The sequence below is a fragment of the Mesobacillus boroniphilus JCM 21738 genome, from assembly GCF_000517385.1.
Taxonomy (GTDB): Bacteria; Bacillota; Bacilli; order Bacillales; family Cytobacillaceae; genus Mesobacillus; species Mesobacillus boroniphilus.
In genome coordinates this window covers 1-57,671 of record NZ_BAUW01000015.1, presented here as the reverse complement: position 1 = coordinate 57,671, position 57,671 = coordinate 1, and the positions used below count along the sequence as shown (strand labels likewise).

Below are 57,671 nucleotides of genomic sequence, written 5' to 3'. Positions count from 1 at the left end.
TGTCCTCAAAATCAAGTTCAATTGAGCCATGGTCCATTTTGGCCATCTCAAGGTAAGCAGCAAAGGCCAGGCCGTCCACAGGCTCTCCATCCTGCATCACTTCAATGACGACAGGGTAGCTTTCGCCAGCCTTGTACTTAGGGGCTTCCTTTAAATTGATCTCATAATCCGAACCTGAACTGCAGCCTGCAAGAATCAACATCAGCAACATGAAGCCTGCGATTAATTTTTTCATTTGTAATCCGCTCCTTTTAAGTGTTCATTCAGGAATTCATCGACGGTGTATTTTGTCATTTTGCCATCTTCCAAAAATGCGACATGGCTGCAGATTTGCTTGATTTCATCCATATGGTGCGATGCCATGAAAATGGTTTTGCCGGATAGGGACTTCAAAATCTGCAATATTTCCTCGCGGCCAAGTGGATCCAGTCCGCTTGTCGGCTCATCGAGAATCAGGACATCGGTATCATAATAAAGCATGACGCAGAGCCCAAGTCGCTGGAGCATTCCCTTGGAATAGCCCTTCACCTGGTTATGCCGGTCCTCCCACAAAGAGACCATCTTCAGTTTCTCCTCAATCTTCTTTTCGTCAATCTCACCAATTCCAAGCGATGCGAAAAAGCGCATATTCTCTTCACCGGTCAGATGCGGATAGAGATGGAATTTTTCCGGGAGATAGGAAACGATTTTCTTCCAGTCTCCTTTCGAATTTGGAAAGCCTCCAAGTGTAATCGAGCCTTTTTTAACAGGCTGCAAACCGAGGATCGAACGAATCAGCGTTGACTTTCCGGCGCCGTTCCTCCCGACCAGGGCACAGTACTCGTTTTTCTCGATTGTCAGGTTGATATCTTTCAAGACTTGCTTGTTTTTATAGGATTGTGATAGGTCCTTGATTTCAATCATGATTTTTCCCCCTTGCTGCGGAACAGAATCGAGAGCTCGAAGAACAGGATCATCCAGAAGGCCAGGTCAATCAAGAGAAACTTCCATGGTGCCATCCAGATCATTTTTTCCATCAGGCGTGACATATTGTTCAGCGAGAATAACCCGAGAGATGTTTCCAGAAAGAAGCGCAATGTGTGCAATGGATCCAGGAAGTAGAGCCACGAAAACAGTTTGACATTTTCATAGGAAACAGATGGAACGTATTGTATAAAGGCCAGATCGATCAGGAACACGAACAGGAACCATGTGAAAATCGTTGCGCCGATCAGCTGCATCTTCGTGTTCGTGATGTTCCCCAAAAACAGTCCCAGCTGGTTGAAAATCAACAGCAGTACCACAACAGTCACGAGAAAATAGATGAAGCTGGTCAACTGGAATTGCAGGAACCATTTCATCGCGATGGCGAGAACGAAGTACCAGCCGACAAATACGCCGATGACGACGGTTTGGATCGCGACGGACTTTTTCAGCATCAGGCTTCGGTTCGATTCTTTTTTCGTCAATAGGATCATCGACGTCTTCAGCTCTTTTTCCTGGAAGATTGAAAAAGAGGAAATGAAGAGCGCGAAGATTGGGACAAGGTAAATATTCATGTCATATAGCGAGAGAAGAAAGGCGTCAAATCCGAGTTCATCTGGATATGAGCGTGCTTCCATCAACAGGAAGATGGAAGTCAGCATGACCATGGCCAGGCCGAGCCAGAGGCCTTTCCCGCGTGACTGTTCAAGCCATTCCTTCCAAATGTAGTTCATGATAAACGACTCCTTCTCTTTTTGATAAAAATCCAACCCGCAATGGCGAGTGCCGGAATGAAAAGCAGCATCCATGGGACGGATTTCTTTTCCTTCTCAATCAGCGGGAATTCATCCACGACCATCACTTTCTGGGTGCTTAAGACTTCATTGATTTTTTCATAGATTTTGATGGCCGGGCTTTTTAAAAATAAGTAGGCCAGTTCATTATCCTCTACTAACTTGTAGAGGGACGATCTATATTCAACAGGAGAGTCGCCAATCTGGTTCTGGTCCAGGTCTAGGACCGAAAGCTCTGTGCCCCAGTAATTGCCCATCCCGTTTAGATTCCATTGATTATAAGATTCCGCGCCAATCGTCAGGACATTGGCAATGTTTTGCTCGAAATGATTTTTCGTGAATACCTGGGAAGTGGACGTGGTCCATAGCTCCACACCGATGTCATTGTGGAAAAACTTGTTTCCCTCAATTTTGTTCTGCGTGGACTGCTCCAGGTAAATGCCGCGCTGGTTCAGGTAAAATTCATTATCCAGGACAGTGTTGCTTGTGCTCGTTTGGATGATTAGCCCGAAAGAGCGGGATCCCTGGTTAAAGGAAAATTGGTTTTCCTTCAATAAGATGTTTTTGGAGTGCATGATTGCCGCACCTCCAGTGTTCTTATTGAAACGGTTTCTGTAAAAAGTATTATCGTTGGAATACATATAGTGCAGGCCGTAACGTGTTTCACTTACATAATTGTTGCGAATTTCGTTTTTATCGGCGTATTCGACATAAATGCCGTCGCGTGTCTTGGAAATCGTGGAATCTTCAATAATATTATTGGACGTGCGCACAAGCTGGATGCCATTCCCCTGGCTGCCTAGCTTTCCAGTGCCTTGCCCGGTGACTTTTACATTTTTTACGAGAGTGTGGTTTGAACTATTAATATAGAGACCATGGTAAACATCGTGGATAACTAGATTAATAAACTGGTTGTGCTCTCCCATCGTGCGGATTCCCGAATATTCCTCATCGGAGCTCCTGTTCAGGCTGCCGTGTTCAATCGTTAAGTTCTTCATTGTGACATTGGAGGCTTTGACCAGAACGACATTCCCTTTTCCGTCGCCGCGGATTGTCGTACCTTTTTCCCCGATTATCGTTATTGGTTTCGTAATCTCGATATTGCCATCGTATTGCCTATTCTCTAGAATCAGTTCACCGTTTATTGGAGTTTCATCAATCAGCTGCTGCAGGGATACATCTGCCGAGACAGGCAGGGTAGATAAGATCCAGACGCTATCCCAACAAGTAAGATCAATATCCTGTTCATTTGCGGCGCTCCAGCCAGAATGGCAGTAGTGTTAGCAGGAAGCCTGCTCCAATCAGGAATGATCCTGTTGTAAAATAACTGTGTGTCACAAAGTTTGCAAGGATGTTCTCTCCAATAATCGGTGGAACAAATGGTTCTAGCTCGATGGGTGCCTTAGGGTCAAGTTCTGTTCCGAATTTCGTCAGCCAGAGGTTCATGTCGTAAATGCCAAGGGCTCCACCCACAACAAGCAGTGCTGGCGGTACATATAGCAAGATTTTCTTTCTCACTAAAGCGACGATGATGATGATTGCCGCAAGCCCCATGATCAGGCCAGGCAGGTATTGCAGTTCAGGGAAGCTTTCATTGCTGAATGGAGCCATTCCAATGTAATGATTCAAGCCGTTTACGATATCGATGTCTCCTTCAAGCTTGTTGGGATAAACGATGATATCCAGCCCTTCCATATATTGCGGTGCGTAAAACTTCATCCCCCACCAGGGGAATTTAATAGAGGCAAAAATCAATGCTGCAGCCCCGAAAAGACTAGCCATAGAACCAGCAGATAATTTCTTTGCCATCTGAATCAGCTCCTAAAAGAAATCTGTAAGCGGCATTTTTTGGCGCTGCTAAATTTCTAGACTTAAAACTTTTTAAAAAGGGAGAAAGGGTATCGGCTGAAAACTCAATACCCTTTTCCATATTCGTTTTGCAAGGTTATTTCGGTTCAACTAACATGTAGCCGCTCATTTCCTGGTGGAGCGCTGAACAGAAGTTTGTGCAATAAATTGGGAATGTACCGGCTTTTTCAGCGGTAAATTCTATTGTGCTTGTTTGTCCTGGCTGGACTTCATAGTTCAGGTCGTGGTCCATGATGCCGAAGCCGTGTGTGATATCCTGGTCAAGGTCGATATTCGTCAGGTGGATGGTGACCTTGTCGCCCTGCTTGACCTTGATTTCGTCTGGACGCTCTGCTTTTGCATCAAAGACAAATTTGGAACGCATTGCGATACCATATACATGGACTTCATTGCCTTTTCGCTCAATTCTTGTGTCTTCCTGCTTCCAAACGGAGTGCTCACGGTTTTCATCTTTCTCGTAAATCGTGATTGTCTTGATCTTGTCACGGTGGATCGTCTGCGCATAGTGCGGTTCTGGATCGACCGGAGCCGTGTAAGTCAGGGACATTTTATCTCCTGAAATATCGATCAGTTCCATTGATTCTGGGTGTGAAGGTCCAACAGATAAGAAATTGTCCTTCGCGATTTTGTTTAGAGATACAATCCATTTTCCATCTGGAGATGCTGTGTCACCCTCAGTTGCTGTTGAGTGTCCTGGTGAATAGTGGACAGGTGTACGGTCAAGAATTTCACCGGTGTCGATTTTCCATTTGACGATCTCAGATGAAATGAACATCGTATTGTACGCATTGCCTCTGTCATCGAATTGAGTGTGAAGCGGCCCTAATGCTCCAGGAGGATCAACTTCGCGTTCTACAACCTTGTCATAAGGCAAAACAGGAATACCGAACTTTTCGGTTTCAAAATCGCCAGACTTGATTGCTTCAAATGCTTTTTCGAATGAGAATACAGTCATTAAAGGTGCCAGCTTACCAGATGCGATGAAGCGTGTTCCGTCCGGAGTGACGTCAACGCCGTGCGGTGATTTCGCTACAGGTAATGCGTAAATCGAACCCTTGTGCTTGCGAGGGTCAATCATCTTCGCGCCATTGACTTCTTCATACTCACCAGCTGCCACTTTTTTCTCAAGCTCTTTCCAGTTCAGCAGGACGATATAGTCACGGTCATTTTGTGATGCGTTGATTTCGTTATTCGTCGTTGCGAATTCTGTGTTGTAAGTTGTCATGACAATCCAGTCGCCAGAGACCTTTTTACCAGCGTCGGAAAGGTCATAGGACCAAGGCGGAAGCATGATCTGATAAGCCAGATTGAAGTCCTTTTTTTCCTGGTCGAATGTGACCATGGAAACGACGCCTTTATATTTCTCCTCGAATTCATCCAGTGGAGCGTACTCTTTTCCAATTGGAACCGAGAAACGGGTAGGCATGACAATGTATTCTGTATTCTGTGTAACGAATGTCCCTGCGTGCGGTCCGCCCATATTCGGCATTTCCATGATATCGGCAGTATGGAATGTGCTTAAGTCAACCGCCGCGATTCGGTTATTGGCCACGTCATTTGCGAACACGAATTTGCCATCATATTCACCATCTGTTTCGGAAATCGCCGGGTGGTGGAAGTCTCCCCATGTATAGCCGCCAAGCATTTCTTTCGATTTTGTGTCGAAGCCGTATCCAGTTGCCGGATCCGGTGTGAATACTGGGACTGTACGGATTTTTCTCATCGAAGGCAATCCGTATACGAAAAGCTGGCCTGAGTGGCCGCCTGATGAAAGCATGTAGTACTCGTCTAGCTCGCCATAAGGAATATAGACTTTTTCAGCGTTTGACTTGTTTGCGGTGTCATTGCTTGCCGTTCCTTTAGGTCCTGTTGAAAAATCAGCAAAGAATACAGTTGCCGCCATGAGGCCGGCTAGCAGCCCCGAAGCTGCGGGAACCCATTTTTTCATTAACACTGCACCACCTTTGGTTTATTTTTCAGAAGCATCTTTCAACATTTTCACAACTTGATTTATTTCTTCCTCCGTCAACGGGTTGCCGCCGATTACGCCGGACATGACTGCTGAGGTAGGTTCTTTAAGGAATTCTTCGATTGCTTTGCCATGCTTGCCCTCGACATTGGTGAATGCATCGGAAAGATCAGGTCCGGTTGCTCCGCCAGTAAGGTTCAAGGCTTCTACAGAGTGGCAGCCAAGGCAGCCTTTTGCTTGAAGGATGTTCTCCTCGCCCGCGGCAGCAGAAGTGGTCTCAGTGGACTTTTTTTCTTCCTTTGCTGTTTCTGCAGGCTTTGAAGACTCATTGCCAGTTGTGGCTTCTTGTCCCTGGCCGTCATTTCCAGGAATGACATCGAAGGCTATATAACCAATCCCGAGTCCAAGAAGAGCACTGATGATGAAATGGATGATAGGTTTATTCACTTTTTTCCCCCCTTGATTGTTTTCCAAGGCTCTTTTCTCTCAAAAATAAGGCAGTCAAATCCAGCCATAAATCTGAAGAGCCTTTCACACTTACATCCTAACTTTTTGGAAAAAACGGTAGTGTGATGTACTGCACACATATTTGTGTTTATTGTGAATGATTTGTGAAAGCGCTGTGATTAGCTGTGAAGAACGTCACTTGCCCGGGAAATAGTTCTCAAAATAGACAAGTTCAAGATGGCGTCTGGGCATTCACCCAGAACAAATCACCTGCATATAGTAAGGAGGAAGCGAAAACTTGCCGTTTATAAGAACGGCTGGAGGGAGTGCGATTCTATGTCAGGAAAAATCCTGAACTTTTTTGCCGGCGGCAACACGGCCCGCGGTTTTTACAGCTTATATGATTCCAGCTTGCAGGGCTTGTCCCGGCTATTTATATTGAAGGGCGGACCAGGAACAGGAAAATCCTCGCTCATGAAAAAGATCGGCAATGAATGGCTTGGAAAAGGCTATGATGTTCAATTCCTGTATTGCTCATCAGATAACAAATCAATCGATGGTGTGTTAATTCCCAAATTGAATGCCGGAATCGTTGACGGAACTGCGCCGCACGTCATCGAACCGAAAGCACCAGGAGCGGTAGAGGAGTACGTCAATCTGGGAGAAGCGTGGAATTCCGGCAAGCTTCAGGAACACAAGGAGACAATCCTGCAGCTTAGTGAAAAAATCAGTGAGGCATTCAATTCAGCCTACAGCCTTTTTGCTGAAGCTCTGAGAATCCATGACGAGTGGGAAAAAATCTATATCGAAAACATGGATTTTGAAAAAGCGAATGAGCTGACGAACAGATTGATTGAGAGGTTCTTCGGAGACAGTACATCTACAGAGGGCAGCGGGCGGGTGTACGACCGATTCCTTGGAGCGGCCACTCCGGTTGGCGCTGTAGACTTCGTACCCAATCTGACTGAAACAGTGGGCAAGAGGTACTTCATCAAAGGCCGCCCAGGCTCCGGAAAGTCCACCATGCTGAAAAAAATTGCCGCCGAGGCACAGTCGCGCGGATATGACGTTGAAGTCTATCATTGTGGGTTCGATCCGCACAGCCTTGATATGGTCATTGTCCGCGAGCTCGACTTCGCGATCTTCGACAGCACCGCTCCGCACGAGTATTTCCGGAAAGAGAGACGGATGAAATCATCGATATGTATACAGAGTTGATCACACCTGGTACGGATGAAAAATATGAAGCTGAAATCAAGGATGTCGGCGGCAGGTATAAAGCGAAGATGAGTGAAGCAATCGCCTCACTGGCCCACGCAAAAGAGCTGCGCGATCAGCTGGAGGCAATCTACATTGAAGCCATGGATTTTGAAAAGGTAGACGAAATCACCGGCCAGCTTCAAAAAGAATTTGAAAGCCTGAGTGCCAACTAGCACCGAATTGGGCGTTTTGCATACATTACAAGGAAGACTTTTAGAGAGGGGATATGAGTTTGTATTATAATAACTTCTACCCATATGGACCAAATCAGCAATTTGAAGACGATTATGGATTCTATGAGAATGAATTTAATCAGCAGGGAGATGCAAGGATCTTCGGTGGAGGATTTCCTGGAGGTCCGGGTGGCTTCCCAGGCCAGGGTGGAGGCATTCCTGGCGGTGGATTTCCAGGTCAAGGCGGGGGCATTCCCGGAGGTGGGTATCCCGGAGGAGCAGGAGGATTTCCGGGAGGTCCAGGAGGTTCACCAGGCGGAGGCCAGGGCGGAGGACCGCCATCATCACCGCCGCAGCATATGTGCCGCAAGAACAGGCAACGGCCTTTGCAGTCGACCCAGGCGGAATCAGAAGATGTATGTTCCGATTCACCTACGTCTGGCTGGTCGATGGCAGAAGCTTCTGGTTCTATCCAATTTTCCTCGGCAGGAATTCGATTGCCGGCTGGAGATGGAGCCGCCGCCGCGGATGGGTTTACTACGGAATGGATTTGAGGCAGATTCGTTCCTTCCAGTGCTAATTAAATATACAAAAATAGAGCCCCTGAAAAAATCAGGGGCTCCATTTTTACTATTATCTTAAAAAATGATATGAGCAATCAGTACAACGATTGGCAATGTCACAAGCGTACGCTGCAGGAAGATAATGAACAATTCACCGAAGCTGACAGGGATTTTTGATCCAAGCAGCAGGCCGCCGACCTCAGACATATAGATAAGCTGAGTGACGGAAACGGATGCAATGATGAATCTTGTCATCGGGCTTGCGATATCAGCGCCGATAACGGAAGGGAGGAACATGTCCGCAAAGCCGACGATCAACGTCTCTGATGCAGCCTTCGCTTCAGGCACCTGCATCAGCTCCAACAGCGGAATGAACGGCATCCCTAGCCATTGAAATACTGGTGTATATTCAGCGACAATCAACGCCAGTGTTCCAAGCGCCATGACGATCGGCGCAACACCCATCCACATATCAAGGATATTGCGGATTCCGGCAAGGAAGAAGTCTTTGAAACTCTTGTTGCTGCTTGCTTTTTCGACAGCCTGTGCCATACCCCAGGAGAAAGGTGTATAGCCATCTGGAATGTTTTCCTCAGAGTAGTCGTTGTTCTGCTCCACATAATACGTATCCTGCTTCCTTGACAGTGGCGGGATTCTTGGAAGGATAACAGCCGCAACCACGCCAGCCAATGTCACGGTCAGGTAAAATGGGACAAACATATGGCCCAGGCCAACCTGAGAAATGACTACGAGACTGAATGTGATTGAGACAACAGAGAATGTGGTTCCGATAACAGCGGCTTCACGTCTAGTATAATACCCTTCTTCATACTGCTTGCTTGTCAGGAGAACACCAATCGTGCCGTCGCCAAGCCATGATGTGAGAGTATCGATGGAAGAACGTCCAGGCAATGTGAAAATCGGGCGCATGATTTTAGCCATCAACGTTCCGAACAATTCAAGCAGGCCGAAGTTCAGCAATAAAGGCAGGAATAATCCTGCAAACAGGAAAACAGAGAAAAGGATTGGCAAAAGGTCGTTGAGCAGCAGGCCGCCTGTGTTAGGTGACCAAACTGCTTCCGGCCCTATTTGAAATAAAGTCATAACCGCAAAAATTGCCCCTAAAATCCTGGCAACCAGCCAGACAGCTGGCACATCAAACAATGCTTTCAGAAAATGGTTGCGGTTAAGAATTTCCGGTCTGATTGTTTTTATTAATAGTGTTCCGATCAGTGTCAGGACAATGATCACAGTCATGATTGCAGGCAGCGAGCCGCCAAGCAAGTCCTGGAGCCAACCGGAAAGGACAGCGATCGGTATCGTGATTTCTCCGTTATAGGAGATTGGTAACATAAAGAAAAATATTCCTATTAATGAGGGAATGATAAATGCTAATAAGTCCCCTGTGGATCTTGTTTTACGCAATGGTTTTTCCAAAATGATTTCACCCTTAAAATACATATTTATAAGCCAAAAATTATTTTAATGCATAACCCCTGTTTTGCCAACACTTTTCTCTCCCAAATTCCTTCCTGTGTTATATTCTCCTAAAGCAAGCAAGCTAAACGCTAATCAGCCACCTTATTGTAAAATTCAATTTTTTCAACAGGATTCCTCCTATTTAGCATGAATTCTTAATAGGACTATTACCTTATTTAACTGAACGATGCAGTTATTTCCACATATAGGATGAAGGTGCAATTATGAATAGTTACCGTGCAATTAATTGTGACTACGGTGCAATTAACTGGCATAAGCGTGATAAGGAGAACAACTGTGCAAATATAGAGAATGACGCTGCAATTAACATAGAATTTACTGAAAGCCTGATTTATTCATCCAAGAGTTCAGGGCACAGGCTTGTATATAAGCCCAATACGTACGAAAAAGAAAGAAGGGAGTGCCTCAAAATAGGCGCTCCCTTAAAAAATTACTTCAAATATACTCTTGTTTCATATGGCTTCAATGTAAACGAAGATTCCTGTTCTTCAACCTTATAGTTGTTCAATAGCAATTGGCTTGATTCAAGTGGAAACCCGTCGAATTCAAATGCAGCTGGCTCGCTGAAAAGGTTGGAAAGCACAACAGCTTGCTTGTCGCCCAATGTTCTTGTATAGGCATAGATTTGTTCGTGATTTTCGAGAACTAAATCATATGTGCCATAAGTGAAAATGTCATTGGCCTTCTTCATCTCAATCATTTTTATGTAAAAATGAAGGATAGAGTCGGGATCATTAAGCTGATCTTCGACATTGACTTCTTTGTAGTTTGGATTCATCCCGAGCCAAGGCTTGCCTGTTGTGAACCCGGCATTTTCTGCATCCGACCATTGCATTGGCGTCCGTGAATTGTCGCGGCTTGTTGCCCAGATAAAATTCATGATTTCTTCATGTGCAACACCGTTTTCACAGCGGATTTTATAAAGGTTTTTAATCGCGACATCGTCATAATCCTCTATCGAAGGGAACTGGACATTAGTCATGCCGATTTCCTGTCCCTGGTAGATGAAAGGTGTACCCTGCATCAGGAAGTACATAGCAGCAAGGGCGGTTGCACTTTCGCGCCAGTATTCCTTGTCATCGCCCCAAGTTGAAACAATCCGGGCTTTATCATGGTTTTCAATGAATAGCGCATTCCAGCCGTGTCCTTCAAGACCTTTTTGCCAGCGGGTAAAAGTTTTCTTCAATTTTGCCAGGTCGAGTGCTTTCTTTTCAGAGTCCCACAGGTCAAGGTGCTCAAATTGGAAGACCATATTGAACTTGCCTTGTTCCTCGCCAACCCAGAGATCGGCTTCTTCGATGCTGACGCCATTTGCCTCGCCGACCGTCATGATGTCGTATTTGGAGAATGTTTCTTCCTTCAGCTCTTCAAGGAATGTCTGGATTCCATCGACATTCATATGCTTGTCAAAAGAAGAAACATACTGCAGCCCTTCAGGGTTAGGCATGTCTTTTAGGCCTTCCTCTTTTTTGATATGGCTGATCGCATCGACGCGGAAACCATCGATCCCTTTGTCAAGCCACCAGTTGATCATATCGTATAACGCAGTACGGACATCTTTGTTTTCCCAGTTCAAATCTGGCTGTTTGCGGGAGAAAATGTGAAGGAAGTATTGACCTGTCTTTTCGTCATACTCCCAGGCAGAACCGCCAAAAATGCTTTCCCAGTTATTCGGCTCAGCGCCATCCTTACCGTCACGCCAGATGTACCAGTCGCGTTTAGGACTATCCATGGATTCACGGGATTCGATGAACCATTGATGCTCATCGCTAGTATGGTTGATGACTAGATCGATGATCAGCTTCATGCCGCGTTTATGCGTCTCGGCAAGCAGCTGGTCGAAGTCTGCCATTGTCCCAAATTCATCCATGATATCTTGATAATCACTGATATCATAGCCATTATCGTCATTAGGAGATTTGTACATCGGGCAAATCCAGATAACATCAATCCCTAAATCCTTTAAGTAATCAAGCTTTGAAATCATTCCTTGCAAATCGCCGATGCCGTCGCCATTGGAATCCATAAAGCTCCTTGGATATACCTGATAAGCAACAGCCTCTTTCCACCATGTGTGTTTCATGTGAACCCTCATTTCTATATTTACTCTTGCTGTTTTACATTGATATTTAACGTATGCTCTTTTGTTGCCCCTACACGTCTTTAAGCAGGAGAAAAAAATTTAAATTTACTGATTGTGCAAACGATTGCAGACGGATTCATAATAGCATAGGAATCTTTTCATGACAATATGAACCTAGCTTGAAAATTTGATCACTAGTATATACACGTATTATTTGCTGTGATGTGTTTGAAGGTCTATCATGAATGTTAATACTGAAAAAATAACTACAGAAGGTGAAGAAATGATTAGGTGCATAGCTACAGATATGGACGGGACATTATTGACTGCTACCCAGCAGATTACTGCAGAGAATAGAGAAGCGATTTTAAAAGCAAAAGAGCAGGGAGTCGAAGTCGTTGTCGCAACCGGACGCTCGTTCCAGGAAGCAAGATTCGTTCTTGAGGAATCCGGTCTTAAATTGCCAATGATATGTGTGAACGGAGCCGAGGTTCGTTCTGAGATTGGGGAAATTGTTTCTTCAAGCCCGTTGAACAAGGCGGAAGCCCGGCAGGCTGCGCTAAGGCTTGTGGAAAGTGGCGTTTATTTCGAGGTTTATACAAACAGAGGTACCTTTACTGAAGATGAGGATATGGCGATCACGATCATCGTTGATATTTTCTCAACTGCAAATCCTGAAGTGCCGATCGAAAAAATCGCTGAGGCTGCTGAGGAGAGAATGCATAAAGGGCTAATTACGAAGATAGAACATTATGATCAATTATTCGAGGACGAACAATATGAGATTTACAAGCTTTTGGCTTTTTCACTAGATGATGACAAGCTTGAGGCCGCGAAGGATGGCCTGGAGGAAATCCCAGGGCTTGCGGTCAGTTCATCCGGGCGTGAGAATATCGAAATCACGAGCCTCGACGCTCAAAAGGGAGTTGCACTGGAAAAATTCGTAGCTTCAAGAGGGATCAGCCTCGAGGAAACGATGGCGCTTGGTGACAATTTCAATGATGTATCGATGCTTGAGAAAGTCGGCAAACCTGTAGCGATGGGCAATGCAGCTCAGGAAATCAAAGAGCTATGCGGTGAAGTGACATTGACGAATGAAGAAAGCGGCGTCGGAAAAGCGATTATGAAGGTGCTAGAAGATTGATTTTTGAGTGGATTAAGGACATCTGATTTTTAGTGGATTTGGACTTCTGATTTTTGAATGGACTATATATAGGAAAGGACGTGTGCCATGAAAAGTTTCTCGTATGTGATGTTGGCAATGCTGATGGTGATGGCAGGCTGTTCAACCGGCGGTGACGAAACGAAGCCTGCAGGTGAAGTGAATCAAAACCCAGAAGACAAAGAAGCGATTGCCCAGGCAGACCAGCTTGAGGTTATTGCGGAAAATCTGGAAGTCCCGTGGTCAATCAATAAAAGCGGCGAGACATTTTACTTGAGCGAACGCCCTGGTTCCATTGTGAAGGTGGAGGGCGACACCACAGAGCGACAGAAGGTTTTTTTAAAAAAGGAATTGTCACAAGCAGCTGAAGCCGGATTTCTTGGCTTTGTGCTCGCTCCTGATTTCGAGCAGTCCAACAAGGCATTTGCTTATTATACATATGAGAATGGCACCGGACAGTTCAATCGGATCGTCGAACTGAATTTGAACAATGGTGAATGGGTGGAAGGCAAGCTGCTGCTCGATAACATCCCGAGCGGACGCTTTCACCACGGTGGCAGGCTGAAAATCGGCCCGGATGGAAAGCTTTATGCCACGGCAGGTGATGCGGCAACCAATCCGGAAATCGCACAGGATCTAAGTTCGCTCGGCGGCAAAATCCTGCGTCTGAATCTTGATGGATCTATTCCAGCAGATAATCCATTTGAAAACTCCTATGTATACAGCTATGGGCACCGTAATCCGCAGGGACTGGCCTGGTCGGAGAATGGAACGCTCTATGCCAGTGAACACGGACCCTCCGCGCTAGATGAAATCAATCTGATTCAGGCAGGGAAGAACTACGGCTGGCCGGAAATAACAGGTGACGCCACGAAGCAAGGCATGGAAGCGCCGATTTTCCACTCTGGAAGAGATACATGGGCACCATCTGGAATGGCAGAGCATGAAGGGAAGTTATATTTAGCGACATTGAGAGGTAACGCACTCCGTGAGTTCGACCCTGCTGCGAAAGCTACCAGAGAAGTAGTCACCGGATTAGGCCGGATTCGTGATGTGATTGTTGATGGTGAGGATCTATATTTCATCAGCAACAATACCGACGGCCGCGGGACCCCGAGTGAAGGCGATGACAAGCTTTATCGCGTGAAAATTGATCGATTTCGATAATTAAGTGAGGTTTTTTAAAATTTCCAAAGCAGTTGCATTAAAAAATGACCTAAATAGCTAGAAGATAGGCTGGTTTATCAATAAAAGAAAATCGTAACATGAAGGTTATAGCGAAAATCTATTTTTTATAGCGAAAATTTCATTTTTATAGCGAAAAATCGAATAATATAGCGAAAATCTGACTTTTATAGCGAAATCTACATTTTTATAGCGAACTGGAAATTATCGCTGGTTTTTTCCAGTTCTCAAAGCAAAAAAACCGGGCACGTACGCCCGGTTTAATTTTTGCTGCTATTTGGACCAGCTAATCCATGCATGATGAACTGGATTGTCCGCTCTGTCTCTGCCTCATCATCCACTCTGCTTCGGGCAGGATCATATAACGTGCGATCAAATAGCCGAAGATCGCAGAGAAAGTCATCCTGAACACGCTATAAGCAGGAATCTCAATGATTTGGCCTTTTTCCTGATAATGCTCCACAAGTTTTTCTAATCGCTCGTAAATCCTCAATCCGATATGTTCCTTGAAGAGTTCCTTCAATTCAGGATGGAACGGAATTTCCTGTACCAATATTTTAACTGTCGGGAGATTTTTAATCAGGAACTCCCGGCGGTTTTCAAGCATCGCCTTAAGAAAGTCTTCCACATGCTCATAGTCTTGATCCAGGACTTTCTTTAAATCTTTTATGATAAAAGGTGCCACAAACTTAGCCATCACTGGAGCGACAATCGCCAGCAGCAAATCCTTTTTTGTTTTATAGTGTCTGAAAATTGTTCCTTCAGCGACGCCTGCCTTCTTGGCAATTTCACTGGTTGAAGTGGCGGAATAGCCTTTTTCAGCGAAGGATTCAATAGCAGAAATGATGATTTTCTTCTGCTTATCAGTCAGCTCTTCTCCGTCCACCAATTCATCAATCTTAAAGTCGTGATCTGTCATCGTTTACTCCTTTCGCCACGGTTAAACTGCACGGTGTTTCCGCAGTGCTAGTATATTCAGGATTATGAATAAAGCGGAAAACCCGGCCAGCATCAACAAATTGCCATAGATGGCATCCCATCCATATCCTCTCACCATAATATCACGCAAAGCCTCGGCGGCATAATAGAGCGGTGTGATTGGCCCAAGCCAGCTCAGCCAATCAAATATCGTATCGAGATTGATCAGACCAGAAAAGAAAAACTGCGGCACGATGATGATCGGGATGAACTGGATCATCTGGAATTCATTATTGGCAAATGCCGACAACAGGGTGCCGAGCGTTAATGCTAAAAATGCTTCCTCGACGCTGGCAGAACCAGTCCTTTCCTTCAATTCTGCAGGAGTGCCGACTGCAATCAGACGGCCATCTCTAATCAGTCCCAATCTGTCGCATTTTTCCGCTTCGTCCATGACATGAGTTGTAACGATCAGTGTCTTCCCCTGTGCTTTCAAATCATAGAAACCCGACCAGATACTTTGTCGCAGAACTGGGTCAATGCCGACAGTCGGCTCATCGAGAATCAATAGCTCTGGTTCATGCAGCAGTGCTGAAGCAAGTGATAGACGACGTTTCATCCCGCCAGAATAATTGTTTACCAGTTTGTTAAGATGCTCAGATAAGTCGACAAGCTGCATCACTTCTAAAATGCGTTTTTTCCGAAGCTTGCCCTTCAGACCGAACAAGGAAGCAAAGAATTCAAGATTTTCCTTAGCGGATAATTCGGTATATAGTGCATCCGATTGAGCCATGTAGCCAATCCTTTCAATCAGTTTCAAGGAAGGCATTTTTTCGCCGAAAAGATAATTTTCACCTTCGCTGGGCGTTTCAAGCCCGACGAGCTGCCGAACGAGAGTCGTTTTTCCTGCTCCAGAGGGTCCGAGCAGGCCAAAAATTTCACCGCTTTCAATCTCTAAATTGATATTTTTCAAGACGTCATGCTTACCATACCGTTTACTTACATTTTTGATAGAAACAATCATGGAACTTCACCCTCCCTTAAAGTGAGTAATCACTCACAAATTAACTTAAAATCCGACACTGTTACGCAAGTGCCTTATTCGATGTTTATGTGCTATTATACGAGGTAGAGATAACTGAAAATTTTTAAAATAAGGGAAGTGATCTCTTGTTTTTTAAAAAGAAGCGTATGGTGCTGTTTCTAGTTCCCATTCTGTTATTAGTAGGGCTGTATTTCTATGATGCGAATTTAGATGTGTATCTGAATAAAACAGATGGAGTCCTTATTTATAAGGATAAAGAATTTCATCGCGGCTATGAGACCTATCAAAAATATTATGTGAATGGCGAGAAAACCTTTGAAATCGACCGCTTGATTGGCAAGACGGATAACAGCAAATTCCTTGGCTTCAAAGAATCTGTATGGAAGATCAAAGGAGAGCCGGAGGACAAGGTTGTGTTTGTAAAAGGCCTGATGATTGAGGGAGTTTATGAACGAAAATGAAAAATCCACCTTATTAGGGTGGATTTTATCATGAAAATTTATAGGTCCAAAATCGTTCATTGTTGAGCCACGCCAACGTTTTTGAATCCTTTTCCTTCAGTTTATCAGCCATTTCTTCAAGCATCAGCTCAGTCTGGGAGCGGTGTGCACGGATTGCATCAAGCTTGATGTCAGCGACAGCACTTATATCATAAACGATATCCGGCTCGCCAAGCTCTTCGACACAGTTTCGTGAGAAGCTACGCAATGAAGCTTCGGCCTGTCTGCTGCAGGAATTTTTTCAACTGCGCGCACTACTGCCGCACCGGTTGCCTCATGGTCCGGGTGGACGGAGTAGCCAGGATAGAATGTGATGACAAGCGAAGGTTCAATTCTGTGATCAATGATGACATGAGATTGGTCAGCATATTTTCATCCTCGAACTCAACCGTCTTGTCACGGAACCCGAGCATGCGCAAATCATTAATTCCCATTGCGCGCGCTGCGTCCTTCAATTCCTTTTTCCGTATAGCAGGAAGGGTTTCCCTGTTTGCGAATGGGGGATTCCCCATATTCCGTCCCATCTGTCCAAGTGTCAGACAGGCATATGTGACAGGCGTTCCCATGTTAACATGGGATGCGATTGTTCCGGAAACACCGAATGCCTCATCATCGGGATGAGGGAACACGACAAGTACATGCCTTTCTTTTTCCATCGTAAAATCTCTCCTTTCAGCCGATCCTTACAAACCTTATTCGAACGGTGTTTCGCTTATTTCAAGGGCGACGGCAAGCTTTCCGTTAAAATCATGGCCGGCAAGCAGCAGCTTCCTTTATCATCAATTTCGAAGTGTGTGATTCCTTCAGCATAAACCCAGCCAAAAGGTATCTTCAATCCAGTCCGAAAAGGACCTTCACCAGTTATCTTCGCGCGTTCATAGGTTACCTTCGCATTGCGGATGTACGCGCCTGAGGAAAAGAATGACTCATTGTTATGGGATGCGTACGCTCCATTTGTTGTTTCTAAATGAATATAGACTTCCTTGTCTTTAAAACGATCCAGGGCTTCCTGGACTTCTGATAAAATCACCGGATCCATCTTTGTTCCTCCTTCCCGGCTTTGAAGTTTTTCAGTTTATAATAGCCGAATGAACAGCCTTATATGTTAAAAATCGATTATATCTATATTACTAAAAAATCCTTCTGAAAGCGAAATGTACGCCTCAAAAGAATTTACCAGGGCTCTTTTTTCTTACAACTTGAGGCTTTTTTACAAGGAGATATAAAAAAGTGACCATTGTAGCTGGTTTTACATAAAGTGTTTATTCAGGAAGGTAAATGGAAATAGTGAAGGGAAAAGGAGGGAGTCTATGAATCACGCAAAGGCATTACTGATAAAAGGCATCATGACATTTGCTGTTCTTCTTCTATTAATGGGTAGTTTTGCAGGGATTGGTGATATTCTCGTCATTACGCTCGTTCTTGGAGCGATTTCTTATCTTGCCGGTGACTTGTTCATTCTTCCGAAAACAAGCAATCTCACCGCTTCACTAGCTGATCTTGCCCTTTCATTTTTTGTGATATGGGGACTTGGGCTGATGTTGTTCGAGCAAACCGATGGGATTGTTTTCGCAGCTCTGTTTGCGTCAGTATTAATTGCCTCTGGTGAATGGTTCTTTCATAGTTATATGGCCGATCGGGTACTTCGTATTAATCGGAAGATATAAAACAAAAAGCGCAAGCGAGTTGTTAGGCCCCTATAAGGGCTGAGCTAGACAATGATGTGAGTTTTCAGGAAAAATAAACATGGACATATAAGCGCTAGGCCAGAGTCGAGTTCTAACGGACAAACCCATGAGAAATTCCAGGGGAAGTCTCCGTTAGGAGGGCTCTATCGGACAAACTCATGGGAAATTCCAAGAAAAGTGTCCGTTAGAAAGACTCTAATCTGACAAACGCATGGCTTTTAAAAGTTTTATAACTCAGTAACAGAAAAAGAGGCTGTCGAAAGCTCAAAATGATGAGCTTAGCGACAGCCTCTTTTTGTTTTGATGTTACTTTATAAGAAAGTAAAATTTTTTCCTTTAGATTAGTGTCTAGCTCCAGCGCCTAGCCCCTCGAGACGCTTGTCTAGTGTCGCCTCCTAGAAACTCCGAAACTTCAACTCCGCCGGCAGAAGCAAAAAGCGCTTCTTTGTCGGAGTCTCCAGTTTCTGCGTTTTTCGATTTCGGTCCTGCCAATGAAGTCAAAGAACGACTTCACTGTCAGGCCCTCCAACGCTTGTCGGGGCTGACCAAGGCGCTTGCGCTTTTCTATTCGCCGCGGTTTCCGCCAGCATACTTGTTGTATGCCAGGTGAGCGGTTGGGCCTACGTATTCATTCAGTCTGAAGCCGTGCTTGATGGCTTCGGTGATGAAGCCTTTTGCTACTTCCAATGCTTCAGGGACTGTTTTGCCTTTAGCAAGCTGAGCAGTGATCGCGGAAGCGAATGTGCAGCCTGCGCCGTGCGTGAAGCTTGTTTGGACTTTTTCTGATTCGAAAAGAGTGAAGTCTTTTCCATCATAAAGAAGGTCTACGGCTTTTTCGTGGTTCAGCTTGTTGCCGCCTTTGATCATAACGTTCTTCGCGCCTAGATCATGGATTCTCACCGCTGCTTCCTTCATGTCATCGATTGTGCGGATTGGTCCGGTTTGTGCCAGCTGCCATGCTTCGAACAGGTTCGGAGTAACAACTGTTGCTCTTGGCAGAAGTAAATCTCTCATTGCATCTGTGTTTTCAGGCATCAGGACCTCATCTTCCCCTTTACATACCATTACAGTCGATGACCACTCTGTCCAATTTATGCTCATCAATTTTGCGCGCAGATAGCTCGATGATCTCAACCGTTCCGAGCATGCCTGTTTTCATTGCATCTATTCCAACGGAAAGAATCGTTTCAAGCTGCTTTTCTACAAGCTCAACTGGCTGTGGGAATACTTCATGGTGCCAGTGGTTTTTAGGATCCATAGTCACGACCGTAGTTAGAGCAGTCATTCCATAAACGCCAAGCTCCTGAAACGTTTTAAGGTCAGCCTGGATGCCAGCGCCGCCGCTAGTATCTGAACCTGCGATTGTTAACACCTTTTTCAAACTCATCTATACTACCTCCATTTTAAGAATGGCGACTGCCTTGTCAGCACAAGGCATGTCACCTTCATCACTTTCTTATGATTATACCAATTCTATAGATTTAGACAAAGAATTGATTTTGAGAGCGAACCACATGGATAAAATCAACTTTTGACGATTTTGTGGAATTAGGGCATTGACGTGATGAAAGTTACTGAGGGAAAAAATAAATTGATTTACGATGGGAATTGTGAAAATTGACCCACCAATAGATTTTTCGCAAGTGGAAAATCTCAACTTAAAGATTTGTAAAGAAATAGACAATTTTCATCTATATTATTGTAACAATTGAAACGGTTACAAGCATGTAATATCCAGTACATTAAAGGCATAGGGGTATTTTTCCTTTTTGCATAGTGGAATGTTTTTTAAATATAAGGCTTGTGATGTGAGCCGAATATAGAGCTTTACCAGCTTGCTAGATTAATAACAGTCTTTCAACCCATCGCAACACTGATGGCCGGAAAGAAGTCGATAGTTGCAGCGGAGCCCGGAGATGAAGTACCAGATAAGGGGTGAAGAACATGATCAAGAAAGGCTGCCCTGAAGAATATCCAATCAGCCTGAAGCTGAATGGATATGAGATTGCAGTATTCCAGCTGACAAATCAGGATTTGGAAGACTGGGTATATGGCTACCTTTTTTCAGAAGGTTTGATTGATGGGCCGGAGGATGTTGTCAGTGTCCAATTTAGCGAAAAGACGGGAACATTGAATGTGGCATTATGTAATTCCTTTGATCCTGAGCAGATGTTTTCGAAAAAGAAGCATTATACAGCCGGCTGCGGCCGGGGAGTGACCTTCTTTTCGATGACGGACGTCAAAAAGTTCAATAAAGTGAATTCCGAAGAAACCTATTCGCTGACATATTTGTTAAAAAAACGCGCGGAATTTGCGCAGAATTCGCCGCTATACCTGGAAACAGGAGGCATGCATGGCGCCTGCATCATCCTTGAGGATGGCAGCATTGAAGTCCGGGAAGACATCGGCAGGCATAATGCTGTCGATAAGATTATCGGCCATGCAATTCGAAAGCGTTTGCAGCCGGACCGCCTCGTCCTTTTGACGACCGGAAGGGTTTCATATGAAATGCTCTCAAAAGCTGCAAAATTTGGTTTTGCCGTCATTGGCTCACGCACCGCTGCTACAAAGCAGGCCATCCAGCTAGCTCGATTCCTGAACATTGAAGTAGTTGGCTACTTGCGAGGGAAAATGGCGACTGTCTATACATCTGCCAAAAGGATTAATGATGATTTAAACCCGCCGGCTGCGGAAACTAGTTCTCACAGCGAGAATTGTCCAGCTCCAGCGCCTAGCCCCTCGAGTCGCTTCGGTCAGCCCGATGAAGTCAAAGAACGACTTCACCGGTCAGCCCTCCAGCGCTTGTCGAGGCTGACCAAGGCGCTTCCGCTTTCCTTGAAAGGGGGGAAGCCCAGCAAGTACTAAATCGACACCACCTGTGGGATTAGGGATGTTCTAAGCAACTATTGGGAAGGAGAGAGAGAGAGATGGTTGAAATCAACCTGAATCGCCGGCAGTTCTTGAAGCTGTCAGGTGCCACTGCGGCGACCCTGGCGGTTGTCGAGTTGGGCTTTAACGAGAGTGAGGTCCACGCACAAACAAAAGAACTCAAGATTGCCAAAGCTACTGTAACACCAACCATTTGCGCATTTTGCGGTGTAGGATGCGGCATTTTGGTACACACAAAAGACAATACTGTGGTTTATACGGAAGGGGATCCGGATAGCCCAGTCAACGAAGGTACACTTTGCAGTAAAGGTACGACCATCAGACAAGTCTTTACATCCGAAAAGCGCTTAACGAAGCCATTATATCGTGCTCCTGGCAGCAAGAAATGGGAAGAGAAAAGCTGGGACTGGATGTATGAAACAATTGCAAAACGCACAAAGGAAACACGCGACAAATCATTCGTTGAAAAAGAAAATGGAATGTTTGTCAATAAAACCGAAGCCATTGCGAGCTTAGGCGGGGCAGCTCTTGATAATGAAGAGACATATCTGCTTGCGAAAATGATGAGAGGGCTTGGCGTCGTCTATCTCGAACACCAGGCACGAATATGACACAGTTCTACGGTTGCCGGTCTGGCACCTACAGTAGGGCGTGGAGCAATGACAAACCATTGGAGCGATCTGCAAAATACCGATTGTGCATTGATCATGGGCGGAAATCCTGCGAGAATCATCCAATCTCTTTTAGATGGTTGACTAAAGCGAAGGAAAAAGGCGGCAAAATTGTCTCTGTCGACCCTCGTTTCACGAGGACATCGTCAAAGGCTGACGTCTATGCTTCGCTTCGTTCAGGAACGGATATTGCTTTCATGGGCGGAATGATCAACTATGCATTAGAGAATAACTTGATCCATAGAGAGTATGTTGCTGAATATACAAATGCATCTTTCATTGTAAAGAAAGATTTTGAGTTTAATGATGGTTTATTCAGCGGGTATGATGAAGCAACCCGCAAGTATGATAAAACGAAATGGGCTTTTGAAACAGATGAAGAGGGCAATCCGAAAAAGGATAAAACCCTTACACATCCGCGTTCTGTATTCCAATTGATGAGAAAGCATTTTTCACGCTATGATGTTGACTCAGTTATTGCAGTAACCGGAACACCTAAAGAAGATTACCTGAAGGTCTGTGAGACTTTCTGTTCAACAAGCAAAATAGGAAAATCCGGAACAATCATGTATGCAATGGGTACTACTCAGCATACTGTTGGAACACAAAACGTCCGTGCCTTTGGAATCATCCAGTTGCTGCTGGGCAATATCGGTCTTCCTGGCGGCGGAATCAACGCAATGCGCGGGGAGTCCAATGTTCAGGGTTCCACTGACTTTGCTTTACTTTATCACCTGCTTCCAGGGTATGTTGGGGCACCAACTGCCATCCCTGAGCATGCGACTTTAGAAGGCTATAACACTAAAGAAACACCTTCTGGCGGATACTGGAGCAACAAGCCGAAGTTCCTCGTCAGTATGCTGAAGGCCTGGTACGGCCCGAATGCTACAAAGGATAACGAATTTGGATATCAGTACCTTCCAAAAGGAAACAAGAACTACTCCCATATCAATCTGTTCAACGCTATGTATAAAGGTGAACTGGAAGGGGCGTTCTTATTTGGAACCAACCCTGTAGTCGGAGGCCCGAATGCAGGCAAAGAAAAAGAAGCGCTGTCCAAACTTAAATGGCTGGTTGCCGTTGACCTGTGGGAAACCGAAACATCTGCTTTCTGGCAAGAGGAAGCTGGCAGTGACCCATCCAAGATCGGCACAGAAGTATTCCTACTGCCGGCAGCAAGCTCCTATGAGAAAGAGGGCAGCGTGTCTAACTCTTCCCGCTGGATGCAATACCGTTGGAAGGCGATCGATCCAAAAGGAGAATCTCTTGCAGATTTGGAAATTATCCATATGCTGGTCAAGAATATAAAAGGTCTTTATAAGAATGAGAGTTCTGCTGCAGCTAAGCAAATTAATGCGCTGTACTGGAACTACGGTGAAGGCCACCATCCGGATATCGACCTTGTGGCAAAGGAAATCAACGGGTATGACCTGACGACAGGCCAGCTGTTGAAAGGCTTTGGCGACCTTAAGGATGATGGTACTACAAGCTCTGGTAACTGGATTTATTCCGGCTTCTATCCGGAAGAAGGCAAGAACCGCTCTAAAAATCGGGACAACAAGGATACTGGCGGCGGGAACTTCCTGAACTGGGCATATGCATGGCCTGCAAACCGCCGGATTCTTTACAATCGCGCATCTGCTGACCCGAGCGGAAAGCCGTGGAGCGACAAAAAAGCGGTCATCTGGTGGGATGAAAGCCAGAAGAAATGGACTGGAAATGACATTCCTGACTTCAAGCCAACTGTTGCACCAGCAGACGCAGGAGGAACGAATCCTTTCATCATGATCAACGGAGGTGTTGGAGGTCTATTCGCACCAACGCTGAATGACGGTCCGTTCCCTGAACACTACGAGCCATTTGAAAGCCCAGTTAAAAATGCTTTCTCAAGCCAGGAGATTAACCCTGCAGTTGTCATCATTGAAGGCGAATTCAACCTGAAAGGCGACAGCAAGAAGTATCCGATCGTCGGTACTACTTACAGGGTATCTGAGCACTGGCAGTCCGGTTCGATGACACGGAACCAGGAATGGCTATCCGAACTGGCAGGCCACATGTATATCGAAATGAGTGAAGAATTGGCGAAGGAAAAAGGCATCAAGAACAAAGATAAGATCATTGTCAGCTCTGCCCGTGGCGATATCAAAGCCTATGCAATGGTGACAAAACGATTCAAGCCTCACATGATGAACGGCAAGAAGGTCCATCAGGTCGGCATGCTTGGCACTTTGGCTATAAAGGTACGCAACAGGGGATACAGCAAACCGCTTAACACCTCATATCGGGGATGCAAACACGACAATCCCTGAATATAAGGCATTCCTCTGTGATATAAGGAGGGCTGACTAATGGCGGAATATATAAAATACGTCGATGTAACGAAGTGTGACGGCTGCCGCGCATGTATGGTCGCCTGCAAAAACTGGAACGACCTTCCGGCTGAGCCGGAAGAGTTCCAAGGCAGTGTCCAATCACATGCAAATGTGACAGCGAACACATGGAACGTGCTGTCATTTATTGAACACGAAGACGCTAAAGGCAATCTGGATTACCTTTTCCGCCATTCCTCCTGCTTCCATTGCTCTGAGGCGGCTTGCGTAAAGGTTTGTCCGGAAGAAGCCATGCACTATACTGACTTCGGAACTGTAAATGTAGATAGTGATAAATGTGTAGGCTGCGGCTACTGCGTTCAGAACTGTCCGTTTGATGTTGTTCAGTTGGCAACATATAAAGACAAGAACGGCAAGGAGTACAAGAAGGCACAGAAATGCACAATGTGTGTGGATCGTCTTGAAGAAGGCATGCAGCCTGCTTGTGTGACGACTTGCCACACAGACGCTATGGAATTTGGCACACAAGAAGAAATGCTCAAGAAGGCTGAAAAGCGTCTGAGCGAAATCAAGGATAAGTATCCTAACGCAATGATTTACAACCCAGAAGGAGTCGGTGGTACGCATACGATTTACGTACTTGCTGAAAAACCATCTGTCTATGGACTTCCTGAAAAACCAAAAGTTCCAACTTCAGCTGTTGTCTGGAAGGACTACGCACAGCCAATCGGCAAGATGATGCTTGGAGCGACAAGCATGGCGCTAGTAGGTGCATTCGTGTCCAACAAGCTATTCAATAAAGAAGGAAAAGGCCATGAAGAGGATGGAGGTGGCAGCCATGAGTAATACGCAGTATTCAGGTGTGAAGGTAAAGCGGTTTTCAAAAGGCTTTGTAATCGCGCATGCTGTGAACGCCATTTCATTCTTTGCACTGTATATCACGGCCCTGCCAATGTATACAGAGTGGTTTGACTGGCTTTATCCAGTACTGGGCGGACCAGAAGGAGCGCGCCTGCTTCACAGAATTTTTGCGATTGCCTTCATTACGCCTACGTTCATCTGGCTGATCATGGACCCTAAGGGCTTCCTGCGCTGGGGAAAAGAGCTTGTTACTTGGAAGAAGAGAGATATACAGTTTTTCACTGAGTTCGTCAAAGAACTATTTGGCTTTAAATTCAAGCATGTAAAACAAACATTCTTCAACGCTGGTGAAAAAATAAACTCTATCATCCAGATCCTGACTGCGATTCTGATCATCGGTTCGGGCTTCCCAATGTGGTTCCCGGACCTGTTTCCGAAAGCAATCGTCCAGTGGGCGTATGTTGCCCATAACGTTGGCTTCGGTCTTGCAATCGCGGTAGTGGTCGGCCATATCTACCTGAGTGTCATCCACAAAAACTCAAGACCAGGATACACTGGAGTCATCACGGGTGAGGTTCCGGCAGAGTGGGCAAAGGATCACTATACAGAATGGTATGAAGAAGAAGTCAAGAAGGGCAATTTCCCTGACCTAGATAAAGACAAGAACAAGAAAAAAGGCGCTTAAAACTATTAATAGAGGGAATGGCTGCTCGGACCGGGCTCCATTCCCTTCGAAATTTTGAATAATAGAGCGAAAGAGGGGCTGCAGCAATGAAAAAGTCCGTTGTCTCAAAAGAGTACCAGAAATTACAGAAGGATATCATAGAGTTGCAGGAGCAATGGAAGACTTCCCTGGATCCTGACTGTGTCCGGCCTAACCTTGATAAAGCCGCAATGGAGGCGGGAGTGCCTGTCACTGCATTAGCGGCTATTGACTTTGATATTTCCCTATTCTTACAGTGGATAGAGGATATAGGTGGGCTTTTATCGAAGTATCAACCAGAGATTGAAACATCGATGCAATCTATAAAAAATCTATTGGATGAAGAGACAGCCAAGAGATGGATCGATGAAGCATTTGCTTTTAACTATATTTATTTTGAGAGTTTTGCAGAGGAAAATAATCTGGATGGCTGGATCCCTCAATTCGTAGCAGAGACTGTGCTTCGTCCATACCTTCAGCTGACCGCAGCTAAAGTTCAGGATGAAATTCATCACGGGGTGCACGGTGCAGGCTGTCCTGTATGCGGAGAACCAGTACGCCTTGCGCAGCTTGAAGGGGAAGGGAAAAAGGTTCTGCATTGCCCTCGTTGTTCCGCTCACTGGAATGACCGACGCGTAGCTTGCTCACACTGCGGAAATAACGACCACGAAACAGTGAAGATCCTGACAATCGAAGGCGAATCCGCGGCACAGATACAGATTTGTGAAGAATGCAAAGGGTATACTAAAGTAATTGATACAAGACAATATATTGTAAAGCCAACACCAGCAATGCTCGACCTGAACACAATCCACCTGGACTTTGTTGCCCAGGAGCATGGATATAAATCCGCTGGTGAAACAAAACAGACAAACTAAAAGAAGGTGCTGTGGGATGAAAGCCGGAGCGATCATTTTATCAGGCGGCAAATCTAGCAGGATGGGAACGAACAAGGCTCTCCTGAAATTTCGGGAAAAAACGAATATTGAGAGAATTAAGGATGAGTTACAGCATGTATTTGATGATATAATTCTAGTAACGAATGATCCTGAAACCTATCAGTTTTTAAATATTAAAATGGTAACAGACCAGTATCCGGGTTCTGGCCCACTCGCGGGAATTCAAGCAGGACTCAATGCATCAGACTATGAGGAAAACTTCGTCGTAGCCTGTGACATGCCATTTGTATCATCAGAGCTAGCTTCAAGCCTTGTAAAGGCGCTTAAACACTATGATGCAGTCGTACCGGTCATTGAAGGCAGACAGCATCCGCTTTTTGCGGCATATCAAAAACGGGTAGCAAGAGAAGCTAAGGAATGCATCGAAGACGGGAATTTAAGAATCAGGCATATGCTTGAAAAACTGAATGTCCGCTTTCTCGAAGAGGCAGATCTTCAGCTCTATTTCGAGGGAAGCCTTGATCGGGTGTTTTTCAATATGAACCATCCCGAGGAATATGAAGATGCAAAGAAATGGGCGGAATCCGGAGAATAGTTTTCAGGGGCTAGAAAGGAAGTAAGTCGCATGCAATTTTTCAAAGTGAAAAGTGTTGAGGAGACCTTTGCATTAATTGACGAGAAAATTGGCAAGACCACGGATACAGAAATTCGCCCTCTTGATGAGGCGCTTCACTATATCCTGGCAGAGAATGTCACAGCGGGTGAAAATGTGCCTGGTTTTGACCGGTCGACCGTCGATGGCTATGCTGTCATCGCCCGTGACACATACGGTTCATCTGAATCGATGCCAGCTTCCTGAATGTCGCCGGCGAGGTGCATATGGGAGAAGAAGCAGTCAAGCCGGTAGGCAGGGGCGAGGCAATATACGTACCGACAGGCGGAATGCTGCCGCCAGGCAGTGACAGCGTGCTGATGATCGAGCATTGCGAGGAAATCGGCGGGCTGTTGAATACGTATAAGCAAATTGCACCAGGCGAGAATGTCATCCGAAAAGGTGAAGACATCAAGGCAGGGGAAGTCCTGTTATCTGAAGGGGCAAGATTGCGGCCGCAGGAGCTTGGAGCACTGGCGGCACTTGGTGTTTCCGAGGTTAAAGTCTACCGAAAGCTGAAGGCTGCATACCTTTCTTCAGGGGATGAAATTGTTCCTTTTGAAACGAAAACACTGGAAACAGGCCAAATACGCGACATCAATTATTTGACCGTCAAGGGATTGGTCAATGAGTGGGATATCGAACTTATATACGGGGGAATCACCCGTGATGATTACCAGGAATTCGCCCAAAAAGCCCGAGATTTATATGAACAGGCTGACTGCTTGATTTTATCCGGAGGAAGCTCAGTCGGAACGAAGGACTACACAACAGAGGTCATCCAGTCACTTGGAGATCCAGGTGTCTTTGTCCATGGAATTTCCATTAAGCCCGGAAAGCCGACCATCCTTGCTGTCGCTGAGGGAAAACCGGTCATTGGACTGCCGGGTCATCCAGCATCGTCGATGATCATCTTCAAGCTTTTTGGCGAACGGGTTTTCAGAAGGCTGAAGGGTGAAAGAATCGAGCATAAGCCTGAACGCATTTTTGCCCGAATTGTGAAAAATATTGCATCCTCTCCAGGAAGATCCGATTATATCAGGGTAAGACTTGAGGAGAAGGATGGAGAATGGTGGGCCGAGCCGATCATAGGCAAGTCAGGCCTGATTACGACATTGGTAAAAAGCGATGGAATCGTCGAAATTGTTTCAGAAAAAGAAGGAATTTCACAAGGCGAATACGTTCCAGTAATTTTGACGAGATAGGGGGAGCCGAATCATGGATAAAATACGCTACAACCGAAAAATTTATCTTGAAGACAAGCCGCGCGAAAAAGCCAGGAATGAAGTGCTGGCCGCGTTTGATTTGCCTCAGGAAAAAGAATGGATCCCGGCTGCCTCAGCACTGGGCCGAATTACTGCTGAACCTGTCTTCGCCAATGTTTCAATGCCTTTTTACCATGCATCCGCAATGGACGGCATTGCCGTGAACGCCGAGGATACTTATGAAGCACATGAACAGCGTCCGCTCCATTTGAAAATGGGTGAGCAGTTCGTTTATGTTGACACCGGGAATGCGATCCCGCCCCATTACAATGCGGTGATTATGGTGGAGAACATCCAGGTCATTGACGATGAGACAATTGAAATCATCGAGCCGGCAACACCATGGCAGCATATCCGCCCGATTGGCGAGGATATCGTCCAGGAGGAAATGCTGTTCACACAGGGACATCAATTGCGTCCAGCCGACCTCGGGGCACTCCTTGCGACCCAGGTTACAGAGGTAGCCGTCGTCAAAAAGCCGATGGTGACCATCATCCCGACCGGAAATGAACTAGTCAGCGCCGATGCTTCCTTATCATTAGGCAGGATCATAGAATTCAATGGAACGGTTTTTAGCAGCTATGTAGAAGATTGGGGCGGACAGCCATATCTGCATCCAATCGTGAAGGATGAGCCGGAAAAAATCAGGGAGGCGCTGCTGGAAGCCGTGGAAACCTCTGATATGGTAGTCATCAATGCCGGCTCATCCGCTGGATCAAAGGATTATACAGTTCATATACTTGAGGAGCTTGGCACTGTTTTTACCCATGGCGTCGCAACTAGGCCGGGTAAGCCAGTCATTCTTGGGAAAATAAAAGATAAAGTAGTCGTCGGTGTACCGGGCTATCCAGTTTCCGCGTACATGGCAATGGAGTGGTTTGTAAGGCCGCTCGTTTGTAAATATCTAGGTGTACCGGAACCAGAAAGGCCGAAGCTCAAGGTAAAGCTTGGCCGCAGGATCGTCTCCACGATGGGGGCGGAGGACTTTGTCCGAATGAATATCGGCTATGTGGATGGACAATTTGTCGCCAATCCGCTGACACGTGCGGCGGGCGTAACCATGTCGCTTGTACGTGCGGATGGTTTGCTCGTCGTGCCGCCGGAGGAGCTAGGGTACGAACAGGGAGACATCGTCGAGGTCGAGCTATACAGGCCAGTGGAAGAGATCATGAACGCAATCGTCTTCAGCGGCAGCCATGATCTGACGATTGACCTGTTGTCTTCCCAGCTTAAAAGACAGCGAACCGACATGAAAATTGTTTCTTCCCATGTTGCAGCATGGCCGGACTAATGGCAATCAGAAAAGGGGAAGCCCATGTAGCGGGCATTCATTTGCTAGACCCGGAGACAAGGGAATATAATGTTACCTACGTAAGGAAATTCCTTGCAGGGCAAGACGCAGTCCTATATCCATTTTTAAAAAGAACCCAGGGCTGGATGCTTCCAAAAGGCAATCCTCTTGGTATTGAGAGTGTCGGTGGCATTGCCGAAAAGGGCGCAGATTATGCGAACAGGCAGAAGGGTGCCGGCACTCGCATATTGTTCGATTTATTGTTAAAAGAAGCAGGCTTGTCAGCAGACGATGTGAACGGCTATGACCGCGAAATGTTCTCACACTTGAGCGTCGCCGCAGAAGTGAAAGGGAATGACAACGCAGCAGGCCTCGGGATCTTTCCGGCAGCACGCGCGATGGGGCTTGACTTCATCCCGGTAGCTGACGAAAATTACGATTTACTGATGACAAAGGCATTTTTCGAAAGCGAAAAGGGTAACTGGTTAAGGTCCGTGATTCAGTCTGAAGCATTCAAGGCCGAGGTGGCGAAAATTGGCGGTTACGCAGTCGTTGAAAATCCAGAGCCGATCTTTTTTTGAATAGAACACCAAAGTTTATTGAGGTGATTTTGATGAATTATGAAATAGCGAAAGATCCAATCAACGTTCAATCTGTCATTGATAAAGTGGTCCAGCGTGAAGCAGGGGCAATCACAACTTTCATTGGCACTGTCCGTGAATTGACAAAGGGTAAAAAAACCCTTTACCTTATATATGAAGCATACGAACCGATGGCAGTGAAAAAGCTGGAGCAAATCGGCACGGAAATCCAGGAGCGCTGGAATGGTGCTGAGGTTGCGATTACACACCGCGTCGGCAAGCTCGACATCACGGATATCGCCGTGGTGATCGCAGTATCCACGCCACACCGCAACGATGCATATGAAGCGAATCGCTATGCAATCGAGCGCATCAAGGAAATCGTCCCAATCTGGAAAAAAGAGCATTGGGAAGACGGCGAGGAATGGATCGGCAATCAACTAGAAACTGTCCCATATCCGACAGGAAAACCGGAGGAGAAGGATCTCAATGAATAAAATATTATTCTTTGCCCATCTGCGAGACGAAGCAGGGCATGAATCAGTCGAAATAGAAGCAGCTGGCAAAACAGTTGCTGAGTTAAAAGAAATGGTTGCTGAAAAGTATGGCGTCCAAAAGCTTGATACTTCAATGACAGCAATCAATGAAGAATTTTCATCGAATGATGAAGTTATTAAAGAAGGAGATACTATCGCCTTCATTCCGCCTGTATCTGGCGGTTGATCTGAAATAGCAAATTGCAGCGCCCGTTCTGTTGACTTGATTGTCGGTGGATGAGGGCGTTTGTTTTACAAGGAGTGAAAACCCATGTCAGAAAGATATTCACGCCAGACGCTGTTTCCTCCAATTGGCAAGATCGGTCAGGAGAAAATCCGCAGCAAGCATGTTCTGATGGTTGGTGCCGGAGCACTTGGTTCAGGAAATGCTGAGCTGCTGGTCAGGGCAGGTGTTGGACGGCTGACGATTGTGGACCGAGATTATGTTGAAGCGAGTAACTTGCAGCGACAGCAGTTATATACAGAGGAAGATGTTGCCGAGAAACTTCCGAAGGCGGCTGCGGCAGAAAAAAGGCTCCGAGCGATCAACTCTGATGTTGAAATCAGTGCCCATATCGCCGACGCTACTCCTGAAAAATTGGCAGAGCTAGTCGATGGAGTCGACCTCATCATTGATGCAACGGATAACTTTGAAACAAGGATGGCGATTAACGATATTTCACAAAAAAACAAGATTCCGTGGATTTATGGAGCTTGCGTTGGCAGTTTCGGCATGAGTTTTTCGATCATTCCAGGCAAAACCCCATGTCTGAACTGTCTGCTAAAAACGGTTCCTCTTCAGGGAATGACATGTGATACAGGAGGCATTATCGGCCCTGCTGTGCAGATGGTCATTGCCCACCAGGGAGCGGAAGCGCTGAAAATCCTCGTGGAAGACTGGGAAGCTGTGAGAACATCATTCGTCAGCTTTGATTTATGGCGTAATCAGTACACCAGCATGAAAATGTCCAAGGCAAAGGATCCCGGATGCCTGAGCTGTGGCGAACATCCTGAATACCCTTATTTAGACGTTGAGAACATGACCAAGACGACAGTCCTTTGCGGACGTGATACTGTTCAAATCAGGCCGCCAAAACAACAGCAGCTTAACCTTCAGGAAACGGCTGAAAAAATGAGGGATTTAGGCTATCAGGTCAAAGGGAATCCATACCTAGTATCAGTGGATATGGTTGACAACAGAATGGTCATTTTCCAGGATGGCCGCGCCTTATTCATGGGACAAGGGATTTGGCACAGGCACGAAGCATCTACCAAAGATTTTTCGGATAACGCGCAAACCCCCTGCCAAATCGGCAGGGGGTTTCTATATAAACGACCTCTATGGATCGGTTATGATATTGCGTTCATGGCTGCTTATTTTTCGTCAGATGCAACTAGCACAAGACGGCCTTTATCCAGTTCCATCTCATACTTTTCAGCCTCTTGTTTTGAAAGGCCAAGAGATTCGAACTTATTGCGAAGCTCATCTCCGCGGGATTTGAACATATTTCCGATGGAATCAAAGAACCCTTGCTCCTTGAAGCCCATGCCGCCTGTTTCTGTAGCCTTAGTCAAGTCCTCACTGCGCTTTTCATCATGTGCGAATATATAAATGTTTTCTTTACCGAAGCCAGCAGCTTCAAAAGAGTTGATCTTTTCTGTAGCTTGTACTCCGTTTTCGACTACTTCTACTTTCATCATAGTATCTTCCTCCTTAAAATTTTTTACCTATACTAGTTTTGGGAAGCTTTTTTAGCCTTCACCGTCTACACTATTTATATAACCGATATAGGCGTAATTAAACATGCTGGGAATTGTTCACATATATTTTCAAAATAATGGGTAGTTGATAGAAATGAAGGGAGCTGGTCACGATCGCGCTTTTAAATAATGGCTGGGAGCCACTGTTGGCAGAGGAGTTTGAAAAAGCCTACTATCTGGATTTGAGAGAATTTTTAATAGAAGAATATCGCACCAAAACAATCTTTCCGGAAAAAGATGATATCTTTAACGCTTTGAGGTTCACCGATTATGAGAATGTAAAAGTTGTGATTCTCGGTCAGGATCCTTACCATGGCCATGGACAGGCGCATGGTTTGAGCTTTTCGGTAAAACCTGGTGTTAAGATTCCGCCTTCGCTTCGGAATATTTTCAAGGAGCTGAATGCCGACCTTGGCTGTGAAGTTCCGGATAACGGCTATTTAAAAAAATGGGCGGAGCAAGGTGTGCTTCTTTTAAATACTGTCCTTACAGTAAGAGAAGGGGAAGCCAATTCACACAGGGGAAAAGGCTGGGAACGTTTTACCGATAAAGTGATCACCCTGTTGAACGAGCGCGAGAAGCCGGTGATTTTCATCCTCTGGGGCAAGCCGGCCCAAAGTAAATTAAAGTTGATTGACGAGGACAAACATAAAATCATCATGTCTGTCCATCCAAGCCCGCTGTCTGCAAGAAGAGGCTTCTTCGGCAGCAAGACATTCTCAAAAGTGAACGAACTGCTGAAAGAGCAGGGAGAACAAGAGATTGACTGGCAGATTGAAGACTTGGAAAGTTAAGAAGAACTCTGGGAAACCAGAGTTCTTTGTATGAGCAAATCTCGACATGTTTCACGTGGAACTAACATTAAAGTTGCGCAAGAATCCATTCCTAAAGTCGAAAAAACAAGTGAATTGTTGTAGAATGGAACGGTACAACTATTGCATGATCGCAGGATATACATATATAACACCCTGTGGAGGTGAGTCGATGAATATTTCACTGCAAAAATTATTATTGAAAATGGAAGAAGAATTAATAAGGGCAAAGTCTGCGGAGTCGGAGGCAATAAAGCGGGAAAGAATCCAATCGATTAAAACGCTTTGCGAGCTCGTCCTTGATGAATCGCCGGGGACAGCTCCTGTAAAACAGACAGCACAGCAATTTGTTCCGCCCCAGCACAGCATACCTCAGCAGCAGATGCCGGCAACTCAGCCGTCACCAATGATTCCGCAGCCCAAGAAGCTGGAGATGGAAGATAGCGCAAACGGAGACTCGCTCTTCGATTTCTAATTTTACGAGGTGAAAGTGATGAAGTTATTTATATTGATCGGAGCCATCAATGCTTTCCTGGCCGTCGCGCTTGGAGCGTTTGGTGCACATGGACTTGAAGGCAAGGTTGAGCCCAAATATTTAGAAACCTGGAAAACGGGCGTTACATACCAGATGTTCCATGCAACCGGAATATTGATCATCGGAGTTCTTTTAGGAAAGCTTCCGGCAAGTGCTCTTCTATCCTGGTCAGGTTGGCTGATGCTGATTGGTATCGTATTATTTTCCGGCAGCCTATATGTTTTAAGTGTCACAAAAATCAGCATCCTTGGTGCAATCACCCCGCTTGGCGGTGTAGCCTTCCTGGCAGCCTGGGTATTGCTGATGATTGCTGCTGTGAAGTATTTGTAATAAATGCAGGTTTGGAAATTGGATTGCAAGTAATAAAGATGAAGAGGAGCACGCCGTTTTGGCGTGCTCCTTTTAGCTACATTATTATCTTGCGGATAAGCAGTTAATCCTGCACCGCCGCCGAATGGATAGTCGTATTCGATTTCTTCATCGAATGTGACGTAATCAAGGTAAATCATCGGCATTAGAATCCGCTTTCCTGTTTGTGGGTCACTGAGGATCAGGTGATCTCTGCCAGCTGCTTCGATGATCCCCTGGAAAATCTTCGCGTTCCACTCAGTATTGTTTTCAAAAGTGGCGTAGACGGTAGCGAGCTTGCCTTTATTCAGGCGAAGAATGTTTTCAATATAGGATGCTTCAATTGGAAGCATTCCGGGGACTTGGGCACCTGCACCTGCACCAGGCATTGCACCACCAGGCATGGAAACACCAGGCATGGAAACACCAGGCATCGCACCACCAGACTGGGCAGGGAAAGGCGTTGCTTGTGGGTATCCCATCTGTCCCATTTGGCCTTGAGCAGTTACCTGTTCTTCATTGCCGCTATACGGCTGATACATTTGCGGATACGTTCTGTAGTTATAATAGGGATTATTATATTGAGTCATTGTGTAGCCTCCTTAAGTGTATTTTTCCTTTCATTCAAGTTCACCTTTATATATGTAATTGGTGAAGTTGAGCATACAGGCTGGGAGTACAAGTAAAAATGAATCCTCACTATTCAATACATATGAGGGAAGCTTGATTTTATGACTCGAACATTATGAAACAAAACTCTTTTCTGAAATTGTAAATTTCTCGGCCAGGAACACAAAAATCCCCAGGCTAATGCCTGGGGATTGAGTTTGTCTGCTTTACACTTGCAGGAATGAAGCTACACGGTCTTCTTCTAACAGGTTTCCTACGAAGAATGAACCAAATTCGCCATAGCGGGCGCTGACTTCGTCAAAACGCATTTCATATACAAGCTTCTTGAATTGAAGGACATCGTCTGCGAACAATGTTACGCCCCACTCGTAGTCGTCGAAGCCTACTGAGCCTGTGATGATTTGCTTGACCTTGCCAGCATATTGGCGGCCGATCATGCCATGGCTGCGCATCATGTTGCGGCGGTCTTCCATCGGAAGCATGTACCAGTTGTCTTCACCCTGGCGGCGCTTGTCCATTGGATAGAAGCAAACATACTTAGCCTTTGGAAGCTCAGGATAAAGGCGTGCAAGGATTTGAGGATTCTGGTATGGATCTTCGCCAGCTGGCAGGTAGTTGCTCAGCTCGACAACAGAGACATAAGAATGAGCAGGGATTGTGTATTCAGCAAGCTTTGACTTGTTAAATTCAGTTTCGATCTCATTCAGTTCTTCCATTGTTGGGCGCAGAATCATCATCATGAAATCAGCTTTTTGACCAACGATTGTATATAGTGCATGGCTTCCTTGCTTCTCAGCCTGTGTCTTGTTCCACTTTTCTACCAGCCCAAGGAATTCCTCAATAATTTCCTGGCGCTCTTCTGCAGGGAGCATCTTCCAGGTTGTCCAATCTACCGTGCGGAAATCGTGAAGGGAATACCAGCCATCTAAAGTCTGTGCTGCTTCAGTCATTTTATATCACTCCTAAAAATCATCAATATACCATTATCATATCATAGTTTCTCCATTCGTCATGTTTATAAAACCCTGATTGTTTATACTGAGCGGAAAAAGGATATTTTGTTAAAGATTGCAAATAGTAAAAGGGGCAGGAAAACATGCTTGAAAATTTACAATAAAAAGATTTCTGGATTGTAAACGGTAACACTCTTGAATTTTAAGGTTGGTAAAGTATGCTAGAGGTATAGATAAAAGGAGGAGTCAGCATGAGTGATTTATTTGAAGGCTTGAAAGTCAAATTAAGCGGACAAAATTTACGGATCGTGTTTCCGGAAGGCCTCGACGAACGGATTTTAGCAGCAGCTGGCAGGCTGGCTGCAGACGGTGTATTAACACCTATTTTAGTGGGCAATATTGAACAGATTCAGGCGAAAGCTGCCGACATGGATGTATCGCTAGAAGCGGTTGAAATTTACGACCCTGTAAATTTTGCGATGATGGATGAGCTTGTCGCTGCATTTGTTGAAAGGCGAAAAGGAAAAGCGACGGAAGAACAAGCGCGCAAAATCCTGCTTGATGAAAATTACTTCGGAACAATGCTTGTGTACTCAAATAAAGCGGACGGGCTTGTCAGCGGCGCAGCGCACTCCACTGCGGATACGGTAAGACCTGCATTGCAGATCATCAAGACGAAGGAAGGCGTGCGTAAGACGTCTGGTGTCTTCATTATGGTGCGTGAGGATGAGAAGTATGTCTTTGCTGACTGTGCGATCAACATTGCCCCGGACAGCCAGGACTTAGCAGAAATTGCGGTTGAAAGTGCGAAAACAGCAAGAATGTTCGATGTCGAGCCGCGAGTGGCAATGCTCAGCTTCTCAACAAAGGGTTCTGCCGTTTCGCCTGAAACTGAAAGAGTTTCCAAGGCAGTCGAAGAAGCAAAGCTCCGTGACCCGTTATTGATTGTTGACGGAGAGTTCCAATTCGACGCGGCATTCGTTCCATCTGTTGCTGAAAAGAAAGCTCCGGATTCAGTGATCATGGGCAATGCGAATGTATTCGTATTCCCTAGCCTTGAAGCAGGGAATATCGGCTACAAAATTGCTCAGCGCTTAGGCGGATTTGAAGCAGTTGGCCCAATATTACAAGGCTTGAACCGCCCGGTTAACGACCTGTCCCGCGGCTGCAGCGAGGAAGATGTGTACAAGCTGGCGCTGATCACAGCTGCTCAGGCTTTAACTAAATAATTTATTAACTGAGCCGGTCGGATTGTTCGATCGGCTTTTTAAATGAGGCCGATTTCCCCCTATATGCTATAATATCAACGGAAAGATACAGAAAGAAAAGAGGAAATCACGATGGATGAGGCGCTCAATTTATTGCGTCAGGATAAATGGAGATTGATCGACCAGTCGGTGCTTGGTGCACACTTTCATGCTCTTCAGTCGTTCGGGACTGATGATACCTTATGCGAATCGGTCGGTACAGGCCAGTCGCCTGCCACAGCGAGAGCGTGGGTGCACCATGACACGGTCGTCCTTGGAATCCAGGATACAAGGCTGCCCCATCTCCAGGAGGGACTGAATTATCTTCAGGAGCAGGGCTACCAATATATTGTCCGCAACTCTGGCGGGCTTGCTGTCGTGCTCGATGAAGGAGTCCTGAATCTATCACTTATTTTACCTGAGAAGGAAAAGGGGATAGACATCAACCGTGGCTATGATGCTATGTGGTTATTGATCAAGGAAATGTTTGCTGATTTTCATAAAGATATAGAGGCAAGGGAGATTTCTGCGTCATATTGTCCGGGAAGTTATGATTTAAGCATTGGCGGAAAAAAATTTGCTGGAATCTCGCAGCGTCGCCTGAAAAAAGGGGTCGCCGTGCAAATCTACCTTTGTGTGACTGGGAGCGGAAGCCAGAGAGCCGAATTAATCCGTGGGTTTTATGACACTTCTAAAAAAGGGGAACAGACAAAATTCATCTATCCGGATGTCCAGCCAGAAGTCATGGCCTCGCTTTCCGAACTATTTGGTGTTAGTATGACGATTCAGGATGTGATGCTGAGGTTTTTGAAATTCCTGAACGCCAACAGCGATGAGCTGGAATCAGGATACCTGGACGGACATGAGATTGAACTGTTTGATCATTACTACAACCGGGTCATTGAGCGGAATGAGAAATTCCTGGAGCCGCGGGATTAGCGAGCCCAATTCAGAATAATATATAGAAGCCGGAAAACAGATGTTTTCCGGCTTGTTTTAGGCTCTTTTCGGAGACCTTTCGTAATGAAATTTACAAGTTCCTAATTTAAAAGTCTTATAAGAGCTTAAGAGGGGGCTGCTGCCATAACTCCTTCTCCATCTACCATCTATCTATTTAGCAACTAGATTTCTATTCCGCTACTTTTTCGAGATTGCCGTTGCGGTCCATCTTGAACTTTGTTGCCGAACGTTCTTCTTCTTCAAACAGAGTGAGCTTTCGGGCACGGTTCATGATTTTCATCAGTGTTTCGTAATCTTCCTGCATCGTGTTCGTATTTTCTTCAAGCCTGTTTATTTTTCCTTGCAGTTCTTCGTTTTGTTTCCTTAAACTATTGATTTCGCGCTTCAATCTTTCATTCTCACTCTTATAAATATCTACCTGAAGCGATGAGCCACTTAGGCTTTGCAAGTAGGCGATCACATGTCCCATTGTCATGCCGGTTAGCGGAACAGTGTGGCGGACCTGTGGCGTATGTGTCGTCTGGGTTACAGCTGTTTTCATCTCCTGGGCAGGCATCTCAGCCATTTCGGCAGCTGCTTCAGTAGAGTAATCCTTTTGTTCCTGATTCTTATTCATTAAATCTTGCATTTCAGCCATAAATGCTGCGTCAATTTGCTTGTCGTCCTGTTCGAGCATGGACAGGTCGAAGGTTGGTTGAGCTTCTTCCTGCTCCACCGCTGGCAGCGAACCTGTCAAACTTTCATCCAGCGAAGGCACCGGAGGATTGTAAAGCAGTTTCTTCTTGCCACCTTGATCTTTTCCTAGGATTCTCTGTCTCTGTTTTCGCTGCTTTTTGGCAAGCTGCAATGCTTTTTCATAATTATGCCTGACGACTGCATTCCAGCGGAATCCACAGGCGGCTGAAGTGCGGTCGAGCTTGTCGCCCACCTCTTCAAATGCATTCAATTGTGTGCTTCCTTCTCTTACATGTCGCAGCACGGTTTCAGCTAGCAATAAATCATTTTCTTCCGTCCAGGCATCCTGGCGTGTCTTCATTTTCTTCAACTCCCTTTTACTTTGGTCAACTATTGAAACTTATATTTCAATCTTGTCCGGAAATTGGAAAGCTTATACATTGTAAAATGGAAGGATAGTAGATTTTTTGCGTAAAATACGTGTTTTTCATTTAAATAGATAAGCAAATGGACCTGTTCAACAGCTTGCATTCATCTTGAATAAGAGGTAAAATACCCTTTAGTCTAAAACGAAAAGCGGAGGCGTTCAGGCTTTCCTGATTTTTGCAGGGAGAATGCTTGTGATTTGAGAGGCTGGCGCTGGCGCTTGACAGTATTTATAGAAAGGGTTGTCCTAAATGGCAAACGAATTCCGTGTTTGCGACGATTGTCAGGCCGTAAACCTTAAAACATTGATTCCGAAGCTGAAACAGCTGGATCCTGAAGCGACTGTTGACATCGGCTGCCAGTCTTATTGCGGACCAGGCAGGAAGAAAACATTCGCGTTCGTCAATAACCGGCCAATTGCTGCACTGACAGAAGAAGAGCTTATGGAGAAAGTCCAGAAGAAACTTAAGTAAGTTTTTTATTTTTAATATAATGGCTACCGAACAAAAGCTATATAAATCACCTTTAAACAACCGTTTAGAGGTGATTTTTTTCCAGGATAAGAAAGTGTAAATTTTCACTTCGAGAATTGTCCAGCTCCACCGCCTAGCCCCTCGAGTCGCTTCGGTCCGCCCAATGAAGTCAAAGGACGACTTCAATGGTCGGCCCTCCAGCGCTTGTCGGGGCTGACCAAGCGCTTGCGCTTTTCTAATCAGGCAAACTTGCAAACTAGTTTATGACTCGAGGAATATAGGAATGGAAGGGAATAGGAAGAGTTTCTCCATTTGTATATGCAATTTTTGTAAAAATTTGCAGAAAATCGAGATGATTTGACGAAAGAAACAGGCTATAATAAAAACAAGCTAATCAGGAAGAAGGAGAACGATGGGATATTCGGAAGAAAAGCTATTTGAAGAAAAAGTTTTCAAAGATCCAGTACACCGCTATGTCCATGTCCGTGACCGGGTGATCTGGGATTTGATCGGAACGAAGGAGTTCCAGCGCCTTAGAAGGATCAAGCAGCTCGGCACGACGTATCTGACCTTCCACGGAGCTGAACACAGCCGGTTCAACCATTCTCTGGGCGTCTATGAAATCACGCGCCGGATTGTGGACAATGCCTTTGCGTCCCGTTCTGAATGGAACGAAGGGGAGCGCCTTCTATCATTATGCGCGGCCCTGCTTCATGACCTCGGCCATGGGCCGTTCTCGCATTCTTTCGAGAAGGTTTTCGACCTTGATCATGAGGATTTTACAAGGGAAATCATCCTTGGCGATACAGAAGTGAATCAGGTGCTTTCCAGAGTGGCGCCGGACTTCCCGAAAAAAGTCGCTGAGGTCATCGAGAAAACATACGAAAATAAGCTTGTCATCAGCCTGATTTCAAGCCAGATTGATGCTGACAGGATGGATTACCTGCAAAGGGATGCCTATTTTACAGGAGTCAGCTACGGACATTTTGATATGGAACGGATTTTGCGTGTGATGCGTCCGCGCGAGGATCAAGTCGTGATTAAGCAGAGCGGGATGCATGCTGTCGAGGACTACATAATGAGCCGCTATCAGATGTACTGGCAGGTTTATTTCCATCCAGTGACAAGGAGTGCCGAGGTCATCCTGACGAAAATCCTGCACCGTGCCAAACACCTTCACGAGCAAAACTACACCTTTAAACATAAACCGCATCATTTTTATTCAATTTTTGAAGAACGCATGACACTGGAAGACTATTTAAAGCTGGATGAAGCCGTGTTCCTCTACTATTTCCAGATTTGGGAGGAAGAAGAGGACGAAATCCTGAGCGATTTGTGCCGCCGCTTCAATAACCGCAATCTATTTAAATATGTCGAGTTCGACCCTGCCAAGGAATATAAGAAGCTTGCGAAGCTTTCCATGTTATTTGAGCAGGCGGGACTGGATCCAGAATATTACCTGGTTGTCGATTCATCATCAGACCTGCCTTACGATTTTTACCGTCCGGGTGAAGAGGAAGAACGGCTTCCGATCCATCTGCTGAAGAAAAACGGCGAAATCCGTGAGCTATCGAGAGAGTCTGATATTGTCGATGCCATTTCAGGTAAAAGACGGACAGACCATAAATTATATTATCCTTCCGATTTTCTGGAAAAGGAGAAAGCACGCCCAGAGATTGAACAGATTGCACAGATTCTTGAGCTGAACTTAGACAATGGGACCATTTGATACAGGAGTTGACGCGTTTTGTTAAAAGACCACGCTAAAATCATACATGCCATTTCAGTTTCCGGAGAGATTATCGGCAGGAAAAAACTGCAGAAAATGATCTATATCGCAAAAAAGATGGAATTCCCTTTCCAGGAACGCTTCCAGTTCCATTTTTACGGACCATATTCCGAAGAGCTAACATTGCGGGTGGAAGAACTTTGCAACATGGGCTTTTTGGACGAAGTGAAGGAAAAGAAAGGCGGCTACTACCAGTACCGTTACACATTGACCGAAGCAGGCCAGGAATTCCTCGGTGAAAACACAGTCGAGATGCCATGCCTCGCGATTGCCTGACCGACATTAACGACCAGAATGCAAGATTCCTTGAACTTGTTTCAACTGTTTTGTATTTTGATAACTTGCCAGAAGCTGAGGTTCGGGAAAAAATCCAGATTGTAAAAAAGAGCCAGAAATACACCGATGAAGAAATTGATGGAGCTTATGCGTATATCGAGGGCTTGAAAAATAAATCAAAGCAATTGTTGGCATAAGAAGATTTTTATTATGAATCGAGTATGGAACCTACTTTGGGTTTTGTGCTCGTTTTTTTGTTATGGGGAAGAAGGGTTAGTTAGGCAGTATATAGTATGTACCCGTGAAAAGAGGAAACCGCGGTTCACGGGCACAAGAAAGGAAAACATGTGCCCGTGAAAAAGAAGAAACTGCGGTTCACGGTCACATAAAAGGAAAAAGCCCAGAATTCTCTGAGCTTTTATTGACTCTATTCGTCACTCAACCTCTTGCCTGCAACACCATAGTGGTTCTTCGTCATTTCCTCGATGAACACGACAACTTTCTCCTTAGGCGCCCCTGTTGTTTCGCTGACAGCGTCTGTTACTTTTTCAACTAGTGCTTTCTTTTGGTGCTCTGTGCGTCCTTCAAGCATTTTTACTGTTACGTATGGCATTTGCTTTGCCTCCTTGAAATGGTTGATTTAATCTAAATTGAGTTTTTCATAATTCGCTAAAATTCGCAAGTTCGGTGGCAGATTGTCTTTTTCACTTTCGCATAAATATGAGTTATACTTTAAGAAAAGCGCAAGCGCCTTGTTCAGCCCCGACAAGCGCTGGAGGGCTGACCGGTGAAGTCGTTCTTTGACTTCATTGGGCAGATCGAAGCGACTCGAGGGGCTAGGCGCTGGAGCTGGACAAAGAAAAGTCAAAAAAGGGGAATGGAATGTGAGCTTACCCTATTCGTTAGAGGAAATTCCGTATGTGGCAGCTGCGTTAATGATTGCCTTCGCGGTCCATGAATTCGCGCACGCCTGGGTTGCGTATAAATTTGGCGACCCGACTGCACAGAGACAGGGACGATTGACACTGAATCCGATCAAGCATTTGGACCCGCTGGGAACCATCTTGATTTTCATCGCAGGATTCGGGTGGGCGAGACCGGTTCCGGTCAATCGCTTCATGTTTAAAAATCCAAAGCTTGCCGGAGTGCTTGTATCGGTTGCCGGGCCCGTAAGCAATCTTATTCTAGTCTTCCTGGCATTCGCCATCTGGTACATATTTGTGATGCTTGGATTGGCGCCTGGGGTTCCAGAGTTTTTCCTGGACTTCCTGAATATCTTTATCGGACTGAATGCAATGCTGTTTGTATTCAACCTGTTGCCGTTCCCGCCGCTTGATGGTTACCGGATAATCGAGGACCTGGCACCAGCGGACATCAGGGCAAAAATGACCAAGTATGAAGCGTATGGATCGATCATTTTCTTGATCCTTGTGATCACGCCCCTAGACCAATATACAATCCAGCCGGTTTTCTATTATTTGATCCCGGCTGTGACCGATGGAATATACAATCTGTTTTTCTGATTCATTTTAAGGAGGTTTCCAACATGGAAGAAAAAAAGGGCAAGAATATTGGCTTCAATATTATCAAAAATGACCCGATGGACGGCCATAAGGTTTTGGAAAAGGTGTTCTCACACTTGATAATGTCTCACCGGTCATCATTGACGTGGATGCGGGCGAGGCAGCTGTAGAAGTTGGTGCGATGCACGCACGCAGTGCTGTAGAAAAAGGGATCAAGTTTCTCCCTGACCGAAATGAAGTGCCTGATGCAAAGCCATATTGGGTAGTCTGGGTGACGATTGACAGGAAGGAAGAAGGTCCTTATTATGCAGGTGTCACAGCTTGTGCAATGACCGTTAACCGCGAAATCCGCCGCGGCTACAAATCGCTGCCTGAGCATGTGAACCGTCTTGATAAGTCGATCAAGCGCCATATCATTGTGGCCCATATGGATGAAAAATCAAAACGAATTCTAGCTGATTTCTTGAAGAATCATGATTCGGGAATGTGGGTACGTTCTGAAGAAAAGCTGAAGAGCGATTTATTAGCCAATTAATATATTTGGATAATTCTCCTAATAATTTGTCTAAATTGTGACATTTAACAGCAAGTTACAATATCTGGCTTGCTCAAATGCAATAAAAAAAGTAAACTGATAACAGCGTAAAACACATTTTATGCTAGGACGAGAAAAACCCCGGAGACTTGCTTCCGGGGTTTTCTTTTGACTTCTTATTATAGTGAGATAATTGTTGTTGACGCTGTATGGTATAGAGGATCCTTTATAACCCGAAAATCCGCTTGTACAAAGGCTTCTTTTCCTTTTCCTTCTTAGGCTGTTCTTCCTTATGGTTTTCATGATCCAAATGATCTGTGCAGTATTCAGCAGGCTCTGTACCTGCCGCGAATAATGTCAGCCTTTTTACCGGACATCCGTCAGCAGCGAGCTTGCCGCTGGCAGGGTCAACGTAGACGGCAACAGTCCCTTTTGCTGCCTTGAATTTTTTCGCAGGCTCATCATCAAGCGCTTTTTCCATGAAATCCAGCCAGATGTTCTTCGCATAGGATTTTTCTACTGTCAGTTCAATTGGCTTGCCTTTATCGTAACCTGTCCATACGGCGGAAACGAGCTGGGGGGTATAGCCGATCATCCAGCTGTCCGTTTCGGTCGTCCCAGACTTTGCCGCATACGGACGTGTCATTTTTTTAATCAGCGTACTGCCTGTCACAGAAGAATAGCCATTGAGCTTTTTATCAAAAATGCCTGTCATCATATGGGTCATCACCGAGGCAAGTTCGGGCTTTAGAACTTCTTCTTTTTTAGCATTATACTCGTATATTACTTCACCTTTATGGTTTTCGACTCTCTTAATCAGCACAGGATCTACTTTTTTGCCGCCATTCGCTAAAATACTGTAGGCATTGGCCATATCAATCACCCTGACGCCAGATGTGCCAAGGGCAAGCGATGGAACCTCGTCCATATCCGTCTTAATCCCAAAACGCTTCGCTGTTTCAACAAGAGTTCCCTCTCCCAGGAAAAGATGGGTTTTAACAGCGTACACATTATCAGACAACGCCAAAGCCTGTGCCATCGTAATATCATCTTCCGCATATTTATTGTTGAAATTATGTGGCGTATATTCTGAACGTCCATCATCGAACATGAACGTCGTCAGCTGGCTTTTCATTGTCGATGATGGAGTAAAGCCGTTCTCGAGTGCCGCGTAATACAGGATCGGTTTCATGGTCGACCCTGGCTGCCTGACAGCCTGAACAGCACGATTGAACGGGCTTTCCACATAATTTCTGCCTCCTACGAGCGCCACTACATGTCCATTCTTCGGATCCATCGCCACAATGCCTGCCTGGATTTCTGAATCGGATGCAATCATTTTATCAATCGACTTTTCAGCGATTTCCTGCTGATCAAGATTAAGCGTCGTATAAACCTCAATCCGCCGAGCGAAATGGTCCGGTCATCAAAATTCAATGAATTCTTGAGCGCATTCTGGACAGCGTCCTGGAAGTATGGTGCCGCTCCAATCCGGGAATGCTGATGTTCTCCTACAAGCTCCAGCTTTTCAATGCTCGCTTTCTGCGCGTAAAGTTCAGTGATATAACCGTTTGCCTTCATCGTACTTAAAATGGTCTGCTGACGCTGCTTTGCTTTTTCCATTGAGGCGAAAGGAGAGTAAATGCTGGGGCCTTTCGGGATTCCCGCCAGCATGGAAGCTTCAGCCAGGGATAAATCCTTCGCGTCCTTGCCAAAATAATAAGTGCTTGCTGCCTGGACACCGTACGCACCATTGCCATAATAAATCGTATTCAAATAGCCTTCTAGGATCTCGTCCTTGGAATAATTCATCTCCAGTCGAAAAGTGTACAGCGCTTCTGTTGCTTTACGCTTCCACGTCTTGTCATGTTCGAGATAAAGGTTCCTTGCATACTGCTGGGTAATCGTGCTCGCCCCCTGGACCTTGGCCATTGCCTTTATGTCAGCAAGCGCAGCCCCGGCAATCCGCTTATAATCAAAACCATTATGGGTAAAAAAGGTCTTATCCTCTATAGAAATTGTCGCATTAATCAAATGAGGCGAAATATCCTTGAGCGCAACCCAATATCGCTTTTGGCCGGAATGGCTTTCGCCGATTACCGTTCCATCATCCGAGAAAAACAAAGTCGATTGCGGTACGGCCAGCGGAGGCGGACCCTGGAGCTTCGCATAACCGATCAGGGAAAAGTAGAGTACAGTCGCCAAAGCAAGTCCTGCAAGCCCGAAAAAAATCAAAGCACGCAAATATTTAATCGTCTTGCGAAACCGCTGGTCTGTCATCAGCTCCATACTGCTTCCTCCTAAAAAAAGTAGATATTAACAGTATGAAAAAAACAGCAGGTTTTAAACATAGAATCAAAGATAATTAAATTTTGCTTGCATTTTTGCTAGATTCAACTATACTTTTTCTGATGTTTGTATTTGTGATGTTGGGGAAACATAAAAAATAATATGAAAGCGTCATGCTTGCACAAAAGAAATTTGGACAGTTCAGCAGTCCATCACATGATATTCGCCGCATCATAACGGAAATTTTTTGCCGAAAGGAAGGAAGAAAAATGGGTCTTTGGTTTACAGAAAAACAGACAGAGAACTTTGGTATCACAATGAAAGTGAATAAGACGTTACATACAGAACAGACAGAATTCCAGAAGCTTGATATGGTTGAGACGGAAGAGTGGGGCAATATGCTTCTTCTTGACGACATGGTCATGACTTCTGTTAAAGATGAGTTCGTTTACCACGAGATGGTTGCGCACATTCCGTTGTTCACTCACCCGAATCCTGAGCATGTATTAGTTGTAGGAGGCGGTGACGGAGGCGTTATCCGTGAAGTGCTTAAGCACCCAAGCGTGAAGAAAGCTACTCTTGTTGATATTGATGGAAAGGTAATCGAATACTCTAAGAAATACCTGCCTGAAATCGCAGGCAAGCTTGATGACCCGCGTGTTGATGTCCAGGTTGGCGACGGCTTCTTGCATATCGCGGAAAGCGACAACCAGTATGATGTCATCATGGTTGACTCTACTGAACCAGTTGGACCGGCAGTAAACCTGTTCACAAAAGGCTTTTACGCTGGAATTTTTAAAGCATTGAAGGAAGACGGGATTTTTGTTGCACAGTCTGACAACCCATGGTTCAAGGCTGACCTTATCCGCAATGTACAGAAGGATGTTAAGGAAATCTTCCCAATCACACGCCTTTACATTGCGAACATCCCGACATACCCAAGCGGAATGTGGGCTTTCACACTTGGATCAAGGAAGCATGATCCGCTTGAAGTGAGCGAGGATCGCTTCCACGACATCGAAACGAAGTACTATACGAAAGAGCTTCACAAAGCAGCTTTCGTATTGCCTAAATTCGTAGGCGATCTTGTAAAATAATGAGGATATTAAATATAGCTTCCCGTCAAATACGGGGGCCGTTTTAATGCAGAAAAGCGGAAGTGCCTTGGTCAGCCCCGACAAGCACTGGAGGGCCGACCGGTGAAGTCGTTCTTTGACTTCATTGAGCGGATCGAAGTGACTCGAGGGGCTAGGCGCTGGAGCTGGACATTTCTCGAAGTGAAAAATGTAATTTTAGAATTTGTAAAAACAATTGAAAGAGGTGTTTGGAATGCGTTTTGATGAAGCCTATTCTGGCAATGTGTTTATCGGCAGCCATTCTAATTTTGAAGAAAGTAAGGCAGTCCTGTACGGTATGCCTATGGACTGGACAGTCAGCTACCGTCCGGGTTCACGATTTGGCCCGACCCGTATCCGCGAGGTATCAATTGGACTTGAAGAGTACAGCCCTTATCTTGATCGCGAGATGACTGACCTTATCTATTTCGATGCAGGAGATATCCCGCTTCCATTCGGCAATGCCCAGAAAAGCCTGGATTTAATCGAAGAATACGTGGACAAGCTTCTGGCTGAGGAAAAATTCCCGCTTGGAATGGGCGGCGAGCACCTGGTATCATGGCCAGTGATGAAGGCAGTGTCAAAAAAATACGAAGACCTGGCGATCATCCATATTGACGCACACGCTGACCTGCGTGAACACTATGAAGCGAGCCGCTGTCCCATTCAACGCCAATCCGCAAGATTGCTGAGAAAATTGGACCGAAAAATGTTTACTCATTCGGAATCCGTTCCGGAATGAAGGAAGAATTCGATTGGGCGAAGGAAGTGGGCCTGCACATTTCCAAGTTTGAGGTTCTTGAGCCTCTGAAGGAAGTATTGCCTAAGCTTGCTGGCCGCCCAGTATATATCACAATCGACATTGACGTTCTTGATCCTGCACATGCACCTGGAACAGGAACAGTTGACGCCGGCGGTATCACTTCCAAGGAGCTGCTTGCATCAATCCATGCAATTGCTAACTCTGGTGTGAACGTAGTTGGAGCAGACCTTGTAGAAATCGCGCCAATCTATGATACATCCGAAATGACAGCCAACACAGCAAGCAAAATCATCCGTGAAATGCTGCTTGGTTTTGTAAAATAAATTTAGTTGCCGCTCCCTTCGTGAAAAGGGAGCGTTTTTTTTGCGTAAAAATAATGACCTGTTACTAATAGTTACTTTCATAGGAAGGAATATTCTGAATAATATAGAAAGTATAATGATAATGTAAGTAACTAATAAAATGGGGGTAAAAAGGATGAAAATGTTGGTTTCTTTTTTCAACCGCATCATGCAGCGGTATTTGCCTGATCCGTTTCTTTTTGTCATCATCTTAACTTTTGTTGTATTTGGATTAGGCCTTATTTTTACAGACAGCGGTCCGTACCAGATGGTCCAGCATTGGGGCGGAGGATTCTGGGGATTGCTGACGTTCTCGATGCAGATGGTGCTTGTCCTTGTCACAGGTCATGTGCTCGCGAGCAGCAATGTATTTAAAAAGGGTTTGGGAGCACTTGCTTCGCTTGCAAAATCTCCAGGTCAGGCTATTATCATTGTCACAGTAGTATCCATGATTGCCAGCTTGATTAACTGGGGATTTGGGTTGGTCATTGGAGCGTTGTTTGCGAAGGAGCTGGCTAAGAAGGTTAAAAACGTGGATTACAGGCTGTTAATTGCAAGCGCTTACTCTGGATTCATTGTATGGCATGGCGGTATTTCCGGTTCTATTCCACTGACAATCGCGACAGAAGGCCACTTCTCGCAGGATTTGATTGGTATCATCTCGACAGATCAGACGATTTTTGCCGGCTTCAACCTTTTCATTATCTTAATCTTATTTCTCGTATTGCCGGTCGTTAACCGCTTGATGATGCCGTCTAAGGACCAAACAGTTACGGTCGACCCTGTATTGCTGGAAAATGACGCACAGGCTGCCGCCCTCGAGCAGGGAGCATTGACACCTGCGGAAAAGCTTGAGAACAGCCGGATCGTTTCATTGCTGACCGGTATTTTTGGACTTGTGTTCTTATTTTACTATTTTGCTACAAATGGATTTAAGTTGAATCTTGATATCGTCAACTTCATTTTCTTGTTCCTTGGCATCCTGTTCCATGGTACGCCAAAGCGTTTCCTTGATGCAGCCGTGAACGCGGTAAAAGGAGCAAGCGGAATCATCATCCAATTCCCTTTTTACGCAGGAATCATGGGGATGATGACGGCGTCTGGCCTGGCTGCTGTCATGTCAGAAGGATTCGTATCGATCTCGAATGAATTCACATTCCCATTCTTCGCCTTCCTGAGTGCGGGTTTGGTTAACATCTTCGTCCCATCGGGCGGAGGGCAGTGGGCGGTCCAGGCACCAGTCATGCTTGAAGCAGCCCAGACCCTTGGAGTATCCATCCCGAAAACAGCGATGGCCGTTGCCTGGGGCGACGCGTGGACCAACCTGATCCAGCCATTCTGGGCATTGCCAGCACTGGCGATTGCCGGGCTCAAGGCAAAAGACATCATGGGGTATTGTGTGTTGATATTGATCGTTTCAGGTATCGTTATTTCAGTTGGGATGCTGTTTTTCTAATTAGGGGAATTTAAGGAGGAGGGGCAGATTGCTTCTCCTTTTAAAATTGGAAAAAACCAGTGGTAATTTCCAGTTTGCGAATAAATGCTTTTTTTTGCGAAAAAACACGGATATTTGCGAATAAAACAAGGTAATTTACGAATAAATCATGAGTTGTGCGAATAAAGCAAGTTATCATACAAAAATTAGAGAATTTTAGTCAAAAAATAAAAACTGGATAGCAAATCGCCATCCAGCTTCCTTCACTTACATCTTTTCGAATGTATCACAAATGGTTTCACGTTCATTTAGTGCTTGTTTTCCGGTATCTGCTACTACAAGGATTGAATCGGCAACACATTGATCGCCTTCAGCCCAATATTTGCAGTTTTCTACTTCGCATTTAACTTCGATTTTCATGTATGCCACCTCCTTAAAAGGTTTTGATAATCAATACCCGATTTGGAGGGGGACTAACCCAATACGTGTATACCTAAATTTCCCTACTGATTCAAAACCCAATTCCCTCTGCGCTCCTTGCACTTTCAAAGGAGAATATTTATACTTATAAAGTTATAATGAAGATAGAAAAGCATAAGCGACTTTGTCAAAACCGGCAAGCGCTGAAGCTGGACAAGAAAAGGGCGTGTTAACGGTGTCTAGTAAACCCGCTGAACAGATTCCTGTCAAGGTGACGGTAAAAACGGTGATTTATAGTGGCAAAGAGAAGGAAACTTTTGAATTGACCACTTTTGGCCGATACTATAAAAAGGCAAACAGCTCGTACCTCCAATATGATGAAGTAATGGAGGAAGGGGATGTCCATACGACGGTTAAAATATCAGGGGACGAAGTGCTGATTTTGCGCAGCGGTGCGATCAAGATGAGGCTTCTTTTTCTGCTGAATAAAAAAAATCCGGGAAATTACCAAACCCAATATGGGCTGCTGCAGACTTCTGCGCTCACGAAGCGGCTTGATACTGATTTTAACGAGATGAAGCAGGAGGGCCATGTGGACTTGCTGTATGACATGGCAATACAGGCGCGACTGCGGGTACATACCATTTGACGATCAATTATAAGGAGGAAGGCAAATGAATATAGTTGAACAGGTTCAATTGAAGCTGAAGGAAGAAATCAAGCAGGCAATCATCAAAGCTGGTCTAGCTGAGGAAGCGCAAATTCCGGCCGTTATTTTAGAGACGCCCAAGGAAAAAGCGCATGGGGATTACTCCACGAATATGGCGATGCAGCTTGCACGCGTAGCGAAGAAAGCACCTCGCCAAATTGCGGAGCAGCTGATCGAGAACTTCGATAAAAGCAAGGCATCCATCGAGAAAATTGAAATCGCAGGACCGGGTTTCATCAACTTTTACATGGATAACAGCTATTTGACGGATTTGATTCCGGCAATCCTTGAAGCTGGAGACAATTATGGGGAATCGAATATAGGAAATGGGGAGAAAATCCAGGTCGAGTTCGTCTCTGCCAACCCGACCGGCGACCTTCACCTTGGCCATGCGCGCGGTGCGGCCGTCGGCGATTCACTGTGCAATGTGCTTGCTAAGGCAGGATACGATGTATCTCGTGAATATTACATCAACGACGCGGGCAATCAGATCAATAATCTGGCGCTGTCTGTTGAGGCACGTTATTTCCAGGCGCTTGGCATGGACAAGCCTGTGCCTGAGGACGGCTACCATGGTGCTGATATCATCGGGATAGGGAAAACCCTTGCTGAAGAGTTCGGCGATAAGTATGTGAATGTTTCTGATCAGGAACGTTTCGACGCTTTCCGTGAGTACGGCTTGAAATATGAAATGGAAAAGCTGAAGCAGGACCTCGAGAACTTCCGTGTTAAGTTTGATGTTTGGTACTCTGAAACTTCTCTATACCAAAATGGAAAAATCGATGTGGCACTTGAAGTGTTGCGTGCGAATGGCCATATCTATGAAGAGGATGGCGCGACTTGGTTCCGTTCGTCTGAGCTTGGCGATGATAAGGACCGCGTGCTGATTAAGCAGGATGCTCTTATACGTATTTATTGCCGGATATTGCTTACCATAAGGATAAGCTTGAGCGCGGCTTTGAAAAGTTGATCAACATCTGGGGAGCGGACCACCACGGTTATATCCCACGTATGAAAGCAGCAATCGAGGCTCTTGGCTATGACCGTGAAGCGCTTGAAGTTGAAATCATCCAGCTCGTCCACCTGTACAAGAACGGCGAGAAGATGAAAATGAGCAAGCGTACAGGAAAGGCTGTCACGATGCGTGACTTGATCGATGAAGTTGGCCTGGATGCAGTTCGTTACTTCTTCGCGATGAGAAGCGCGGACACTCACATGGACTTTGACCTTGACCTTGCCGTCTCCCAGTCAAATGAAAACCCAGTCTTCTATGCACAGTATGCGCACGCTCGTATTAACAGCATCCTGCGTTCTGCTGCAGAGCAAGGTTTGATTTTCGATATAGAGGCAGATTTCAAGCATATCCAGTCCGAGAAGGAAATCGACCTGCTGAAAAAGCTTGGCGAATTCCCGCTGGCCGTTGCCGAAGCAGCACAGAAGCGCATGCCGCACCGAATCTCGAACTACATTTTCGAATTGGCATCCGTATTCCACAGCTTCTACAATGCTGAGAAAGTATTGGATCTGGACAATAAACAAAGAACAGTGGCCCGCCTGTCGCTGATCAAGACAGCGCAGATCACATTGAAGAATGCTCTTGAAATAATTGGAGTATCTGCTCCGGAGAAGATGTAGTTTGGAAATAGTAAGACCCAGCCGAAGATGGCTGGGTCTTTTAAATTTGGAAAAAAAACAAGTCAAATTTCCAATTCGCTATAAAAATTAGAATGTCGCTATAAAAAGTTTATTTTCCCTATAATAGATATTTTTTCGCTATAAAATCAAGATTTCCGCTATAAAAATGAATTCCCCGCTATAAAGTCAATTTTTTTTCATAAGTAAGCATGCTAATCATGTCTTCCACTCCAAAATAGCTCCGCCAATCCGTTTCACACCGCGAATTTTAGCCAAATCCTCGACCAGCTTGAGTGCTGCTTTGTCTTTCTCCTTCGCTTCAATCATGAAATCAACATCCTGGCCGATGCCACGCAGGATATCAATCAATGGCAGGATGAATTCTGAGTCAACATAGTCCGCGTGTGATCGATATGCTTTTTTTGATTTTGGGGAGGAGATATGGATCTTAGGTTTCAAGCCAGTTCGTTCCCATGTTGCGAAGCCGGCCGGGAGCAAGTTTTCTAAAGACTGCTCACATAGATTCGCCATGTGGTGATGATAATCAAACATATATGGCACGTCTTCTTTCAGGCAAGCTGCCAGTGTTTCTTCTGCATTATACGTTTTATCATCATTTTCAAGCGTAGTGATTTTTTTGATATGCTCTGGCAGTTTGGCAAGGTTTTCATGGAAGCGCAAAATCGTTTCTTCTTTGTTTCCGTATGCCCCGCCAATATGGATATTGATGATCGCTTCGTTTTCGAGTCCCATTGCTTTCAGCATGCCATAATGGTATTCCATATCGATGATTGCATTAGCCGTCACTTCATCTCTCGGGGAAGTGAACAGCGTGAATTGGTTCGGATGAAAACTTGTACGAATCCCATGCCTTTTCACCAAAGCGCCAATCTCCAGCCACTTGTCGCGGAACGGCGTGACATAATCCCATTTAACCTCCGGATGGGTAGCCAGAGGCGCAATCGAACTGGAAAAGCGATACAAAGGGATATCATGAGCGATATTGTAGTGTATCATTCTTTCTGTGTTCACAAGGTTCTGATAGGTCACGGAAAGCAGCTTTTCATGACGTTCTTCCTTTGGCAGCTGACCGTAACGAGCAAATGTAAGTGCCTTGGAGGGAGATGCATCCCACAGGCTGATGGCGGTGGATACATAGCCCACCCGAATAATCATAGCGACACTCCTTCATTGCCCAGATGGCCGGTTCTTTTACAAAAAATAGGATATTGTACGCGCAGCTTTTTCCTTTAGAGGCGCATGGGTGAAGTCAACCAAAGCAGCCTTCCTTGAGTTCAGGATGTCTTCTGTCAGGATCCGCTTAATTTTTTTAATAAAATCACCATCATATATCAGGCAGTTCAATTCATAATTCAAGAACATGCTTCTTTTATCAAAATTGGCGGTACCAACGTCACAAACCTCATCATCCACGAGCAGGACCTTTGCATGGTAAAATCCATTTAAAAACTGGTAGACTTGGGATCCATCCTTAATCAGAGTTCTCAAATAAGGAAAGGATGCTTCCTTGACAAGGACATGGTCAGAAACGAGCGGGACAAGGACCGTAACTGACACACCTCTTGTGATCGATTCCCTTAATAAATTGAATACCCTTTTACTTGGGATGAAGTACGGCGTCCCAATAAAAATCGAGGTCTTTGCATTGCTGATCAGGTCTGACATCATTTCCTCCAGCAGGATGCCTTCTGTAGGAACAAGCTGCTGACGGATCGTGCCTTTTTCGAGAGCAGGGAAATAGGCTTTGTTTTGCAGCAAATTGACTTTTGCAGCAGCATGCCAATCCTCAAGAAACTCGGATTGCAGATCGGTCACGCCTTCACCCGTCATTTTTAGATGGTAATCGCGCCATGGCGATAGCGTTGGATCCTGATCATTATACTCTTTACCAATATTGAAGCCGCCGAGATAGGCGATTTTTCCGTCAATGACGGTGATCTTCCGGTGATTCCGTACCTGCGAGGAATAAAACAGGAAAGGAAATTTGGGCATTTGGGAATAGGCGAATTCCACTCCGGCAGCCTTCAGCGATTGAATTGTTTTGCGTTTCAGCCGCTGCCCACCCAGTCGACCATAAGGCGAACCTCGACTCCGGCTTTAACCTTTTCTTTTAAAATAGTGAGGAATTCCTGGCTGATTTTATCATCCTGAACGATGTAAAACAAAATATGAATGTGCTGCCTTGCATTTTTTAATTCGGAAAAAAGGTCGTCGAACAATTCAGGCCCTTCGGCAAAAATGGCAAGGTTGCTTTCCCGGACAGGCAGCGTATTTGTTTTGGCATTTGCCAGGTGATTTTTCCTGCCAAGCGTGAAGTCTGCATAGAGCCATAGGACAAGCCCTGCTATTATTGCAATCAAAATCAATCCGAAATTCATAGCAATTCGGCTCCCTTGAAAGTAAATTAAAGCATCGCCAGGTTCACCTCGATCAGTGTCCAGCTCCAGCGCCTAGCCAGTTTTCATCCCTGGTTATACTTCTCGAGTATCTTGCGAGAAGCGTTAGCTTTGAGCAGCTCGAGTCGCTTCGGTCCTGCCAATGAAGTCAAAGAACGACTTCACTGTCAGGCCCTCCAGCGCTTGTCGGGGCTGACCGAGGCGCTTCCGCTTTTCATATTATTTTTGCCGAAATTGCTTCATATATGTTAAGTTCCTGTAAAAGAGGAAGTATAAACAATTTTCAGAAATGAAAGGAAATGAGTTGACTGAATGCTCATTCATTATATAATGTAGTTAAAGGTATATTCAGAAAATTTGTTTGGTTAAAAATTTACGTCCAAAAACCAGCATCGAAAGGGGTAAATGATTTTTATGAACGGTCTGCTATGGATTAATCTAATCGCATTCTTGCTTGTAACCGCTTACGCTGTCAGCTTGTTTGTATACGTGGTGAAGACGAGAATCGAGTACATCAAGCTCGGCAAGAAATCAGAGTTTGATAATGATATCAAGGATCGCTGGAGAAGAATCCTTGTCCATGTATTTGGCCAGAAAAGGCTTTTAAAGGACAAGAAAAGCGGTGCGATCCACGTTATGTTTTTCTATGGATTTCTTCTTGTGCAGTTTGGGGCAATTGATTTTATCTGGAAAGGAATCAAGCCTGGCTCGCATTTGCCATTAGGCCCTTTATATCCAGGTTTCACGTTTTTTCAGGAGCTCGTTACGCTTACGATTCTTGTAGCGGTAGTATGGGCTTTTTACCGCCGTTATGTTGAAAAGCTTGTCCGCCTGAAGCGCGGATTCAAGAACGGGCTGGTATTGCTGTTCATCGGCGGACTGATGCTATCTGTATTGCTCGGAAACGCAATGAGCATGATCTGGCACGGCCATGAAGGAACATGGACTGAACCGGTCGCATCGCTTATTGCAGCGGTTTTCAGCGGAATTCCTGAGGCAGCTGCCATCACGATTTTCTATATCGCATGGTGGGTTCACCTCTTGTTCTTGCTTGCATTCCTGGTATATGTACCGCAATCCAAGCATGCTCACTTGATTGCCGGTCCAGCCAATGTTTATTTAACGAGGGTTGATTCACCAGGAAAGATTACAAAAATCGATTTTGAAGATGAAACACAGGAAACATTCGGTGCCGGTAAAATCACTGATTTCAATTATGAACAAATGATAGACTTTTATGCTTGTGTAGAATGCGGGCGCTGTACGAATATGTGTCCGGCAACAGGCACTGGAAAAATGCTGTCGCCAATGGACTTGATTGTAAAATTGCGTGACCATCTGACGCTACACGGTGCCGCTGTCACTTCAAAGCAGCCTTGGGTTCCGACATTTGCTTTTTCCAATACAAAGGGCAACCAGATTGCTTTGGCTGCAGCAGGCCAGGGTGCGAATGAAGCAGCAGCAGGCCTTGCCTACAATCCAAGCATGATCGGCGATGTCATCACAGAAGAAGAAATCTGGGCATGTACAACTTGCCGTAACTGTGAAGACCAATGTCCGGTTATGAACGAACACGTTGACAAAATCATCGACCTCCGTCGTTACCTTGTTTTGACTGAAGGTAAGATGGATGCTGACGCACAGCGCGCGATGACGAATATCGAGCGCCAGGGCAACCCTTGGGGCTTGAACCGTAAGGAAAAGGAAAACTGGCGCGAGCTTCGCGACGATGTTGTCATTCCTACGGTAAAAGAAATGAAAAAGGCAGATGAAGAATTCGAATACTTATTCTGGGTTGCGCGATGGGTTCATTTGACAACCGCAGCCAGAAGATTGCCCTTTCGTTCGCTAAGCTATTGAACGAAGCAGGCGTCAAGTTCGCAATCCTTGGAAACAAGGAAAAGAACTCCGGCGATACACCACGCCGCCTTGGTAACGAGTTCCTGTTCCAGGAACTTGCGACAAAGAATATTGAAGAATTCGAGAAAAATGAAGTGAAGAAAATCGTGACGATCGACCCTCACGCATACAATATCTTTAAGAACGAGTATCCTGATTTCGGCTTTGAAGGTGAGGTATACCACCACACCGAGCTTCTTGCGCAATTAGTTAAAGAAGGAAAGCTGGTTCCGAAACATGCAGTGAACGAAACGATCACTTTCCACGACTCCTGCTACCTTGGACGCTATAACGAAGTATATGACGCACCGCGTGATATCCTCAAGGCGATTCCTGGTGTGGATCTGAAGGAAATGGAACGTAGCCGTGAAACAGCAATGTGCTGTGGCGCTGGAGGCGGCTTGATGTGGATGGAAGAAGAAACAGGACACAGGATCAATGTATCCCGTACAGAGCAGGCACTTGCTGTGAATCCATCCGTCATCAGCTCAGGATGCCCATACTGCCTGACAATGCTATCTGATGGAACGAAAGCGAAGGAAGTAGAAGAAAACGTTGATACACTAGACGTAGCCGAACTTCTTGAAAAATCCGTTTTCGGAGAAATCAAACCGCTTGTTTCTTAATACAAATTAATACTTAAAACTTGAATAGTAGAAGTTGACTCACAGTGAAAATTCGACATATGGCAGAATTTTTAGCAAAGTGTTTCAATTTCTACTATTTTTACAGTAAAATGAATATTATGATAAAGCGCTTACATTACCCTTTAGCAAGAAATCACCTTAGAACCTCATAACATCAAGAGCTTGCTTATTTAGAGATAAGAAAGTGAAGGATTATCTTTGAGAAAATTGTCCAGCTCCAGCGCTTGTCGGGGCTGAGCGAGGCGCTTGCGCTTTTTGTTC

General features: G+C 45.4%; 49 protein-coding genes and 15 pseudogenes (1 of these 64 running past the window's edge). 38 read left to right on the top strand and 26 right to left on the bottom strand.

The annotated features are described in order from the left end of the window. The 7 genes from JCM21738_RS07010 to JCM21738_RS06980 all read right to left on the bottom strand — a co-directional run. A protein-coding gene (locus JCM21738_RS07010) for a FixH family protein (protein WP_023613476.1) crosses the window boundary here: on the bottom strand, nt 1-235 show its 5' portion. Its footprint begins 128 nt before the window's first position; the window shows 235 of its 363 coding nt (coding positions 1-235); its start codon is at nt 233-235; its stop codon lies off the left edge, out of view. Then, on the bottom strand, nt 232-903 hold the full coding sequence (locus JCM21738_RS07005; protein WP_023613477.1) for an ABC transporter ATP-binding protein: 672 nt from the start codon (nt 901-903) through the stop codon (nt 232-234). The genes JCM21738_RS07010 and JCM21738_RS07005 overlap by 4 nt, the downstream gene beginning before the upstream one ends. Further along, entirely contained in the window at nt 900-1,697 is a 798-nt protein-coding gene (locus JCM21738_RS07000; RefSeq protein WP_023613478.1) for an ABC transporter permease subunit, read from the bottom strand. The genes JCM21738_RS07005 and JCM21738_RS07000 overlap by 4 nt, the downstream gene beginning before the upstream one ends. Further along, entirely contained in the window at nt 1,694-2,917 is a 1,224-nt protein-coding gene (nosD, locus tag JCM21738_RS06995) for a nitrous oxide reductase family maturation protein NosD (RefSeq protein ID WP_256360184.1), read from the bottom strand. Before nosD ends, JCM21738_RS07000 begins: the two co-directional genes overlap by 4 nt. Before the next feature lie 85 nt (nt 2,918-3,002). Then, nucleotides 3,003-3,566, bottom strand: coding sequence for a hypothetical protein (locus JCM21738_RS06990; protein ID WP_023613480.1), 564 nt, complete (start codon nt 3,564-3,566; stop codon nt 3,003-3,005). A 136-nt stretch (nt 3,567-3,702) separates the two neighbouring features. Beyond that, nucleotides 3,703-5,574: a Sec-dependent nitrous-oxide reductase gene (nosZ, locus tag JCM21738_RS06985; RefSeq protein WP_023613481.1), complete on the bottom strand. Its 1,872-nt coding sequence runs from the start codon at nt 5,572-5,574 to the stop codon at nt 3,703-3,705. Between the two features lie 21 nt (nt 5,575-5,595). Beyond that, on the bottom strand, nt 5,596-6,042 hold the full coding sequence (locus JCM21738_RS06980; RefSeq protein WP_023613482.1) for a c-type cytochrome: 447 nt from the start codon (nt 6,040-6,042) through the stop codon (nt 5,596-5,598). A gap of 336 nt (nt 6,043-6,378) precedes the next feature. Between JCM21738_RS06980 and JCM21738_RS06975 the strand changes: the two are divergent. Together JCM21738_RS06975 and JCM21738_RS06970 are read left to right on the top strand one after the other, a co-directional pair. Next, a pseudogene (locus JCM21738_RS06975) lies at nt 6,379-7,475 on the top strand (PRK06851 family protein). Between the two features lie 53 nt (nt 7,476-7,528). Next, complete coding sequence (locus JCM21738_RS06970; protein ID WP_243462929.1) at nt 7,529-8,029, top strand: hypothetical protein; 501 nt, start codon at nt 7,529-7,531, stop codon at nt 8,027-8,029. Nucleotides 8,030-8,113: 84 nt separating this feature from the next. Here the strand turns inward: JCM21738_RS06970 and JCM21738_RS06965 are convergent, their stop codons facing one another. Both JCM21738_RS06965 and JCM21738_RS06960 read right to left on the bottom strand, forming a co-directional pair. Then, nucleotides 8,114-9,475, bottom strand: a complete 1,362-nt coding sequence (locus JCM21738_RS06965) for a YjiH family protein (protein WP_031307641.1) — start codon at nt 9,473-9,475, stop codon at nt 8,114-8,116. Between the two features lie 493 nt (nt 9,476-9,968). Next, nucleotides 9,969-11,621, bottom strand: a complete 1,653-nt coding sequence (locus tag JCM21738_RS06960) for a glycoside hydrolase family 13 protein (RefSeq protein ID WP_023613487.1) — start codon at nt 11,619-11,621, stop codon at nt 9,969-9,971. Nucleotides 11,622-11,904: 283 nt separating this feature from the next. Here JCM21738_RS06960 and JCM21738_RS06955 point away from each other — a divergent pair, with 283 nt between their 5' ends. Together JCM21738_RS06955 and JCM21738_RS06950 are read left to right on the top strand one after the other, a co-directional pair. Next, nucleotides 11,905-12,765 carry a Cof-type HAD-IIB family hydrolase gene (locus JCM21738_RS06955; RefSeq protein ID WP_031307642.1) on the top strand — a complete coding sequence of 287 codons (861 nt, stop codon included), beginning with the start codon at nt 11,905-11,907 and terminating at the stop codon, nt 12,763-12,765. 87 nt (nt 12,766-12,852) lie between these two features. Next, the gene (locus tag JCM21738_RS06950) at nt 12,853-13,950 is read left to right on the top strand and encodes a PQQ-dependent sugar dehydrogenase (protein ID WP_023613489.1); all 1,098 of its coding nucleotides are present in this window, start codon (nt 12,853-12,855) and stop codon (nt 13,948-13,950) included. Nucleotides 13,951-14,228: 278 nt separating this feature from the next. On the opposite strand, the pseudogene JCM21738_RS06945 reads toward JCM21738_RS06950, so the two are convergent. The 3 pseudogenes from JCM21738_RS06945 to JCM21738_RS06940 form a co-directional block, all read right to left on the bottom strand. Then, nucleotides 14,229-14,887: pseudogene (locus JCM21738_RS06945) on the bottom strand (TetR/AcrR family transcriptional regulator). Between the two features lie 21 nt (nt 14,888-14,908). After that, a pseudogene (locus JCM21738_RS25505) lies at nt 14,909-15,211 on the bottom strand (ABC transporter permease); the annotation flags it as partial. A gap of 6 nt (nt 15,212-15,217) precedes the next feature. Continuing rightward, a pseudogene (locus JCM21738_RS06940) lies at nt 15,218-15,910 on the bottom strand (ABC transporter ATP-binding protein); the annotation flags it as partial. 146 nt (nt 15,911-16,056) lie between these two features. Between JCM21738_RS06940 and JCM21738_RS06935 the strand changes: the two are divergent. Further along, a complete protein-coding gene (locus JCM21738_RS06935) occupies nt 16,057-16,392 on the top strand; it encodes a hypothetical protein (protein WP_023613492.1) in 336 nt (111 codons plus the stop codon). A gap of 28 nt (nt 16,393-16,420) precedes the next feature. On the opposite strand, the pseudogene bshB2 reads toward JCM21738_RS06935, so the two are convergent. Together bshB2 and JCM21738_RS06925 are read right to left on the bottom strand one after the other, a co-directional pair. After that, nucleotides 16,421-17,087: pseudogene (gene bshB2 / locus JCM21738_RS06930) on the bottom strand (bacillithiol biosynthesis deacetylase BshB2). Between the two features lie 36 nt (nt 17,088-17,123). Next, nucleotides 17,124-17,470 (bottom strand): annotated as a pseudogene (locus JCM21738_RS06925) (YojF family protein). A 271-nt stretch (nt 17,471-17,741) separates the two neighbouring features. On the opposite strand from JCM21738_RS06925, the gene JCM21738_RS06920 reads away from it, so the two are divergent. Continuing rightward, nucleotides 17,742-18,098, top strand: coding sequence for a DUF2512 family protein (locus JCM21738_RS06920; protein ID WP_023613495.1), 357 nt, complete (start codon nt 17,742-17,744; stop codon nt 18,096-18,098). A gap of 369 nt (nt 18,099-18,467) precedes the next feature. On the opposite strand, the gene JCM21738_RS24275 is transcribed toward JCM21738_RS06920, so the two are convergent. Both JCM21738_RS24275 and pdxK read right to left on the bottom strand, forming a co-directional pair. Then, on the bottom strand, nt 18,468-18,620 hold the full coding sequence (locus JCM21738_RS24275) for a hypothetical protein (RefSeq protein WP_156315507.1): 153 nt from the start codon (nt 18,618-18,620) through the stop codon (nt 18,468-18,470). A gap of 63 nt (nt 18,621-18,683) precedes the next feature. After that, nucleotides 18,684-19,506 (bottom strand): annotated as a pseudogene (pdxK, locus tag JCM21738_RS06915) (pyridoxine/pyridoxal/pyridoxamine kinase). Nucleotides 19,507-20,063: 557 nt separating this feature from the next. Between pdxK and fdhD the strand changes: the two are divergent. From fdhD to JCM21738_RS06855, 14 genes and pseudogenes are all read left to right on the top strand, one after another. Then, nucleotides 20,064-20,984, top strand: a complete 921-nt coding sequence (gene fdhD / locus JCM21738_RS06910) for a formate dehydrogenase accessory sulfurtransferase FdhD (RefSeq protein ID WP_023613498.1) — start codon at nt 20,064-20,066, stop codon at nt 20,982-20,984. Between the two features lie 62 nt (nt 20,985-21,046). Further along, complete coding sequence (locus tag JCM21738_RS27175; RefSeq protein WP_023613499.1) at nt 21,047-21,619, top strand: twin-arginine translocation signal domain-containing protein; 573 nt, start codon at nt 21,047-21,049, stop codon at nt 21,617-21,619. After that, a complete protein-coding gene (fdnG, locus tag JCM21738_RS06900; RefSeq protein WP_243462927.1) occupies nt 21,616-23,988 on the top strand; it encodes a formate dehydrogenase-N subunit alpha in 2,373 nt (790 codons plus the stop codon). The genes JCM21738_RS27175 and fdnG overlap by 4 nt, the downstream gene beginning before the upstream one ends. 39 nt (nt 23,989-24,027) lie before the next feature. Continuing rightward, nucleotides 24,028-24,855 carry a 4Fe-4S dicluster domain-containing protein gene (locus JCM21738_RS06895; protein WP_023613501.1) on the top strand — a complete coding sequence of 276 codons (828 nt, stop codon included), beginning with the start codon at nt 24,028-24,030 and terminating at the stop codon, nt 24,853-24,855. After that, complete coding sequence (locus JCM21738_RS06890) at nt 24,848-25,555, top strand: formate dehydrogenase subunit gamma (RefSeq protein WP_023613502.1); 708 nt, start codon at nt 24,848-24,850, stop codon at nt 25,553-25,555. The genes JCM21738_RS06895 and JCM21738_RS06890 overlap by 8 nt, the downstream gene beginning before the upstream one ends. A gap of 86 nt (nt 25,556-25,641) precedes the next feature. After that, nucleotides 25,642-26,451, top strand: a complete 810-nt coding sequence (locus JCM21738_RS06885) for a formate dehydrogenase accessory protein FdhE (RefSeq protein ID WP_023613503.1) — start codon at nt 25,642-25,644, stop codon at nt 26,449-26,451. A gap of 16 nt (nt 26,452-26,467) precedes the next feature. After that, complete coding sequence (mobA, locus tag JCM21738_RS06880) at nt 26,468-27,067, top strand: molybdenum cofactor guanylyltransferase (RefSeq protein ID WP_023613504.1); 600 nt, start codon at nt 26,468-26,470, stop codon at nt 27,065-27,067. Between the two features lie 30 nt (nt 27,068-27,097). Further along, nucleotides 27,098-27,331 carry a hypothetical protein gene (locus tag JCM21738_RS27170; RefSeq protein ID WP_369385668.1) on the top strand — a complete coding sequence of 78 codons (234 nt, stop codon included), beginning with the start codon at nt 27,098-27,100 and terminating at the stop codon, nt 27,329-27,331. A gap of 20 nt (nt 27,332-27,351) precedes the next feature. After that, nucleotides 27,352-28,329, top strand: a complete 978-nt coding sequence (locus JCM21738_RS06875; protein WP_369385667.1) for a molybdopterin molybdotransferase MoeA — start codon at nt 27,352-27,354, stop codon at nt 28,327-28,329. A gap of 13 nt (nt 28,330-28,342) precedes the next feature. Further along, on the top strand, nt 28,343-29,680 hold the full coding sequence (locus tag JCM21738_RS06870) for a molybdenum cofactor synthesis domain-containing protein (RefSeq protein ID WP_369385666.1): 1,338 nt from the start codon (nt 28,343-28,345) through the stop codon (nt 29,678-29,680). Next, nucleotides 29,680-30,261, top strand: a complete 582-nt coding sequence (locus JCM21738_RS27165) for a substrate-binding domain-containing protein (RefSeq protein ID WP_369385665.1) — start codon at nt 29,680-29,682, stop codon at nt 30,259-30,261. The genes JCM21738_RS06870 and JCM21738_RS27165 overlap by 1 nt, the downstream gene beginning before the upstream one ends. 32 nt (nt 30,262-30,293) lie before the next feature. Then, nucleotides 30,294-30,758, top strand: a complete 465-nt coding sequence (locus JCM21738_RS06865; protein ID WP_023613507.1) for a molybdenum cofactor biosynthesis protein MoaE — start codon at nt 30,294-30,296, stop codon at nt 30,756-30,758. After that, on the top strand, nt 30,751-30,984 hold the full coding sequence (gene moaD / locus JCM21738_RS06860) for a molybdopterin converting factor subunit 1 (RefSeq protein WP_023613508.1): 234 nt from the start codon (nt 30,751-30,753) through the stop codon (nt 30,982-30,984). The genes JCM21738_RS06865 and moaD overlap by 8 nt, the downstream gene beginning before the upstream one ends. Nucleotides 30,985-31,068: 84 nt before the next feature. Continuing rightward, nucleotides 31,069-32,087 (top strand): annotated as a pseudogene (locus JCM21738_RS06855) (thiazole biosynthesis adenylyltransferase ThiF). 84 nt (nt 32,088-32,171) lie between these two features. Here the strand turns inward: JCM21738_RS06855 and JCM21738_RS06850 are convergent. Beyond that, nucleotides 32,172-32,495, bottom strand: coding sequence for a YflT domain-containing protein (locus JCM21738_RS06850; protein ID WP_439645988.1), 324 nt, complete (start codon nt 32,493-32,495; stop codon nt 32,172-32,174). Between the two features lie 176 nt (nt 32,496-32,671). On the opposite strand from JCM21738_RS06850, the gene JCM21738_RS06845 reads away from it, so the two are divergent. The 3 genes from JCM21738_RS06845 (at nt 32,672) to JCM21738_RS23135 (ending at nt 34,235) form a co-directional block, all read left to right on the top strand. Next, a complete protein-coding gene (locus JCM21738_RS06845) occupies nt 32,672-33,352 on the top strand; it encodes a uracil-DNA glycosylase (RefSeq protein ID WP_031307646.1) in 681 nt (226 codons plus the stop codon). Between the two features lie 190 nt (nt 33,353-33,542). Continuing rightward, on the top strand, nt 33,543-33,845 hold the full coding sequence (locus tag JCM21738_RS06840) for a YwdI family protein (protein WP_023613512.1): 303 nt from the start codon (nt 33,543-33,545) through the stop codon (nt 33,843-33,845). A gap of 18 nt (nt 33,846-33,863) precedes the next feature. Further along, complete coding sequence (locus tag JCM21738_RS23135) at nt 33,864-34,235, top strand: DUF423 domain-containing protein (RefSeq protein WP_023613513.1); 372 nt, start codon at nt 33,864-33,866, stop codon at nt 34,233-34,235. A 95-nt stretch (nt 34,236-34,330) separates the two neighbouring features. Here the strand turns inward: JCM21738_RS23135 and gerQ are convergent. Then, a pseudogene (gerQ, locus tag JCM21738_RS06835) lies at nt 34,331-34,843 on the bottom strand (spore coat protein GerQ); the annotation flags it as partial. Nucleotides 34,844-35,089: 246 nt separating this feature from the next. Continuing rightward, complete coding sequence (gene hemQ / locus JCM21738_RS06830; RefSeq protein WP_023613515.1) at nt 35,090-35,833, bottom strand: hydrogen peroxide-dependent heme synthase; 744 nt, start codon at nt 35,831-35,833, stop codon at nt 35,090-35,092. Nucleotides 35,834-36,087: 254 nt separating this feature from the next. On the opposite strand from hemQ, the gene pta reads away from it, so the two are divergent. Together pta and lipL are read left to right on the top strand one after the other, a co-directional pair. Continuing rightward, nucleotides 36,088-37,065: a phosphate acetyltransferase gene (gene pta, locus JCM21738_RS06825; protein ID WP_023613516.1), complete on the top strand. Its 978-nt coding sequence runs from the start codon at nt 36,088-36,090 to the stop codon at nt 37,063-37,065. 111 nt (nt 37,066-37,176) lie between these two features. Next, nucleotides 37,177-38,022 carry an octanoyl-[GcvH]:protein N-octanoyltransferase gene (gene lipL, locus JCM21738_RS06820; protein WP_023613517.1) on the top strand — a complete coding sequence of 282 codons (846 nt, stop codon included), beginning with the start codon at nt 37,177-37,179 and terminating at the stop codon, nt 38,020-38,022. A 190-nt stretch (nt 38,023-38,212) separates the two neighbouring features. Here lipL and JCM21738_RS06815 read toward each other — a convergent pair whose 3' ends face one another. Further along, nucleotides 38,213-39,079 carry an RsfA family transcriptional regulator gene (locus tag JCM21738_RS06815; protein WP_023613518.1) on the bottom strand — a complete coding sequence of 289 codons (867 nt, stop codon included), beginning with the start codon at nt 39,077-39,079 and terminating at the stop codon, nt 38,213-38,215. Between the two features lie 316 nt (nt 39,080-39,395). Between JCM21738_RS06815 and JCM21738_RS06810 the strand changes: the two genes are divergently transcribed. The 3 genes and pseudogenes from JCM21738_RS06810 (at nt 39,396) to JCM21738_RS06800 (ending at nt 41,879) form a co-directional block, all read left to right on the top strand. Beyond that, on the top strand, nt 39,396-39,617 hold the full coding sequence (locus tag JCM21738_RS06810) for a YuzB family protein (protein WP_023613519.1): 222 nt from the start codon (nt 39,396-39,398) through the stop codon (nt 39,615-39,617). Nucleotides 39,618-40,029: 412 nt separating this feature from the next. Further along, the gene (locus tag JCM21738_RS06805) at nt 40,030-41,346 is read left to right on the top strand and encodes an HD domain-containing protein (RefSeq protein ID WP_023613521.1); all 1,317 of its coding nucleotides are present in this window, start codon (nt 40,030-40,032) and stop codon (nt 41,344-41,346) included. Nucleotides 41,347-41,364: 18 nt separating this feature from the next. After that, nucleotides 41,365-41,879: pseudogene (locus tag JCM21738_RS06800) on the top strand (YwgA family protein). A gap of 230 nt (nt 41,880-42,109) precedes the next feature. Here JCM21738_RS06800 and thmT read toward each other — a convergent pair. After that, nucleotides 42,110-42,295 (bottom strand): 2-hydroxymuconate tautomerase, encoded by a 186-nt coding sequence (gene thmT, locus JCM21738_RS06795; protein WP_023613523.1) that lies wholly within the window; start codon nt 42,293-42,295, stop codon nt 42,110-42,112. Between the two features lie 174 nt (nt 42,296-42,469). On the opposite strand from thmT, the gene JCM21738_RS24270 reads away from it, so the two are divergent. The 3 genes and pseudogenes from JCM21738_RS24270 (at nt 42,470) to JCM21738_RS06785 (ending at nt 43,740) form a co-directional block, all read left to right on the top strand. Next, entirely contained in the window at nt 42,470-42,640 is a 171-nt protein-coding gene (locus tag JCM21738_RS24270; protein WP_156315506.1) for a hypothetical protein, read from the top strand. Next, nucleotides 42,618-43,205: a site-2 protease family protein gene (locus JCM21738_RS06790; protein WP_051391320.1), complete on the top strand. Its 588-nt coding sequence runs from the start codon at nt 42,618-42,620 to the stop codon at nt 43,203-43,205. Before JCM21738_RS24270 ends, JCM21738_RS06790 begins: the two co-directional genes overlap by 23 nt. A 23-nt stretch (nt 43,206-43,228) precedes the next feature. Continuing rightward, nucleotides 43,229-43,740 (top strand): annotated as a pseudogene (locus JCM21738_RS06785) (YwhD family protein). A gap of 226 nt (nt 43,741-43,966) precedes the next feature. Here the strand turns inward: JCM21738_RS06785 and JCM21738_RS06780 are convergent. Then, nucleotides 43,967-46,029: pseudogene (locus tag JCM21738_RS06780) on the bottom strand (transglycosylase domain-containing protein). A gap of 269 nt (nt 46,030-46,298) precedes the next feature. Here JCM21738_RS06780 and speE point away from each other — a divergent pair. The 4 genes and pseudogenes from speE (at nt 46,299) to JCM21738_RS06765 (ending at nt 49,704) form a co-directional block, all read left to right on the top strand. After that, nucleotides 46,299-47,126 (top strand): spermidine synthase, encoded by an 828-nt coding sequence (gene speE / locus JCM21738_RS06775; RefSeq protein WP_031307648.1) that lies wholly within the window; start codon nt 46,299-46,301, stop codon nt 47,124-47,126. Nucleotides 47,127-47,228: 102 nt separating this feature from the next. Next, a complete protein-coding gene (locus JCM21738_RS24265; protein WP_023613528.1) occupies nt 47,229-47,369 on the top strand; it encodes a hypothetical protein in 141 nt (46 codons plus the stop codon). Continuing rightward, nucleotides 47,359-48,230: pseudogene (speB, locus tag JCM21738_RS06770) on the top strand (agmatinase). Before JCM21738_RS24265 ends, speB begins: the two are co-directional and overlap by 11 nt. Before the next feature lie 154 nt (nt 48,231-48,384). Continuing rightward, on the top strand, nt 48,385-49,704 hold the full coding sequence (locus JCM21738_RS06765) for a short-chain fatty acid transporter (protein ID WP_023613530.1): 1,320 nt from the start codon (nt 48,385-48,387) through the stop codon (nt 49,702-49,704). A gap of 246 nt (nt 49,705-49,950) precedes the next feature. Here JCM21738_RS06765 and JCM21738_RS23130 read toward each other — a convergent pair whose 3' ends face one another. Beyond that, complete coding sequence (locus JCM21738_RS23130; RefSeq protein WP_023613532.1) at nt 49,951-50,103, bottom strand: DUF1540 domain-containing protein; 153 nt, start codon at nt 50,101-50,103, stop codon at nt 49,951-49,953. Between the two features lie 184 nt (nt 50,104-50,287). On the opposite strand from JCM21738_RS23130, the gene JCM21738_RS06760 reads away from it, so the two are divergent. Both JCM21738_RS06760 and argS read left to right on the top strand, forming a co-directional pair. Continuing rightward, nucleotides 50,288-50,752: a YwiB family protein gene (locus JCM21738_RS06760; protein ID WP_243462926.1), complete on the top strand. Its 465-nt coding sequence runs from the start codon at nt 50,288-50,290 to the stop codon at nt 50,750-50,752. A 25-nt stretch (nt 50,753-50,777) separates the two neighbouring features. Next, nucleotides 50,778-52,447: pseudogene (argS, locus tag JCM21738_RS06755) on the top strand (arginine--tRNA ligase). Between the two features lie 216 nt (nt 52,448-52,663). Here argS and uvsE read toward each other — a convergent pair. From uvsE to JCM21738_RS25495, 3 genes are read right to left on the bottom strand one after another with little or no spacing between them, the layout of a single operon-like run. Continuing rightward, complete coding sequence (uvsE, locus tag JCM21738_RS06750) at nt 52,664-53,623, bottom strand: UV DNA damage repair endonuclease UvsE (RefSeq protein ID WP_023613535.1); 960 nt, start codon at nt 53,621-53,623, stop codon at nt 52,664-52,666. Nucleotides 53,624-53,659: 36 nt separating this feature from the next. Beyond that, entirely contained in the window at nt 53,660-54,481 is an 822-nt protein-coding gene (locus tag JCM21738_RS06745) for a phospholipase D-like domain-containing protein (protein WP_243462925.1), read from the bottom strand. A 35-nt stretch (nt 54,482-54,516) separates the two neighbouring features. Next, nucleotides 54,517-54,846 carry a phospholipase D-like domain-containing protein gene (locus tag JCM21738_RS25495; protein WP_243462924.1) on the bottom strand — a complete coding sequence of 110 codons (330 nt, stop codon included), beginning with the start codon at nt 54,844-54,846 and terminating at the stop codon, nt 54,517-54,519. Between the two features lie 432 nt (nt 54,847-55,278). On the opposite strand from JCM21738_RS25495, the pseudogene JCM21738_RS06740 reads away from it, so the two are divergent. Next, a pseudogene (locus JCM21738_RS06740) lies at nt 55,279-57,389 on the top strand ((Fe-S)-binding protein). Nucleotides 57,390-57,671: the final 282 nt, after the last annotated feature.

Bases quoted from the DNA above. Each gene is read 5' to 3' on its own strand.
- fdhD (WP_023613498.1), top strand. From the start codon at position 20,064: ATGATCAAGAAAGGCTGCCCTGAAGAATATCCAATCAGCCTGAAGCTG.
- hemQ (WP_023613515.1), bottom strand. From the start codon at position 35,833: ATGACTGAAGCAGCACAGACTTTAGATGGCTGGTATTCCCTTCACGAT.
- JCM21738_RS06810 (WP_023613519.1), top strand. From the start codon at position 39,396: ATGGCAAACGAATTCCGTGTTTGCGACGATTGTCAGGCCGTAAACCTT.
- JCM21738_RS06970 (WP_243462929.1), top strand. From the start codon at position 7,529: ATGAGTTTGTATTATAATAACTTCTACCCATATGGACCAAATCAGCAA.
- uvsE (WP_023613535.1), bottom strand. From the start codon at position 53,623: ATGATTATTCGGGTGGGCTATGTATCCACCGCCATCAGCCTGTGGGAT.
- JCM21738_RS06895 (WP_023613501.1), top strand. From the start codon at position 24,028: ATGGCGGAATATATAAAATACGTCGATGTAACGAAGTGTGACGGCTGC.
- JCM21738_RS06990 (WP_023613480.1), bottom strand. From the start codon at position 3,566: ATGGCAAAGAAATTATCTGCTGGTTCTATGGCTAGTCTTTTCGGGGCT.
- thmT (WP_023613523.1), bottom strand. From the start codon at position 42,295: ATGCCATACGTAACAGTAAAAATGCTTGAAGGACGCACAGAGCACCAA.
- pta (WP_023613516.1), top strand. From the start codon at position 36,088: ATGAGTGATTTATTTGAAGGCTTGAAAGTCAAATTAAGCGGACAAAAT.
- speE (WP_031307648.1), top strand. From the start codon at position 46,299: ATGGGTCTTTGGTTTACAGAAAAACAGACAGAGAACTTTGGTATCACA.
- JCM21738_RS06885 (WP_023613503.1), top strand. From the start codon at position 25,642: ATGAAAAAGTCCGTTGTCTCAAAAGAGTACCAGAAATTACAGAAGGAT.
- fdnG (WP_243462927.1), top strand. From the start codon at position 21,616: ATGACACAGTTCTACGGTTGCCGGTCTGGCACCTACAGTAGGGCGTGG.
- JCM21738_RS07005 (WP_023613477.1), bottom strand. From the start codon at position 903: ATGATTGAAATCAAGGACCTATCACAATCCTATAAAAACAAGCAAGTC.
- JCM21738_RS06875 (WP_369385667.1), top strand. From the start codon at position 27,352: ATGGGAGAAGAAGCAGTCAAGCCGGTAGGCAGGGGCGAGGCAATATAC.
- nosZ (WP_023613481.1), bottom strand. From the start codon at position 5,574: ATGAAAAAATGGGTTCCCGCAGCTTCGGGGCTGCTAGCCGGCCTCATG.
- JCM21738_RS06815 (WP_023613518.1), bottom strand. From the start codon at position 39,079: ATGAAGACACGCCAGGATGCCTGGACGGAAGAAAATGATTTATTGCTA.
- mobA (WP_023613504.1), top strand. From the start codon at position 26,468: ATGAAAGCCGGAGCGATCATTTTATCAGGCGGCAAATCTAGCAGGATG.
- JCM21738_RS06865 (WP_023613507.1), top strand. From the start codon at position 30,294: ATGAATTATGAAATAGCGAAAGATCCAATCAACGTTCAATCTGTCATT.
- JCM21738_RS06850 (WP_439645988.1), bottom strand. From the start codon at position 32,495: ATGAAAGTAGAAGTAGTCGAAAACGGAGTACAAGCTACAGAAAAGATC.
- JCM21738_RS27165 (WP_369385665.1), top strand. From the start codon at position 29,680: ATGGCAATCAGAAAAGGGGAAGCCCATGTAGCGGGCATTCATTTGCTA.
- moaD (WP_023613508.1), top strand. From the start codon at position 30,751: ATGAATAAAATATTATTCTTTGCCCATCTGCGAGACGAAGCAGGGCAT.
- JCM21738_RS06950 (WP_023613489.1), top strand. From the start codon at position 12,853: ATGAAAAGTTTCTCGTATGTGATGTTGGCAATGCTGATGGTGATGGCA.
- JCM21738_RS06920 (WP_023613495.1), top strand. From the start codon at position 17,742: ATGAATCACGCAAAGGCATTACTGATAAAAGGCATCATGACATTTGCT.
- JCM21738_RS27170 (WP_369385668.1), top strand. From the start codon at position 27,098: ATGCAATTTTTCAAAGTGAAAAGTGTTGAGGAGACCTTTGCATTAATT.
- JCM21738_RS27175 (WP_023613499.1), top strand. From the start codon at position 21,047: ATGGTTGAAATCAACCTGAATCGCCGGCAGTTCTTGAAGCTGTCAGGT.
- lipL (WP_023613517.1), top strand. From the start codon at position 37,177: ATGGATGAGGCGCTCAATTTATTGCGTCAGGATAAATGGAGATTGATC.
- JCM21738_RS23135 (WP_023613513.1), top strand. From the start codon at position 33,864: ATGAAGTTATTTATATTGATCGGAGCCATCAATGCTTTCCTGGCCGTC.
- JCM21738_RS06870 (WP_369385666.1), top strand. From the start codon at position 28,343: ATGGATAAAATACGCTACAACCGAAAAATTTATCTTGAAGACAAGCCG.
- JCM21738_RS06790 (WP_051391320.1), top strand. From the start codon at position 42,618: ATGATTGCCTTCGCGGTCCATGAATTCGCGCACGCCTGGGTTGCGTAT.
- JCM21738_RS07000 (WP_023613478.1), bottom strand. From the start codon at position 1,697: ATGAACTACATTTGGAAGGAATGGCTTGAACAGTCACGCGGGAAAGGC.
- JCM21738_RS06840 (WP_023613512.1), top strand. From the start codon at position 33,543: ATGAATATTTCACTGCAAAAATTATTATTGAAAATGGAAGAAGAATTA.
- JCM21738_RS23130 (WP_023613532.1), bottom strand. From the start codon at position 50,103: ATGAAAATCGAAGTTAAATGCGAAGTAGAAAACTGCAAATATTGGGCT.
- JCM21738_RS06890 (WP_023613502.1), top strand. From the start codon at position 24,848: ATGAGTAATACGCAGTATTCAGGTGTGAAGGTAAAGCGGTTTTCAAAA.
- JCM21738_RS06960 (WP_023613487.1), bottom strand. From the start codon at position 11,621: ATGAAACACACATGGTGGAAAGAGGCTGTTGCTTATCAGGTATATCCA.
- JCM21738_RS25495 (WP_243462924.1), bottom strand. From the start codon at position 54,846: ATGAATTTCGGATTGATTTTGATTGCAATAATAGCAGGGCTTGTCCTA.
- JCM21738_RS06805 (WP_023613521.1), top strand. From the start codon at position 40,030: ATGGGATATTCGGAAGAAAAGCTATTTGAAGAAAAAGTTTTCAAAGAT.
- JCM21738_RS06765 (WP_023613530.1), top strand. From the start codon at position 48,385: ATGAAAATGTTGGTTTCTTTTTTCAACCGCATCATGCAGCGGTATTTG.
- JCM21738_RS06955 (WP_031307642.1), top strand. From the start codon at position 11,905: ATGATTAGGTGCATAGCTACAGATATGGACGGGACATTATTGACTGCT.